This window comes from Bacillus norwichensis (assembly GCF_014836955.1).
Classification (GTDB): Bacteria; Bacillota; Bacilli; order Bacillales; family Bacillaceae_C; genus Siminovitchia; species Siminovitchia norwichensis.
In genome coordinates this window covers 115,344-161,349 of the sequence record NZ_JACSPV010000007.1, presented here as the reverse complement: position 1 = coordinate 161,349, position 46,006 = coordinate 115,344, and the positions used below count along the sequence as shown (strand labels likewise).

General features: G+C 40.2%; 45 protein-coding genes, 1 riboswitch and 2 other annotated features (1 of these 48 running past the window's edge). Of the genes, 40 read left to right on the top strand and 5 right to left on the bottom strand.

From position 1 onward, the window contains the following. Positions 1 to 209 precede the first annotated feature (209 nt). A riboswitch (TPP riboswitch) is annotated at positions 210 to 321 on the top strand. A gap of 287 nt (positions 322 to 608) precedes the next feature. The 15 genes from H9631_RS06360 to H9631_RS06290 all read left to right on the top strand — a co-directional run bounded on the left by H9631_RS06360 (position 609) and on the right by H9631_RS06290 (position 14,174). After that, on the top strand, positions 609 to 1,607 hold the full coding sequence (locus H9631_RS06360; RefSeq protein WP_191811053.1) for an ABC transporter substrate-binding protein: 999 nt from the start codon (positions 609 to 611) through the stop codon (positions 1,605 to 1,607). 10 nt (positions 1,608 to 1,617) lie between these two features. Beyond that, the gene (locus H9631_RS06355) at positions 1,618 to 1,908 is read left to right on the top strand and encodes an MTH1187 family thiamine-binding protein (protein WP_191811051.1); all 291 of its coding nucleotides are present in this window, start codon (positions 1,618 to 1,620) and stop codon (positions 1,906 to 1,908) included. Further along, on the top strand, positions 1,908 to 2,669 hold the full coding sequence (locus H9631_RS06350) for an ABC transporter permease (protein WP_191811049.1): 762 nt from the start codon (positions 1,908 to 1,910) through the stop codon (positions 2,667 to 2,669). Before H9631_RS06355 ends, H9631_RS06350 begins: the two co-directional genes overlap by 1 nt. Further along, on the top strand, positions 2,670 to 3,437 hold the full coding sequence (locus tag H9631_RS06345; protein ID WP_191811047.1) for an ABC transporter ATP-binding protein: 768 nt from the start codon (positions 2,670 to 2,672) through the stop codon (positions 3,435 to 3,437). It abuts the gene before it with no gap. Beyond that, entirely contained in the window at positions 3,421 to 4,203 is a 783-nt protein-coding gene (locus tag H9631_RS06340) for a TatD family hydrolase (protein ID WP_191811046.1), read from the top strand. Before H9631_RS06345 ends, H9631_RS06340 begins: the two co-directional genes overlap by 17 nt. A gap of 780 nt (positions 4,204 to 4,983) precedes the next feature. Beyond that, positions 4,984 to 6,351, top strand: coding sequence for a branched-chain amino acid transport system II carrier protein (brnQ, locus tag H9631_RS06335; protein WP_191811044.1), 1,368 nt, complete (start codon positions 4,984 to 4,986; stop codon positions 6,349 to 6,351). Positions 6,352 to 6,424: 73 nt separating this feature from the next. Further along, positions 6,425 to 6,679, top strand: a binding site (T-box leader). 32 nt (positions 6,680 to 6,711) lie between these two features. Beyond that, positions 6,712 to 6,959 (top strand) — a binding site (T-box leader). A 161-nt stretch (positions 6,960 to 7,120) separates the two neighbouring features. Continuing rightward, positions 7,121 to 8,146: an anthranilate phosphoribosyltransferase gene (gene trpD, locus H9631_RS06330; RefSeq protein WP_191811042.1), complete on the top strand. Its 1,026-nt coding sequence runs from the start codon at positions 7,121 to 7,123 to the stop codon at positions 8,144 to 8,146. A 1-nt stretch (position 8,147) separates the two neighbouring features. After that, positions 8,148 to 8,936, top strand: a complete 789-nt coding sequence (trpC, locus tag H9631_RS06325) for an indole-3-glycerol phosphate synthase TrpC (RefSeq protein ID WP_191811040.1) — start codon at positions 8,148 to 8,150, stop codon at positions 8,934 to 8,936. 6 nt (positions 8,937 to 8,942) lie between these two features. Further along, entirely contained in the window at positions 8,943 to 9,557 is a 615-nt protein-coding gene (locus tag H9631_RS06320) for a phosphoribosylanthranilate isomerase (protein WP_318246778.1), read from the top strand. 3 nt (positions 9,558 to 9,560) lie between these two features. Further along, positions 9,561 to 10,766 carry a tryptophan synthase subunit beta gene (trpB, locus tag H9631_RS06315; protein WP_191811036.1) on the top strand — a complete coding sequence of 402 codons (1,206 nt, stop codon included), beginning with the start codon at positions 9,561 to 9,563 and terminating at the stop codon, positions 10,764 to 10,766. Then, positions 10,759 to 11,553, top strand: a complete 795-nt coding sequence (gene trpA / locus H9631_RS06310; protein ID WP_191811034.1) for a tryptophan synthase subunit alpha — start codon at positions 10,759 to 10,761, stop codon at positions 11,551 to 11,553. The genes trpB and trpA overlap by 8 nt, the downstream gene beginning before the upstream one ends. Positions 11,554 to 11,779: 226 nt before the next feature. Then, the gene (locus H9631_RS06305; RefSeq protein ID WP_191811032.1) at positions 11,780 to 12,052 is read left to right on the top strand and encodes a hypothetical protein; all 273 of its coding nucleotides are present in this window, start codon (positions 11,780 to 11,782) and stop codon (positions 12,050 to 12,052) included. A 183-nt stretch (positions 12,053 to 12,235) separates the two neighbouring features. Next, the gene (locus H9631_RS06300; protein WP_191811030.1) at positions 12,236 to 13,072 is read left to right on the top strand and encodes a metallophosphoesterase; all 837 of its coding nucleotides are present in this window, start codon (positions 12,236 to 12,238) and stop codon (positions 13,070 to 13,072) included. Between the two features lie 62 nt (positions 13,073 to 13,134). Then, complete coding sequence (locus H9631_RS06295) at positions 13,135 to 13,497, top strand: DUF2512 family protein (protein ID WP_191811028.1); 363 nt, start codon at positions 13,135 to 13,137, stop codon at positions 13,495 to 13,497. Positions 13,498 to 13,826: 329 nt separating this feature from the next. Continuing rightward, a complete protein-coding gene (locus H9631_RS06290; RefSeq protein WP_191811026.1) occupies positions 13,827 to 14,174 on the top strand; it encodes a hypothetical protein in 348 nt (115 codons plus the stop codon). Between the two features lie 391 nt (positions 14,175 to 14,565). Here the strand turns inward: H9631_RS06290 and H9631_RS06285 are convergent, their stop codons facing one another. After that, positions 14,566 to 15,024: a low molecular weight protein-tyrosine-phosphatase gene (locus H9631_RS06285; protein WP_191811024.1), complete on the bottom strand. Its 459-nt coding sequence runs from the start codon at positions 15,022 to 15,024 to the stop codon at positions 14,566 to 14,568. 166 nt (positions 15,025 to 15,190) lie between these two features. On the opposite strand from H9631_RS06285, the gene tagU reads away from it, so the two are divergent. Together tagU and H9631_RS06275 are read left to right on the top strand one after the other, a co-directional pair. After that, positions 15,191 to 16,117, top strand: coding sequence for a polyisoprenyl-teichoic acid--peptidoglycan teichoic acid transferase TagU (gene tagU, locus H9631_RS06280; protein WP_191811022.1), 927 nt, complete (start codon positions 15,191 to 15,193; stop codon positions 16,115 to 16,117). A gap of 66 nt (positions 16,118 to 16,183) precedes the next feature. Further along, positions 16,184 to 16,591 carry a VanZ family protein gene (locus tag H9631_RS06275; RefSeq protein WP_191811020.1) on the top strand — a complete coding sequence of 136 codons (408 nt, stop codon included), beginning with the start codon at positions 16,184 to 16,186 and terminating at the stop codon, positions 16,589 to 16,591. On the opposite strand, the gene H9631_RS06270 is transcribed toward H9631_RS06275, so the two are convergent. Next, positions 16,562 to 17,746 carry a M14 family metallopeptidase gene (locus tag H9631_RS06270; protein ID WP_191811018.1) on the bottom strand — a complete coding sequence of 395 codons (1,185 nt, stop codon included), beginning with the start codon at positions 17,744 to 17,746 and terminating at the stop codon, positions 16,562 to 16,564. The two genes, H9631_RS06275 and H9631_RS06270, sit on opposite strands and share 30 nt — an antisense overlap. 257 nt (positions 17,747 to 18,003) lie before the next feature. Here H9631_RS06270 and H9631_RS06265 point away from each other — a divergent pair, with 257 nt between their 5' ends. Then, positions 18,004 to 18,873 (top strand): ROK family protein, encoded by an 870-nt coding sequence (locus H9631_RS06265; protein ID WP_191811016.1) that lies wholly within the window; start codon positions 18,004 to 18,006, stop codon positions 18,871 to 18,873. A gap of 66 nt (positions 18,874 to 18,939) precedes the next feature. Here the strand turns inward: H9631_RS06265 and H9631_RS06260 are convergent, their stop codons facing one another. Further along, on the bottom strand, positions 18,940 to 19,575 hold the full coding sequence (locus tag H9631_RS06260) for a YigZ family protein (protein ID WP_191811014.1): 636 nt from the start codon (positions 19,573 to 19,575) through the stop codon (positions 18,940 to 18,942). Positions 19,576 to 19,729: 154 nt separating this feature from the next. Between H9631_RS06260 and H9631_RS06255 the strand changes: the two genes are divergently transcribed. The 15 genes from H9631_RS06255 to H9631_RS06185 all read left to right on the top strand — a co-directional run bounded on the left by H9631_RS06255 (position 19,730) and on the right by H9631_RS06185 (position 35,084). Further along, a complete protein-coding gene (locus tag H9631_RS06255; protein WP_191811012.1) occupies positions 19,730 to 20,890 on the top strand; it encodes a sensor histidine kinase in 1,161 nt (386 codons plus the stop codon). Positions 20,891 to 21,107: 217 nt separating this feature from the next. Then, positions 21,108 to 21,788, top strand: a complete 681-nt coding sequence (locus H9631_RS06250; protein WP_191811011.1) for a response regulator — start codon at positions 21,108 to 21,110, stop codon at positions 21,786 to 21,788. 191 nt (positions 21,789 to 21,979) lie between these two features. Then, the gene (locus H9631_RS06245; RefSeq protein WP_225220896.1) at positions 21,980 to 23,392 is read left to right on the top strand and encodes a DEAD/DEAH box helicase; all 1,413 of its coding nucleotides are present in this window, start codon (positions 21,980 to 21,982) and stop codon (positions 23,390 to 23,392) included. Beyond that, complete coding sequence (locus H9631_RS06240) at positions 23,385 to 24,092, top strand: ComF family protein (protein WP_191811009.1); 708 nt, start codon at positions 23,385 to 23,387, stop codon at positions 24,090 to 24,092. Before H9631_RS06245 ends, H9631_RS06240 begins: the two co-directional genes overlap by 8 nt. An 84-nt stretch (positions 24,093 to 24,176) precedes the next feature. Beyond that, positions 24,177 to 24,443 carry a flagellar biosynthesis anti-sigma factor FlgM gene (gene flgM / locus H9631_RS06235; RefSeq protein ID WP_191811008.1) on the top strand — a complete coding sequence of 89 codons (267 nt, stop codon included), beginning with the start codon at positions 24,177 to 24,179 and terminating at the stop codon, positions 24,441 to 24,443. A 19-nt stretch (positions 24,444 to 24,462) separates the two neighbouring features. Continuing rightward, the gene (locus tag H9631_RS06230; protein WP_191811006.1) at positions 24,463 to 24,951 is read left to right on the top strand and encodes a flagellar protein FlgN; all 489 of its coding nucleotides are present in this window, start codon (positions 24,463 to 24,465) and stop codon (positions 24,949 to 24,951) included. A gap of 39 nt (positions 24,952 to 24,990) precedes the next feature. Beyond that, positions 24,991 to 26,418, top strand: a complete 1,428-nt coding sequence (gene flgK / locus H9631_RS06225; protein ID WP_191811004.1) for a flagellar hook-associated protein FlgK — start codon at positions 24,991 to 24,993, stop codon at positions 26,416 to 26,418. Between the two features lie 12 nt (positions 26,419 to 26,430). Then, a complete protein-coding gene (flgL, locus tag H9631_RS06220) occupies positions 26,431 to 27,303 on the top strand; it encodes a flagellar hook-associated protein FlgL (protein WP_191811002.1) in 873 nt (290 codons plus the stop codon). A gap of 51 nt (positions 27,304 to 27,354) precedes the next feature. Beyond that, positions 27,355 to 27,921 (top strand): DUF6470 family protein, encoded by a 567-nt coding sequence (locus H9631_RS06215; protein ID WP_191811000.1) that lies wholly within the window; start codon positions 27,355 to 27,357, stop codon positions 27,919 to 27,921. Between the two features lie 19 nt (positions 27,922 to 27,940). Then, positions 27,941 to 28,375, top strand: coding sequence for a flagellar assembly protein FliW (fliW, locus tag H9631_RS06210; protein ID WP_191810998.1), 435 nt, complete (start codon positions 27,941 to 27,943; stop codon positions 28,373 to 28,375). Between the two features lie 4 nt (positions 28,376 to 28,379). Beyond that, entirely contained in the window at positions 28,380 to 28,607 is a 228-nt protein-coding gene (gene csrA, locus H9631_RS06205; protein WP_191810996.1) for a carbon storage regulator CsrA, read from the top strand. A gap of 140 nt (positions 28,608 to 28,747) precedes the next feature. Further along, entirely contained in the window at positions 28,748 to 29,605 is an 858-nt protein-coding gene (gene hag, locus H9631_RS06200) for a flagellin Hag (protein ID WP_191810995.1), read from the top strand. A 69-nt stretch (positions 29,606 to 29,674) separates the two neighbouring features. Next, positions 29,675 to 31,498 carry a glycosyltransferase gene (locus H9631_RS06195; RefSeq protein ID WP_191810993.1) on the top strand — a complete coding sequence of 608 codons (1,824 nt, stop codon included), beginning with the start codon at positions 29,675 to 29,677 and terminating at the stop codon, positions 31,496 to 31,498. An 81-nt stretch (positions 31,499 to 31,579) separates the two neighbouring features. Further along, on the top strand, positions 31,580 to 32,689 hold the full coding sequence (locus H9631_RS06190; protein WP_191810991.1) for a CDP-glycerol glycerophosphotransferase family protein: 1,110 nt from the start codon (positions 31,580 to 31,582) through the stop codon (positions 32,687 to 32,689). Between the two features lie 1,102 nt (positions 32,690 to 33,791). Then, positions 33,792 to 35,084: a protoglobin domain-containing protein gene (locus H9631_RS06185; RefSeq protein ID WP_191810989.1), complete on the top strand. Its 1,293-nt coding sequence runs from the start codon at positions 33,792 to 33,794 to the stop codon at positions 35,082 to 35,084. 836 nt (positions 35,085 to 35,920) lie between these two features. On the opposite strand, the gene H9631_RS06180 is transcribed toward H9631_RS06185, so the two are convergent. Beyond that, the gene (locus H9631_RS06180; protein ID WP_225220895.1) at positions 35,921 to 37,813 is read right to left on the bottom strand and encodes a sigma 54-interacting transcriptional regulator; all 1,893 of its coding nucleotides are present in this window, start codon (positions 37,811 to 37,813) and stop codon (positions 35,921 to 35,923) included. A 176-nt stretch (positions 37,814 to 37,989) separates the two neighbouring features. Between H9631_RS06180 and H9631_RS06175 the strand changes: the two genes are divergently transcribed. The 7 genes from H9631_RS06175 to H9631_RS06145 all read left to right on the top strand — a co-directional run bounded on the left by H9631_RS06175 (position 37,990) and on the right by H9631_RS06145 (position 45,363). Then, positions 37,990 to 38,190: a hypothetical protein gene (locus H9631_RS06175; protein WP_191810985.1), complete on the top strand. Its 201-nt coding sequence runs from the start codon at positions 37,990 to 37,992 to the stop codon at positions 38,188 to 38,190. Between the two features lie 90 nt (positions 38,191 to 38,280). Further along, complete coding sequence (locus H9631_RS06170; RefSeq protein ID WP_191810983.1) at positions 38,281 to 39,711, top strand: purine-cytosine permease family protein; 1,431 nt, start codon at positions 38,281 to 38,283, stop codon at positions 39,709 to 39,711. A 302-nt stretch (positions 39,712 to 40,013) separates the two neighbouring features. Beyond that, positions 40,014 to 41,354, top strand: a complete 1,341-nt coding sequence (gene hemA / locus H9631_RS06165; RefSeq protein WP_191810981.1) for a glutamyl-tRNA reductase — start codon at positions 40,014 to 40,016, stop codon at positions 41,352 to 41,354. A 15-nt stretch (positions 41,355 to 41,369) separates the two neighbouring features. After that, the gene (locus H9631_RS06160; RefSeq protein ID WP_191810979.1) at positions 41,370 to 42,347 is read left to right on the top strand and encodes a heme-dependent oxidative N-demethylase family protein; all 978 of its coding nucleotides are present in this window, start codon (positions 41,370 to 41,372) and stop codon (positions 42,345 to 42,347) included. Between the two features lie 25 nt (positions 42,348 to 42,372). After that, positions 42,373 to 42,864, top strand: a complete 492-nt coding sequence (locus H9631_RS06155) for a dimethylamine monooxygenase subunit DmmA family protein (RefSeq protein WP_191810978.1) — start codon at positions 42,373 to 42,375, stop codon at positions 42,862 to 42,864. Positions 42,865 to 42,889: 25 nt separating this feature from the next. Next, on the top strand, positions 42,890 to 43,849 hold the full coding sequence (locus tag H9631_RS06150; protein WP_318246776.1) for a PDR/VanB family oxidoreductase: 960 nt from the start codon (positions 42,890 to 42,892) through the stop codon (positions 43,847 to 43,849). Positions 43,850 to 43,869: 20 nt separating this feature from the next. Beyond that, positions 43,870 to 45,363 carry an aldehyde dehydrogenase family protein gene (locus H9631_RS06145; RefSeq protein ID WP_191810976.1) on the top strand — a complete coding sequence of 498 codons (1,494 nt, stop codon included), beginning with the start codon at positions 43,870 to 43,872 and terminating at the stop codon, positions 45,361 to 45,363. 406 nt (positions 45,364 to 45,769) lie between these two features. Here the strand turns inward: H9631_RS06145 and H9631_RS06140 are convergent, their stop codons facing one another. Beyond that, a protein-coding gene (locus H9631_RS06140; protein WP_225220894.1) for a Dph6-related ATP pyrophosphatase crosses the window boundary here: on the bottom strand, positions 45,770 to 46,006 show its final stretch. Its footprint extends 639 nt past the window's final position; the window shows 237 of its 876 coding nt (coding positions 640-876); its start codon lies beyond the right edge, outside the window; its stop codon occupies positions 45,770 to 45,772.

The window sequence follows — 46,006 nt, the reverse complement described above, 5'->3', positions numbered from 1 at the left end:
GTCGCCGTGTTTCCTTTATCTCGTTGGAGTCACTCCAGTCTGTACGTCGATGAACAGGCGCTTGCGCTTTTGTTCTTATGGGGTTGGCGATAGTCTAATCAAGACTCGTTAACGAAGGTGTTCTTAGGTATCTCCATCTTCAAATCAGATTGAAAGAGCATCAAGTGGGAGTAGTTCAATTTTTTTGCTATAATGATGAAGAATTAAAAATTGTTAAGTGGGGGAACCGGTGATGCCGGTTGAGATTGCATTCAGAAAAAATGCTGACCCTTTGAACCTGATCTGGCTAATACCAGCGAAGGGAACGTCAAATTTGTATGCCTGACGCCTGGGGTTCAATTTTCCTGGGCGTCTTTTTTCTGTGAAAATACAATGGGCGAACTCCCGGAATGCGGAAACAAATTTTCATCTGGGGGTGTGAGTGAGCAAGCCAAGGAAGCCTTCTTTATGTCCAGCTATGATGGATAGGACGTGCTAGTGCAGGCGAAGCGACAGGACGTGCACCCAGATCCTGCCGAAGGACAAGAAGTACAGTGCTACCGAAGCCACAGGATGCGGCGCCTTGCGCTTATCTTAATTATTTTGATAGCTTCATAGGAGGAAATTCGATGAAAAAATGGTTGGCAAGTATCTCTTGCATGCTGCTATTATTAGCCGGCTGCGGTGGGCAAGATAAAGAAAAAGATGATTCTGCAAAGAAAGAGGAAGAGCTTAAAAAAGTATCTGTTGTCCTAGACTGGTCGCCAAACACAAACCATACCGGATTATATGTTGCACTGGAAAAAGGTTTTTTTAAAGACGAAGGCTTGGATGTAGAGATAATTTTACCAGGTGAAGCAGGAGCGGATCAGCTTGTGGCTTCGGGGAAATCTGAATTTGGGGTCAGCTATCAGGAAAGTATAACGGAAGCGCGAGTTCAAGATGTGCCAATTGTTTCGATTGGTGCGGTAATCCAGCATAACACGTCCGGTTTTGCATCTCCAGTTGACAAAAATATCAAATCGCCAAAGGACTTTGAAGGAAAATCCTATGGAGGATGGGGCGCGCCGCTTGAAAAAGCCGTATTGGCATCTCTAATGGAAACAGAAGGCGCGGACATTGAGAAGGTAGACATTGTGAACATGGGGGATTCTGACTTTTTTACCGCTGTAAAAAGGGATATTGACTTTGCTTGGATTTACTATGCGTGGACTGGAGTGGAAGCCGAGCTTCGCGGAGAAAAAATCAATATGGTTTATTTAACGGATTACTCAGATAAGCTTGATTATTATACTCCAGTCATTTCAACAAATGAAAAAATGATTGAAAAAGATCCGGAGGCTGTCAAAGCCTTCATGGCTGCAGTGACGAAAGGCTACGAATTTGCGATTGATCAACCAGCAGAAGCAGCTGATATTTTAATTCAAGCTGTTCCTGATCTGGATGCTGAGCTTGTAAAGAAAAGCCAGGAGTGGCTGGCATCGCGCTATCAGGATGATGCTCCTCGCTGGGGAGAACAGAAAGCCGAAGTATGGAAAAATTACATGGACTGGATGCTCAGTAAAGGATTGTTGGAAAAAGAGATCGATGTTGATAAAGCATTTACGAACGAATTTTTACCAAAATAGGAGGGGTAAAATGGCCAACTCATTGATTAGTATACAAATTATTCCCAAAACCAAAAACGGAGAAGACGTCATTCCGTATGTAGATGAAGCCATCAAGGTGATCCAGGAAGCGGGCATCAAACATGAAGTACACCCGTTGGAAACAACGATGGAAGGCGAATTCTCCGAATTGATGGAAGTCATCAGGAAAATGAACGAGCGGATGGTTGAAATGGGGAGCAAAAACGTCATTTCGCAGGTGAAAATTTTATATCAGCCGGAAGGAATAACAATGGGCCAGTTAACGGAGAAGTACCAATAATGAACTGGGGTGTAAAAAAAGGATGGAGGCCGGCAGCGGTCCTCCTCCTTTTATTATGTATATGGGAATTGGCTGTGAAAATGCTGGATATTCCAGGTTGGCTCCTCCCGCCACCTTCGGCCATTATTGTTGAAGCGGCGGGAGGCTTAGAGGGGCTTTTACCGCATCTTCGGTCGACCTTGGCGTTGGCAGCCGGCGGTTTTGTGATCGGATGCAGTGTAGGCCTGTTGACTGCTGTCATTTTGCATTTACTTCCAAGGGTACAGGAGTCAGTTTATCCCCTTTTGATTTTATCGCAAAATGTTCCAATCATTGTCTTGGCGCCACTTTTAGTTATTTGGTTTGGTTTTGGGCTGCTTCCTAAAATCATGGTCATTACACTCGTCTGTTTCTTTCCCGTAACCGTTGCGGCGATGGATGGTTTCCGAAATGTTCCGCATGATATGAAGCATTATATGCTGATGGCGGGGGCTTCGAAAATCCAGATGTTTTCAAAACTGGAATGGCCGTACGCCCTTTCATCTGTTTTTTCTGGATTAAAAATTTCAGCGACCTATAGTGTGATGGGGGCTGTGATTTCTGAATGGCTTGGGGCAAAAAAAGGGATCGGAGTGTATATGACGCTGGCATCATCATCTTTCAGAACGGATCGGGTATTTGTGGCGATTTTTATCATTATGATTTTAAGCCTATTGTTTTTTACTGCTATTTCGATTGCTGAAGCAAAGCTGGTCAAATGGAGAAGAAAGAAGGTTGAATAGATGAGTCATTTGGAAATCGAGGATTTGTCTAAAAGCTTTGCTGGAAGAGATATATTAAAGGATTTGCAACTGTCAGTTGAGGAAGGTGAATTCGTTACGATTCTTGGACCTTCCGGAAGCGGTAAAAGCACACTTTTTCATATTATCGGAGGGCTCCTAACACCAGAAAAAGGCAATGTCCTGCTGCATGGACAGGCAATTACAGGTGAACGAGGACATATAAGCTATATGCCACAGCAACACTCGCTTTTTCCGTGGCGGACTATTTTGCAGAATGTACTATTAGGGCAGGAGCTGACTGGAAAAGCGGATAAAGAGCGGGCTTTAGACATGATTGAAAAAGCCGGGCTGGCTGGATACGAAAATGAGTTGCCGGCTGCTTTGTCTGGGGGAATGAAGCAAAGGGCTGCATTTATCAGGGCATTATTAAGTCCACAATCCCTCATCTTATTAGATGAACCATTTTCAGCACTGGATGACTTTACGAGACAAGATATGCAGCAGTGGCTTCAATCTATTTGGATGGAATATAAAAAAACAATTCTGTTCGTGACACATAATATCGAAGAAGCCCTTTTTCTATCTGACCGGATTGCCATTCTGTCAACGAAGCCAGCAGCTATGATTAAGGAATTCAAGCTGCCTTTTGACAGGCCGCGGGAAAAAGAGCTGTTTTTTTCGCGTGAATTGTTTGAGATGAAACAGGAGATCAGTCAGTGGATTGTAAACGGCAGAGGGGAGTTGAGTACTGATGAGAAAGATCATTGATTCCCATATCCATTTGGATTTATATAAAGAAAATGAAGTAAGAAGGATCATGAATGAATTGGATTCTGCTAGGTGTACGGATTTAATTTCAGTCTCTTTTCATCTTGAATCATGTCTCCATAATTTGCGTTTGGCTGAAACATATTCCCAAATACATGCGGCATTTGGATTCCATCCGGAGCAGGAATTGCCTGCCGCTGAAGCACTTCAGGATTTGTTTTTGTGGATGGAGAAGCATCAGAAGGAAATGGTCGCTGTCGGGGAAGTCGGACTGCCTTATTATTTGCGTTCGGAAAGTAAAGGGAATTTTTCCAACGATGGATATATAGAGCTGCTTGAACAATTCATTGTGAAGGCCAAACAATGGGACAAGCCCGTCATTTTACATGCTGTATATGATGATGCGCCATTTGCCTGTGATTTACTGGAAAAGCATGGGGTGGACAAAGCGCATTTTCATTGGTTTAAAGGAGACTCACAAACAGTCGAGCGCATGATTGAGAATGGCTGGTTCGTTTCCGTTACGCCTGATGTGGTCTATGAACAGGAAATTCAAGAACTGGCCAAAATTTACCCGCTTGATCAAATGATGGTGGAAACGGATGGACCATGGCGTTTTGAAGGGCCGTTTTCCGGAAAAATGACACATCCGAACATGATACATAAGTCGGTTGCTTCGATAGCTTCGATTAAAGATTGCAGGGTGGAAGAGGTATACAGCTGCCTTTATAAAAACACCGCTGATTTCTACCAGTTCAGCTCTTAAAACGTGAAGTCTTAAACTAAGAAGACAAAAAGGTAGATAGGAAGACGGTTTATAGAAATGATAAATGAATAGAAAACGAGAAGAGTTCGCGCTAGGCGTGTTGATCTGATAATAAAAGCTGACCAGCGATGGTCAGCTTTTATTAAGTGAAAAATATTTAGAGGGACAGTAAGGGTCTAGGTAATTTTACTTTGGTTTTGATTCCAGGCATCAGAAAAACGAAAGATTTAAATGCTAATTTTGGAGGAAGAGTGTCTATCGCGTTGATAGGGATATCCATTTGAAATCATTTCAGTTATATAAGTTTAACTTCATTTAGCAGAAGTCTCCCACTTCTGTAAGTGATGGGATGACTGCCTAGCGATACTCTATTTCAGTGGAGTTTTAAACCCAGAATAAAGTTAAAGTTCCCGGCGGATGCCACAGATCTTCAGAGGGATTTTATCGACCTGAGCTCGATAAAATCTGGGTGCAAATAAGCCAAGATGTATTTTATTTAAAGTTACCTTCATTAATCATAAAGTTTCGGTCAAACAGTATAGAATATGAAAATACTTTTTTCGTAGTGCTGCACATGTTTAAGTTTGATTCGGAAATAAACCGCAAACCTTTTATTCAACTTATATGGTATAAAACCTATTGTCAAATAATGAATTTTGAAATATTTTCAGTTCGTTGCATACATGCCATAAAAAAGGTACTATAGTAAAGTCTATTAAAATAAATACTGCTCGACATAATTTCTTACTTTTCTTACACTTTGGAGGGGAATAAATTATTATGAAGGAAAAACTTTCGTTTTCATCATACTTTGTCATCGGTGTGATGTTATTTGCTTTGTTCTTTGGAGCAGGGAACCTCATTTTTCCGGCTTCACTTGGGCAAAATGCAGGAACCAATCTTTGGCCTGCGATTATTGGATTCTTAATTACAGGGACAGGATTACCGTTTCTTGGAATTTTGGCTATGGGATTTTCGGGCAGTCGTAATCTTCAGGACTTGGCAAGCCGTGTACATCCGGTTTATGCGGTCATTTTTACATCGCTGCTTTATCTGACAATTGGCCCTTTTTTTGCTACTCCTCGTACTGGCGCAGTTGCTTATGATATTGGGATAGCTCCATTTGTGAGTGATGATTTTGCTAAAACCGGGCTTTTTATTTTCACCATTGTGTTTTTTGGCATCACTGTCTGGCTTTCTTTGAATCCATCGAAAATTGTTGATCGTGTCGGAAAAATATTGTCACCGGGCATCATTATCCTTCTTGCTGTTTTACTTATTACAGTTATTGTCAAACCGATGGGGTCGTTTGAAGCTCCTCAGGAAGCCTATAGCAGCGGTGCGTTTATGAAAGGCTTCACCGAAGGATATAATACAATGGATGCCCTTGCATCACTAGTTTTCGGTATCATTGTGATTAACGCGATTAGGGGGCTTGGTGTTACATCTAAAAAGGAAATTTTGTCTGCGACGATAAAATCAGGCACAGTTGCGACCATTTTCCTCGGAATTATTTATGTGGGGATCGCTTATTTAGGTGCAACTAGCACTGGGAAAATCGGTCTTTTCGATACAGGTGGTCCCGTTCTGAGTAATGCATCGTCTTATTATTTCGGAACATTTGGAGCAATTATGCTAGCAGCAATCATCATTCTTGCTTGCTTGACAACGAGCATTGGACTCATAACAGCATGCGGCGAATATTTCAATACGCTTTTTCCAAAAATCAGCTATAAAGTATTTGTTCTATTTTTTTCTCTGCTGTCCTTCACCATTGCAAATTTCGGGTTGGCGAACATTATCAATTATTCAATCCCAGTATTAATGTTCCTGTATCCTTTGGCGATTGTGTTAATGCTCCTCACATTTTTGTCACCGTTATTTAAACATTCGCGACTGGTATATGTTTCAACAATTGCCGTCACATTCTTAATTAGTATTGTGGATGGGCTCAAAACGCTTTGCGATTCATTAAAAATTCCATACTTTGAATGGTTATCTCCAATTATTGACTTTTATAAAGATAATCTGCCAATGTATGCCGAAGGACTTGGCTGGTTGATACCTGTCCTTATTGTGCTTATTGGAACGGGAATTATTGGGCGAATCATTTTTCCGAGGCAGGATATTGAGGCCTCAGAAATCTAATAAGTGTAAAAAAAGTCTTGACTTCCATTTATCTAGAAGTTATCATCTTAAATAATTAAAACTTTAACGGATATTTTTGGCAATGATGAAGAGAAGTAGCTGTTTTTTTACTCTCAAGAGAGCCAGTGGTAGGTGTGAACTGGTGTGTGGAAACAGTGAATGGACTTCTGAGCCTTCAAGCTGAACTCTGCCGCTGGGCAATTAGTAGGTTTCGACGTGTGTCTCGACGTTAAAAGAGACGGGTAATAAGCATTGCTGCTTGTTGCTGGCAAAGTGAGTCGGTTTTTCGGCTAATAAAGGTGGTACCACGGGTTCCCTCGTCCTTTGGATGAGAGGGCCCTTTTTGTATTACAAATAAATATAAAATCGATGAATAAGATGAGTACACTGAGCAATGGACGAAATAGAGAGCTGGTGATGGTGGAAATCCGGCGCGTACCGTTTGGTGGAATGGACTTATGAGAGATTTCCCGAATCAAGTAGGGAAAGACGGATTCCCCCGTTACTGGGATAGGGTATCGCGTGTGAGAACTCTCTGTACCTGAAAGAGATGGAGATGCTTGAAGATCTTCAATAAGAGGTGGCACCGCGACTATATCGCCCTCTATAAATACACTTTTTGTGTGTTTATAGGGGGCTTTTTGTTTTATAACTGAATCCTTTAAAAAAGTATCAAATGTTGAACAGTAAAACCCTTTGGCGGCATGTTTCAAGTATAATGGCAACTTTTTGAAAACGTACAATAAAAGAAAATCGGGAGGTTTTTCTCATGAAATTGCAATTGCAAAAACTGATGGCTGGTGAAGATTTAAGCATACAGGAGATGAAAGAAGCGGCGGGGTTTCTTTTTACAGGAGAAGCCTCGGAAAGTGAAGCAGGGGCTCTGCTTGGGCTGCTCGCTTTAAAAGGGGAGACGGCGGATGAAATTGCTGGGTTGGTTCAGGCTATCCGCGAAAGATCGGTTCCGATTCAATCGGTCGGGGAAAGTGTCATGGATAATTGCGGCACAGGTGGTGATGGATCCAGAAGCTTCAACATCAGTACAACATCAGCGTTTGTCATTGCTGGGGCTGGAATCAAAGTCGCGAAACATGGGAACAGGAGTGTTTCAAGTCAAACAGGCAGCGCAGATGTATTGGAGCATCTTGGTGTGTCACTTGAATGCACGCCAGAACAGACACAGGAATTGCTGGAGGAAAATAATATCGCATTTTTATTTGCACCATACGTTCACCCTGGAATGAAGCAGGTGATGAAAGTGAGAAAGGATTTGCGGGTGCCAACGATTTTTAATCTAATTGGTCCTTTGACAAATCCGATTGAGCTCGACACACAACTGATGGGTATTTATCGACGCGATAAATTGGAGTTGATGGGGAGTGTTTTGGAAAGGCTTGGAAGAAAACGTGCGGTTATTGTAAATGGAGCAGGTCATATGGATGAGCTATCTTTGGCTGGTGAAAATCATCTTGTTATTTTAGAGGGAGGAAAGCTTCAGTCCATTACCTTGACTCCTGAGGCAGCTGAACTTCCCACTTATTCACTCGAAGAAATCGCAGGAGGAGATGCAGAAAGGAATGCCAGCATCATGTTGAGTATTTTGCGTGGCGATGAAGGTCCTTTCCGCGATACGGTCCTGCTAAATGCAGGCGTGGGAATTTTCGCAAGTGGGAAGACAGACACGATACAAGAAGGGATCCAATTAGCAAAAACGAGCATTGACTCGGGGGCAGCCCAGTCGAAGCTAGAGTATTTAATTAGAAAAAGTGAACGATTAGAGCGGGGAGTTGTATGACATGACGATACTGGATCGCATTATTGCACAAAAGTTCTTAGAGGTAAAAGAACTGAAAGCAATTTACGGAGCTAGAGAACCAAAGCCAGTAAAAAGAACATCGCTATATAACAGTATTCAAAAATCTGAAACGATGAGTGTGATAGCAGAAGTGAAACGTGCTTCTCCATCTAAAGGGGATATTAATCAAAAAGTAGATCCAGTTGCACAGGCAAAACAATATAAGAAAGCGGGGGCAGCGGCAATTTCAGTATTAACGGATCAACAGTTTTTTAATGGAGCAATGGCTGATTTGTCGGCAGTTGCCTCGGTGATTCCTGACCTTCCATTGCTTTGCAAGGATTTTATGATTGACCGCGTGCAAATTGACACAGCAGTCCATCATGGAGCCAGTATCATCTTGCTCATTGCGGCGGCATTAAAAGAAGATCAGCTTAGAGATCTGTATGATTATGCGAAATCACTAGACTTGGATGTATTATTTGAAGTTCACAACGAGGAAGAAACTGAGACTGCTCTTCAAATTGGAGCGGACATTATCGGGATTAATAACCGTGACCTGAAGACGTTTAATGTAGATCTGAAGGTTACGGAGCGTATAGCAGCTTTAATAAAAAGTGAAAATATTATTGTTGTCAGCGAAAGTGGGATCCGGACAGGAGAGGATGTGGCATTCGTAGAAGCGGCAGGAGCCAAAGCGGTGCTTGTTGGGGAAACACTCATGCGTTCGGTAGATATCGCTGCAACGATGAATGAAATCCGAATTCCTTTGCACAGGGCGGTGCGTTGATTGAAAGTGAAAATATGTGGAATTACCACTAGAGAAGTGGCAGAAACGGCGTACCGAGCGGGGGCTGATATGCTTGGATTCGTTTTTGCTGATAGTTCGAGAAGGATCGAGCCTTTAGAAGCATGGAATATCATTGCCGAGCTTCCAGCAGACGTGTCAGCGGTTGGCGTTTTTGTCAACGAGACAATTGCACAAATTCATCGCATCGCGGAAGAAGCTGGACTTGATTATATCCAACTTCATGGAGATGAAACACCAGAATTTTGTAAAGAGCTGGCACTTCCGGTTATTAAGGCTTTTACAATCAAGGAAGAGAACGACGCTAAAAAATTGTTAGAGTATGAATGTGACTTTTACCTTGTGGACAGTCCAGGTAGCCACTATCGCGGAGGAAGTGGGAAGCCATTTGATTGGAGACTTTTACAGGAGCAAAAGCTCCCAAGGGAAAAAATGATTTTGGCAGGTGGCCTTAATCAGGATAACGTCAACGAAGCAATCAGGTTGGCTCGGCCTGCGGCAGTAGATGTATCAAGCGGTGTGGAAACGGATGGAAAGAAAGATCAGCAAAAAATAATCAGTTTTATCCAAAAGGTGAAACAATCTAAACAAGGGAGAGAATAGGCTATGGCAATCAATGTGTTACCTGATGAAAAAGGCCGATATGGACAGTTTGGAGGACGATTTGTTCCAGAAACATTAATGACCGCTTTGCTGGAACTGGAAGAGGAATATAAAAAGGCCATTGGAGAGCCTAAATTCACAGAGAAGATGGATTACTATTTAAAACAGTATATTGGCAGGGAAACGCCCCTGTACTTTGCAGAAAATTTAACCAAGAAAATTGGTGGAGCGAAAATTTACTTGAAGCGCGAGGATTTGAATCACACCGGTGCCCATAAAATTAATAATACAATTGGGCAAGCGTTATTGACGCTTCGGATGGGCAAAAAGAAAGTCGTTGCTGAAACAGGCGCAGGCCAGCATGGAGTTGCGACAGCAACAGTATGCGCCCTGCTCGGATTAGAGTGCATTGTATTTATGGGGGAGGAAGACATCAGGCGCCAGCAGTTGAATGTGTTTCGGATGGAACTGCTTGGAGCTGAAGTAAGAAGTGTGTCTCAAGGCAGTGGTACATTAAAAGATGCAGTAAACGAAGCGTTGCGTTACTGGGTTGCAAATGTGGAAGATACTCACTATATTTTGGGATCAGTCGTAGGACCACATCCATTTCCGCAAATTGTTCGCGACTTTCAAAGCATAATTGGGAAAGAAACGAAAAAGCAGTTGATGGAGCAAGAAGGGAGACTCCCTGATGCCGTTGTCGCTTGTGTTGGCGGTGGAAGCAATGCAATGGGAATGTTCTATCCGTTTGTGAACGATCAGGAAGTGAAGATCTATGGGGTTGAAGCGGCTGGGCTAGGTATTGAAACGAAAAAGCATTCGGCGACGTTAACGGATGGAAAAGCAGGTGTTTTACATGGGACCTTAACATATTTGCTACAGGATGAAGCTGGACAAATTCAAAGTGCTCATTCTATTTCAGCCGGTCTGGATTATCCGGGGGTGGGTCCGGAGCATGCCTATTTAAAAGATACTGGGCGAGTGACTTATACTTCTGCTACCGACAATGAAGCACTGGAAGCATTCCAGCTTTTATCGAAAACGGAAGGGATCATTCCAGCTTTAGAAAGCTCGCATGCCATTGCTTATGCTATTAAATTGGCTAAAGAGATGAACGAAGAAGAAGCATTGGTTATTTGTTTGTCCGGAAGAGGAGACAAGGATGTTGAAACGATCAGAGCAGAATTGGGAGGCGGACTGAATGGGTAAAGAACGCATTAATAAAGCGATTCAGGGCGTTTTGGAACAGGGTGACAAAGCTTTTGTTCCTTATATTATGGCAGGGGATGGAGGACTTGAAAAATTAGCAGACCAGATTTCATTTTTAGAAAAAAGTGGAGCGACAGTCATTGAGCTAGGAATTCCGTTTTCAGATCCCGTTGCAGACGGCCCAACGATACAAGAAGCGGGAATCAGGGCATTGGATAAAGGAACAACATTGAGGGCCGTCCTGGAAACCTTGAAGGAATCTAAAGAGTCGCGCTCGATTCCAATCGTTTTGATGACTTACTTCAATCTGATTTTCGCCTATGAAATTGGGAGATTTGCAGAAGAGTGTGAGGCAGCGGGTGTGGACGGTGTTATCATTCCTGATCTTCCACTAGAAGAAGAGGATTTGGTGGTTCCTGCACTTTCCAAGCAAAGAATTGCCTTGATTCGTCTTGCTGCTCCGACAAGTCCAAGAAGTAGATTGGAAGAAATTGCTAGGAGAACGGAAGGATTCCTTTATGCGGTAACTGTAAAAGGAACTACTGGGGCGAGAACTGAATATGAAACGGGAGTCGCGGAATATTTGGAAGAACTGAAATCATTATCTTCTGTTCCGGTATTGGCCGGGTTTGGCGTTTCATCACCTAAGCAGGTGATGAATCTTGGACAGCATTGTGATGGAGTTATTGTTGGGAGCAAGATCGTCCAGGCCCTTTCAAAGGGAAAAGAGGAGGAAATCCTAGAACTAATCAATGCTTCAAAACAAGTTTTCAATAATCCTGTTTAACTTCATTCAACTCTCTCACTACTGTAAGTGATGAGATGAGAGCATATAGTATTCCACTTAATAAAGTTAAAGCCTCCGGCGGAGGCCACAGATTTTTAGAAGAATTTTATCGAACGGAGTTTGTTAAAATCTGGGCGCAAATAAGCTAAGACGGATTTGATAAACATGATTGATCTTCTCTTTGACGGGTAAACAGAGGAAAAGGGAAGAAAGGAGGAAATCTCTCATGGGCAAATCCGGTAAAATAACTTATGTATTATTAGGACTTGGTGTGGCAGGAGGAGCTCTCATATCCGTGAAACAAAACCGTGAGAAAATACGAGAATTAGTTGAAAAAGTGAAGAAAAAGACTAGGATTCTTCGAGAAAATCAAGAGGAATCAGAATGGTTGAAAAAAGCCGGGCGTCCTGATCCTTATGACTTTGAAGATGTAAAAATGGTGGAGGAAGGTGCTCAGTACAGCGTCAATTATTACAATAAAAAAGTTCAACAATCTTGATGGGAATTTGTCAGCCAATCTTGTAGACAACATGATTGGCTGGCTATTTTTTTGTAATAATGCCTAAAGATGTCCGCATAAAATTCATGTATAACCCAATTTTGTCTATAAAAAATGATACAATATGCTGTAAAAAGAAAGGAATGGAATAGATGAAATTAGTAACTCAAAAAATTGCCAAAGATGAAACATAAATTATTCAAGCTCATTATTATTATTGCACTCGTCTGGGTGTTTCTATATGTAAATAATCATTGGCTTCAGGTGTCTTCCCATGAAATTGCGTCTGACCGGATTCCAAAAGCCTTTGATGGTCTGGTTATTGTTCAACTGTCTGATTTGCAAGATGCAGAATTTGGTCAAAATCAAATAAAGCTGGCGGAAAAAGTAAAAAAGTTAGATCCGGATTTTATTTTTCTAACGGGAGATATTATTGACAGTAACCGGTACGATCTTGAAAAAAGTCTTCAACTTGTCAGGAAATTAGTTAGAATCGCAAAGGTGTATTATGTGATCGGTAATCATGAAGTTGCGGTTAATCAAGTAGAAGAAATCACAAGCGCACTTCGGGCCTTAGGGGTCGTTGTGTTGAAAAATGAAGCAAAAATCCTTGAGCGTGACGGGGAGAAATTAGTCATCGCAGGGCTCGATGATCCCTTGATGGAGTCGATTGAGGGCTCAGAAAAAACGATTGCTAAGTATATGGACAGCACATTGGCTAGTATACCGGATCAATATTATCGGCTTCTTCTTTCTCATCGACCTGAAGTATTCGATGTCTATACCAATAGGCAGGTTGATTTGATTTTTACTGGACATGCCCATGGAGGTCAAGTGCGGATTCCTGGTATTGGCGGACTTATTGCACCAGGGCAGGGCTGGTTTCCGAAATATACGGCGGGAGTGCATACAAAGGGTATAACGACAATGGTAGTGAGCCGGGGACTCGGCAATAGTGTGGTCCCGTACCGAATGTTTAACCGTCCCGAAATAGTCGTAGTGACACTGAAGAAAGAATGAGGGAAGAAAGGAATAAAAAAGCTAAGGTCAAGGCATCCTTTTCAATAAAGGAGGCCTTTTCTATGTTGAATTTCATAATGAAACTGATTATCTGCCCCATTATAGTTACTATTTCAGGAAGTCTGCTGACGAATGTGAATTTCTCCGGTACCTACCAGCCGATTGTCATCGGGGTTACATTGGCCGTCGCAGGGCATTTGTTTGAATGGGCATTGTTGTCAGAAAGTACTTTTTGGCTTAGCACAATTACGGACTTTGTTGGCTCTACACTAATCATTTATATTTTAAGTTACTTCTTTTTTACTGCTCAGGTAACACTTGTGGGAGCTGTCGTTACTGCTTTATTCCTCACGTTAGTGGAGTTTTTCATTCATATGTGGCTCATCCGAACCGGACGCGCAAGAAAGGAAATGACACTAGGATGAAAAAAGGCGGGGGTGCTTCGAAAGAGGCCTAAACCCGCCTTTTAAAAGTTTTTAAAAAGGAACCTACTATTAGGTAGGTAAAAGGAATAATTTTTCTGAGTGAAGACTGTTCAACTAGCATTCGCTGATAGTAAGGTGAAGGGATTCAACATTGAATTTTTGCTTCTAATCATTTTAGTAAGAATGGTTCAAACTATGCATCTACCTTAGCTCAATTTGTTATTTTCAAAAGCGGAAAAGAAATGTAATAGTCTTTTGTTTTATTAGAAAGAAAGTAGATAACCTTGGCAGTATGCTATAATTGTTCGCAAGAAGGAGGTGAAAAAGAATTGGAAGCAATATTAAAGGAAATTTTAACTAAGCTGGGCGACCTTGACAATGGATTTCAAGAGATACGCGTAGAGCTTCAGGAAGTGAAGTCGGACCAGAAGTCGATGTATGCTGAGCTTCAGGAAGTGAAAACAGAACTGCGCAGTAATGGAGAAAAAATTGATAATCTTACGAATGAAATACGAAGTCATTTTAAACAAGTTGAGGATAGACTTGATGAACATCAATCTATTTTCACTGTTATTTCAGATGAAATGAAAACGATAAAGGCTGATATAAGCTACTTAGGTGGGAAAGTAGGCATTCATGATATGAAGCTTAATGCTTTATTCAAAATGAATTCATAGTAGCATACTCCAATAGTTAAACTTTTCGCATTATTCCTCATGCAAAAGCCACACAATCAAAACATCCTAGACAAGGCCCCGGATATCTGGGGTCTTTTTCCTTCTGTAACAATGGCACATCACTCTTTTTTAGAAGAAGACTCTGTTTCTATCTCCCCAATCTTTTCCTTAACGCATTTGTCGGAAGCTAAAGGTGGAGGACGTTTTTCCTTGATTAGATGGACGAGTGATGCCGAATAACTGGTGAGATGAAAATAATCATCAGTTGGCACTTGACGATTGTTAAATTTTTAGAGCAAGAAAGCGAGTCTTAAATCTGCATGAAAAAATTCACCTTTGGAATATCTCGCAAAACGATCAAATCCAAAGGTGAACTGAAAATTCTTCCATGTTACATGTTTACTTTAATTCTTTCCAAAAGTACTTGGCAGCCTTCACTAATCAGATCATAAGTTTCCTGAAAATCACCGGTGTAATAAGGGTCAGGGACATCCTTTTTTGCATCCGTCAAATCAAGGAGGCGAATGATTTTAGGATCATTCGATTGACCTGTTATCTTGGAAATATTTCGGATGTTCGATTCGTCCATCCCCACTATGTAATCATATTCATCGAAATCTTTTGAGGAAAGTTGCCTAGCTATCAGTCCTTTGGTGTTGACATCGTATTCTTCCAATTTTTTTAAAGTGCCTTTATGTGGAGGTTCTCCAATATGCCATGAGCCTGTTCCTGCTGAATCCACTGAAATATTTTTGCTCAAATCTTCTTTTTCTATCAGATCCCTCATGATGGCTTCAGCCATGGGTGAGCGGCAAATATTACCCAAGCAGACAAATAATACTTTAACCATGTGTACGTCTCCCTATTGCTTCTAATGTACATGCTATAGTAGCATATAGAAGTGACAAAGTGAATCAACCTGCTTTAAAGTGTTATTGATTTGTGGGAATTGTCATTTATAATAAGAGTGGCAAAATATAAGACTGATAAATACCAAAACTAGAAGGGGAAAATTCATGTCAAGACATAAACCAAAAAAGAAATCAAAAGCTTTAAAAATCGTGCTGATTGTTATCTTGCTGTTGGTCATTGCTGTAGTTGGATTTGGTTTCTCAATCTATCATAACATTAATAAAACTGCCAAAAATATGCATAATCCGCTTGATCGTACTCCGGAAGTAGCTAGGGAGGCAAATTTATCACTTAATAAAAAAGAGCCTTTTTCTGTGCTGATGTTAGGGGTAGATGAACGCCCTGGCGACCGTGGCCGTTCTGATTCCATCATTGTGATGACGGTTAACCCTAAGACAGAATCGATAGATATGCTCAGTATTCCAAGGGATACGAGAGTTGAAATAGTGGGTAAAGGCGTGGATGACAAAATTAACCATGCGTATGCGTTTGGCGGCGTTGAAATGTCAATGAATACGGTTGAAAAGTTTCTTGATATTCCGATTGATTACTATATTAAGCTGAATATGGAAGGATTTAAGGAAATTGTGGATGCCGTCGGCGGTGTCGATGTAAATAACGATATTGATTTTTCTGTTGGTAAAAAGCAATTTTCCAAAGGACAGATTTCTCTGAATGGCACCGATGCATTGGCTTATGCCCGGATGCGTTACGATGATCCGCGGGGAGATTTTGGACGCCAGATGCGCCAACGCCAGGTTATTCAAGGGGTAATTAACAAAGGGGCGAATATTTCGGCAATCTGGAAGTATGACGATGTTCTTGAGGCATTAGGAAAAAATGTTGAAACAAATCTCTCTTTCAGTGAAATGAAAGATATTCAAAAGAATTATAAAGAGGCACGCCATAAAATTGATCAGTATCAAATTGAAGGACAGGGGTCCAAAATTGATGGTATCTGGTATTACCTTGTTTCCCAGGAGGAAAGGGCAAGGGTTCAGGGCGTGTTGAAAGATCATTTGAATATATAAATATAAAAAGGCGGGAATGCATATAAAGTGTCCCGCCTTTACTATTGTCAAAAAGAGGTATTAATCATGAAAAAGCGTCGAATCTGGCTAGTTGCAGCTATTGCATGGGCAGTGGCCATTTTTATCGCAACACATTCACCTTCTTCAACAGGCGGACATACACAATTATTAATCAAAAAGCTGCTAGGACTTTCCTTGGATGAAGCTGCCTTTATAAATTTTGTCTTCCGCAAGCTCGTACACTTGGGAGCATTCGGACTTCTGGCAGTCTTCCTTTTCAACAGCTTTGAAAAGAGAAAGTTTCTATTGGCATGGATGATTACAACCTTATATGCGGCAACGGATGAATTACATCAATCATATGTCCCGGATAGAACGGCTTCCATCTGGGATGTAGGTTTGGATTCATTGGGCGCATTGATAACTCTAGCTTTGATTAAAATGTTAAATCAGCGATCTTACAAAAAGTCCTAGCATGTGGGAGTAGATTTCTTCAAATTGGGAAAGCGGCAACGGATTTTGCCCTATGCCTAATTCAATGGTAAAGCCCGGCTTTCTGAAGTCCTGGATGAACCAGTCCTTATAGCCAGCATAACTGTCGACATAGCGGACGGCTTCATACCCGCTAAGGATGGAAAAATCCCTTGCAAGCACTTCGGATTCCGGCGGCTCCAGTCCTTCATACCCCCAATAGATTTCCTGCCCTTGCGTATGGAGAGCAAGTAGGCGGTCATAGTTTTCCGTTCTGGCCAAATCTGCCATCGTTTTCGTTTCCGGTTCAGAAAGCGGTGTGTAGCCTGGAAAGTCACGGGACCCCGGTTCTTTCGGCTTCCTTTCTTTTTCAAACTCCCAATTGGCAGGGAATTGTTTATTTAAATCTACGCCGCGAATATTCGCTTTCCAGCCTGAGAAGTCAAGGCTGCCTTTATTCAGCCGAATAAGCTCGGCTTCTCTTTCGGGAGGAGGGCCGTTCAGGACGAGATTGACACCGTCAGGATTCACCATTGGTGTGGCAAACAGTCTGCTCCCTGTATAGATCGTTAATGCTGATATACCTTGAATCATCAGGCCATTGGTGAGGGCCAGCATATAATCACTTAAAAAGCGCATGAAAATCGGTGTGGTGATCCATTCATTTGCATGGAAGGAGGCATTAATCTGTACTTTTCTTCCAGATGTTCCGATTTGGAGTATATGCAGAGGGTTTTCGAGAACACTTTTTCCAGCTTCCTTCCTTTTTATAAATGGATAAACCGAGAGTAGTTTGTTTATATCGTTGTTCATCTTCTGAAAATCGTACGGTTCATTGCCGTTGATTATTCTTGACATGACTCTGACTGGAATATTGATTTGCTGCCCGATGGTCAATTGGTTTGGATTGATATTCTGGTTTAAAATCAAAAGAGCATCAACGTTCACATTCCGTCCCTGAGCAATTTTCCAAAAGGTGTCACCAGACTTAATTGTATAGACGCCTTTTTGAAATCCGGGAATTTGAATCACCTGCCCAACTTTAAGGGCGTTTGGATTAGGAAGATTCGCGTTGGAATCGAGGATTAATACGAACGGAATACGAAATAACTGGCTGTAATACCAAAGTGAATCACCTGATCGTACTTGGATTTCCATAGCCGTCCCTCCAAATAGACTTTATCCTGTCCAGCTACGAGCAAGCTAAAGCATCATTGATGTTGTTTTTACACCTTCCGAAGCCATAGGAGGCGGCTAGCAAGGATGTAGTCAATTTCTCATGGTGGTTGACTAGCTGCCTTCTCGTAAATGTCTTATTTGTCATCGCTTTCCTATATCTAGATTTATGTATGTATCAAGGAAATATGATGATAGAATGAAAGATGAATGACTGCAAGGAAAGAAGTGAAATTTTCATGTTGGGAGCGATTGAAGCTGGAGGGACAAAGTTTGTCTGCGCTGTTGGGAATGATAATGGAGAAATGTTGGAACGCATCCAGATCCCGACTACGATTCCTGAACAGACGATCCCGATGGTAATTGAATTTTTTAAAGGCCATGAAATTAAGGCTCTTGGAATTGGATCTTTCGGTCCGCTTGATTTGAATGAAAAAAGCGATACATTTGGATACATCACATCAACGCCGAAGCATGGATGGTGCAACTTTCCGTTTGTCGAAACGATGAAGAAAGCATTGAATATACCAGTTGCATTCGATACAGACGTCAATGCGGCTGCTTGGGGTGAGTTTCTGTTTGGTGCAGGAAAAGGGAGTAACTGTCTGTACATAACCGTAGGAACAGGAATTGGCGCTGGAGCTGTTATTGGTGGCAAGTGCCTTCATGGTCTTTCACATCCGGAAATGGGGCATATATTTTTACGTCGTCACCCGCTAGACAGGTTTGAAGGGGTTTGCCCCTATCACAAGGATTGCCTAGAAGGCTTGGCTTCAGGCCCCTCAATCGAAAAACGTTGGGGCATAAAGGGAGAAAATTTGCTGAAGGATCATCAAGCTTGGGAATTGGAAGTCCATTATTTGGCTCAAGCTCTCCTGCAATATATTCTAATTCTTTCTCCCGAGAAAATCATTATGGGCGGAGGAGTGATGAAGCAATCGCATTTATTTCCAAGTATTCATAATGAGGTGCAGCGTCTATCCGAAGGATTTTTAAAATTACCTTTGTTGGAAGAGTACATTGTAACACCAGGACTTGGTGCGGATTCAGGGATATTGGGTGCCTTGATGTTGGCGAAAGACATTGACTTTGGAAATGTGCCCAACTAATTAGAAAAAAATTTTCCCTAATAAAAAAGATAGGAGTCTTTACTCCTATCTTTACAACAGGTAAGGTTATTTGACGTCTTTTTCCATATATAATTGCTCTCCTTCTGACATGTTTCCCTGCCCGTTTGTCAGTTCTGTCATCCACTCCTGAAACTCCTTTATTTTGTCCTCTTGAACATAAACCTCGATCTCAACAAGTTCTGAATAATGGATGTCTTTCAGTTGATAATCGGATGAACGGATTTCATTTTCAAGTTTTCCGAGCCATGTGTAATCAGCTTTCACATGCATGACAGTCATGAGAGTCCGTTCGACCGTACCAACAGCATCAATTCCTTCAGAAACTGCTCTGCCGTAGGCCCGGATGAGCCCTCCGGCTCCTAACTTAATGCCCCCGAAGTATCTTGTCACGACAACTGTTGTGTCTTTCAGCTTTCTTTTCTTTAGCACTTCCAACATAGGAACTCCAGCCGTTCCGCTAGGTTCACCGTCATCATTTGCTTTTTGAATCTGGTCGTTTTCACCGATTAGGTAAGCAGAACAATTGTGGGTGGCATTCCAATGTTCTTTTTTGATTTCCTGTATAAAAGTTTGCGCCTCTTTCTCCGTTTCGGTCCTTTTTATATGTGCAATGAATCTTGACTTTTGAATGTTGATTTCATGGGTCCCTGCTGCTTTTACCGTCAAATATTGTGGAAGCACGACTCTACTCCTTTCAAATGCTCTATTATTTTCCCAACTAAAATAGTATGTTTTAATAAAATTATACATGATATAATACTTTAGTAGAATGGTAGGTATGTCTTAACGCCTATTTCCAGTATACCCGATCCGAAAGGGGGCCCCCTCGAGGAAAATGGCACTTAAGAAAGTGAATATAAAAGCACTGGATAATATTGTGGAACAGATGATCAATACTGTGGATCGAAGCAAGCACGAGATTTTCCAGATTGGCGAACAATGCCGCCATGACCATGACAATATAGTAAAAGAATTGGAAAAAATCAAGGCTGAAGTCAATAAAGTCATCGATGAGGGTGATCAATTGGATGTGCAAGCCAGGATTTCCAGACAGCGTCTGTCTACCATAAGTCTGCATTTTAAAGACTACAGCGAAGAACAGGTGCGAACCGCATATGAACAAGCACATGATCTCCAATCAAAATTAATGATGACACGCCAACTGGAAAAACAGCTTAGAGAACGAAGAGATGATCTGGAGAGACGCCTGCTTATTCTGCAGCAAACGATTGAGCGCGCGGAAACGCTTGTCTCGCAAATTTCAATTGTGTCCAATTATTTAGTCAGTGATATCAAGGAAATGGGCGAGGCCCTTGAAGATGCGAAACTGAAGCAGGACTTTGGCTTGCGGATCATCGAAGCACAGGAAGAGGAAAGGAAGCGTTTGTCCCGGGAAATCCATGATGGACCAGCACAATTACTTGCAAGCGTTCTGATCCGTTCCGACTTGGCGGAAAAGATGCATAAAGAAGAAGGACCGGAGCGATCCCTTGAAGAGATTCGCAGCCTGAAGGAAATGATTCGAACTACCTTGTATGAAGTTAGACGTATCATTTATGATTTGCGGCCGATGGCACTTGATGATCTCGGATTGATTCCGACCTTAACAAAATATTTGGCCACAGTCGAAGAGTACCATAAAACGACGAACATCGAATTTGTATACTTTGGGAAGGATACAAGGCTTCCCCAAAAATATGAAGTGGCTCTTTTTCGGCTCATCCAAGAAGCTGTACATAATGCGTTGAAACATGCTCAGCCAAGAACTATCCAGGTAAAGGTAGAAATACTGTCTGAGCAAGTATATGTTATTGTGAAAGATGATGGAAGCGGTTTTGATGTTAACGTGCAGAAAAGCGGAAGCTACGGCATGATGGGAATGAGGGAACGCGTCGAAATATTGGACGGCCTGCTTTCCATCCATTCCAAGCAGGGAGCAGGAACGGTTATTTCAATCAAGATACCTGTCGCTTTACCTAGTCTGAGCAGTATTTAACTTCATTCAGCAGAAGTCTCCCACTTCTGGTAAGTGGTGAGATGACAGCATATCGGTATTCCAATCAGTGGGGGTTCAAACCCTGGCTGAATAAAGTTAAAGCCTCCAGCGAAGGCCTGAGATTTTCAGAGGGGATTTATCGAGCGGAGCTCAAGAAAATCCGGGCGTAAATACGCCAAGGCGCATTTTAATAAAAACAATTAAGGGGGAATAACGAATGCAAACAAAAATAGCCATTATTGATGATCACGAATTGTTTCGCGAAGGTGTAAAGAGAATCTTGGAATTCGAAAAGACATTCTCTGTCGTGGCAGAGGGCGCAGACGGCTGTGATGCAGTTGGGATTGTTGAGGAGTATTCCCCGGATGTAGTCTTGCTTGATATCAATATGAAGAATACAAATGGAATAGAGGCAACAAGGCAGTTAATGGAGACGTATCCGGATTCAAAAGCGATTATTCTCTCCATCCACGATGAAGAAGCATATGTCACGCATGCTATGAAAACCGGTGCAGCGGGCTACATGTTAAAAGAAATGGATTCAGACGAGTTGATAGGTGCAATCAAAGTTGTGGCTGAAGGAGGTTCATACATCCACCCGAAAGTCACTCATAAACTGGTGAGAGAGTATAGACGCCTTGCGAACCAGCAAAATAAAGGGGCAGGCTATCAACAACCAGAAGTGAGAGTACCGCTTCATCTGTTGACGAGCCGTGAATGTGAAGTCCTGCAGCTTCTTGCTGATGGAAAAAGCAACCGTGCTATCGGTGAAGCTCTTTATATTAGTGAAAAAACAGTCAAAAACCATGTAAGTAACATTTTGCAAAAGATGAATGTCAACGATCGTACCCAGGCAGTGATCACTGCTATAAAGAATGGATGGGTCGAAGTGCGATAATGTTGATGGCCGGAATGCTGTGAAGCATTTCGGCCTTGTGCGGTCTGAGTTTCAGAATTAGCTATAAGTGTTCTGAGCGCGCCCTGGATAGACCTGATTCAGGGCCAACGGTGCGGTATCCTGAAAAGTCGTGCAAGATTTGAATTTATTGTACGAAAAACTTTTAACCACTATCTTTTAGAGGTGATCAATTGAAAACAACATTTCCTCTGACTCCTGTCCTTCAACGAAATTTCTCCCCAAAACTTCAACAGTTTTTACACGGAAGAATACTCCTATTAAATGAAATCCCGTTTCCCAAAGAAGAAATAGACTTACATATCAAAAATGGATGGATTGAAAAAAGACCTGGATTGAGTAGTGATAGCAGTGGGTGGCTGTGCCATCGTTGCCATAATCAGATTAGGCGTTTCTATACGACATTTCCATGTGCCTTATGCAGGCGGGATTGTGTCTATTGTAGAAGATGTCTCATGATGGGAAGAGTGTCCGAATGCACGAGCCTTTATCGCTGGATTGGTCCTCCTTTAGAATGGAATTTCGGCAGATGCCTGAAATGGGATGGCCTGCTATCCGCAGGACAGGCAGCGGCGTCTGATGCGGTAGTTGCCGCTGTCCGAGACATGAAAGAACTTTTGATTTGGGCTGTTTGCGGCGCTGGAAAGACTGAAGTACTATTTTCAGGTATTGGTGAAGCATTGAGACTTGGCCAGCGGATCTGTATTGCGACCCCACGGACAGATGTTGTGCTGGAGCTTGTCCCTCGAATAAAAAAAGTATTTCCCTCGATTCTAGTGGCAGCGCTTTATGGCGGAAGTGATGATCGCCACCAATTTTCTCCCTTAATGATTTCTACTACCCATCAACTCCTTCGTTTTGAGCATGCATTTGACACGATTATTGTCGATGAAGTCGATGCTTTTCCATACACATTTGATGAAAGCCTTCAATGGTCAGTAAAAAAAGCGGCCAAACCGAAAGCCGCTCGTATCTATTTAACTGCAACACCCAGTAAGAAATGGCAGGATGAGTGCCGGTTTGGAAAACGGGAGTTTATAAAAATTCCTGCCCGCTTTCATCGAAGACCGCTCCCTCTTCCGCGGCTTGTTTGGTGTGGAAATTGGCAGAATCGATTAGGAAAGAGCCAACTTCCTTATAATGTTTTGGATTGGGCTGAAAAGCGGCTGAAACGAGGAAAACAAGCGCTCATCTTTCTGCCCCATATTGAACTCATGAAAAAATCGCTCCCTATTTTAAAAAAACTGCATCCAGCGATTGAAGCTGTACATGCAGAAGACCCTTTAAGAAAAGTGAAAGTGGAAAGAATGAGAGCGGGTGAAACGCCGCTCCTTCTTACAACAACCATTTTGGAAAGAGGTGTTACATTTCCAAACATAGATGTGGCAGTGTTAGGTGCAGAAGAAGATATTTTTACAGAGGCCGCTCTTGTTCAAATCGCAGGCAGGGTCGGCAGAAGTTCCATGTACCCAGCAGGTGAAGTGACTTTTTTTCATTATGGACGAACAAAAGCAATGATTCAGGCATTGCTCCATATTGACGGGATGAACAAAGAGGCAAGGAAGGCAGGGCAGCTCGATGAATAATCATTGTTTGTATTGCGATACTGTCATCCAGGAGGATATGTCTTGGATAAAGCTCTTGTTTGGCTCCCCGGAGGAGCGTCTGTGCAAGACCTGTAGAGGGAATTTGGCGGTAATAGAAGAACCTATTTGCAGAAAGTGTTCGAGGTCACTTGTTGAATTAGAGAGAGAATATATACATGTCGATATGTGCCATGACTGTTTTCGCTGGGAGGAAGATCCAAAATGGGCGGGCATCCTTGCACAAAATGTTTCCATATATCAATATAATCACTTTTTAAAAGAACTGCTGGCGCGCTATAAATATCGCGGTGATTATGTCTTGGCGAAGGTATTTTCTCAAGATATCAGAAAAGCATTTTCAAAAACGTCATCCGATTTGGTTGTCCCTATTCCGTTGAGCAGGGAGCGTTTGCTGGAGCGGGGGTTCAATCAGGCAGCGGCTTTGGCAAGAGAAGCTGGGCTTGAAACATTTGATGCTCTTCATAGAATCCATGGTGAAAAACAATCAAAAAAATCCCGCGATGAAAGAATTTATCTCAAGCAAGTTTTTAAAGTGAATTTGAATGAATCCGTCAGCGGGAAAAATATTTTATTGATAGATGATATTTATACAACAGGTTCGACACTTCATCATGCAGCACATGCTTTAAAAGAAGCCGGGGCTAAAAGCGTAGCGGCATTGACATTGGCGAGAGGTTGAATATTTCGATGAAGATGAACTAAACATTTATTTGGTTAAACCGATATAATAAGTACGAAACGTTGAAAGCAAGGAGGTTATTTGATGAAAATCAATTCTTTCAACAGACCTGAAACGAATCCATATTCAAAGCAGATTAATCAGATGGAACAGAAACCCCGCACGGAGCGTATCGAGGCGGATCAAATAGAAATATCCAAGCAGGCTAAAGAACTGCAGCAATCATCCCGATATGATGCAGAACGGAAAGCCCACATCGAGCAATTAAAAAATCAAATCCAACAAGGTGAATATAAAGTCGACCCTAAAAAGGTTGCACACAGCATAGCAAAGTACTACTTCAACCAATAAGCTGAGAGGAGGCTGTTCCATGTCTGCTGAAACTTTAATTGTTAACCTAACCAAACAGTATCAACTGCATGAGAGTTTGTTAAGAAATGCGCTTAAGAAAACAGAAGTACTGAAAAAAGGGGATGTGGACAGCCTTCAGGAAATCATGCGTGAAGAGCAGAAATTGGCAGCGGCTATTACTATGATGGAAAATGAGCGGCAGACGGCTGCTCAGTCATTTTTAAAGAAAAGTGCAGATAGCCAAATCACAATTGTGGACTGTATAAAAGCTGCAGTACCAGAAGCGGCAGAAACTCTGAAGGCACTCCAGGATCAATTGGTTTCGGTCATTGCCAAATTGCAGGAACAAAATGAGCTGAACCAGCAGTTAATTTACCAAACGCTGCAATTCGTCAACATCAATCTTGATGTGCTGCAGCCTGAAAAAGAAGCGGCAGCTTACAGCAGGCCGGATGTAAAAAAACAACATGCCAAACCTGGTAAGTCTTTTTTCGATTCAAAGGCTTGATTCTATATTAAATGATTCAGGATTAACGGAGGAACAAACATGACATCTACTTTTCATGGTCTTGAAACGGCAAAGCGGGCGTTGAATACTCAACAGTCCGGACTCTATACGACGGGGAATAACGTAGCAAATGCGAATACACCGGGATATACGCGCCAGCGGATCAATATGAGGGCAACCGAGGCGTACCCACCGGCTTCGATGAACAGACCGCAAATTCCTGGCCAGATCGGGACAGGAGTTACAGCTGGAGAGGTACATCGGGTCCGTGAATTTTTTTTAGACGGCCAATTCCGGAAGGAGAGTGCCAAGCTGGGCTACTATGGAACAAGCTCTGAGGCTCTATCTAGACTGGAGGATATTCTAAACGAATCAGGAAAAGACAGCGTCGGTATTTCCAAAGTGCTCGGCGAATTTTGGCAGTCTCTTCAGGATTTAAGTGTTCATCCTGAAAATGACGGTGCCCGTGAAGTTGTGTTGCAACGTGGACATGCAGTTGCGGATACATTCAATTACATTTATCAGAGCATCCAAACCTATAGGGAAGACCTTGGACTTCAGCTTGATACTGACCAAGAAGCCATTAACTCGATTTTGAAAAATATTGATGCTTTGAATAATAGAATTGCAGAAATGGAACCGCTCGGCTTTATTCCAAATAATTTATATGACGAACGTGATCTGCTTGTAGACGAGCTTTCTAAATATATGGATATCCAGGTCATCAAAGAAGATAGCTATTCAAATGCCACAGGAGCCATGGAAGGTATTTATAAAATCATGGTTGGAGACGTTGAAATTGTGAATCGATCAGGTTATAAAGAGCTGGAAATTACCAAGGGTGGCGATCCTGATATTGTCACTGGCCTTTCATTTGATGGAAACGCCGTTCCTATAGATCAATTGCCTCAAGGTAGATTAAAGAGTTTGATTGAAAACTATGGCTATGGTAGTGAAGAACATGATTCTTATTTGAAAATCATGAATCAACTGGACGATCTGGCCAACCAATTTGCAAAGAGCATCAACGAAATTCACAAAGAAGGTAAAACAAAAGATGGAAGCGATGGTGGCGTCTTTTTTACTGAAGGTGCTGGAGCTAAGGGAATAACGATGGAACTGACACATACAGATGATTTGGCCGCTTCGAAATCAGGTGCAGTTGGTGATAGTCAACAGGCTTTGGCCTTGGCTGATTCGTTTAAAGATGTAATCACAGGTTACCAAAAAATCATCGGGAAACTTGGGGTGGAAGCACAATATGCCAATCGGCAAAAGGCAAATGCTGCAGCATTACAGGCATCTGTTGATGATAAACGTCTGTCTGTGAGCACTGTTTCGTTAGATGAAGAAATAATGAATATGATCAAATTCCAGCATGCGTATAATGCAGCTGCAAGAAACATTACAGTGGTTGATGAAATGCTCGATAAAATTATTAATGGAATGGGCATTATTGGAAGATAGGGGGGATGGAACATGCGCGTCACGCAGTCAATGATAGCGAATAATTCACTTAGACATTTGAGCAATACATATGGAAGGCTTGGGCAGTTGCAGGAACAGATGAATACGGGGAAAAAGATTACACGTCCGTCTGATGATCCCGTTGCGGCTATGAAGGGAATTGCTTATCGGAACAATGTCCTCCAAACGGAGCAATTCAAAAGGAATTTTGCAGAAGCTCATAACTGGATTGATAATTCTGATGCTGCTTTAGACCAAGCAACAAAGGCGATGCATCGCATACGGGAATTGACGGTACAGGCGTCTAACGGGACATATGAAGAAGGACAGTTAGATGCTGTAACCAAAGAGATCAATGAAATTATGCAACAATTAGAAAATATTGCGAACACGGAAGTTGGCGGGAAATATATTTTTAATGGAACAAAAACAAATGAGCGGCCAGTTGATTTGACAGCCAACCCACCGATTTTTCCTGTAAATTCGGATGATGTGAAAATTGAACTTGGTAAGGGCGTTTTTATCCCTGTAAACGTAAAGCCAGATACTATTTTTTCAGAAGAGTTTTTTGCATCTATTCAAAATTTAATTAACGATATTGAGTCTGAGGGAGATATCGACAGCCATTTATCTATTCTAGACAAACGGATTGATGAATTGCTGAAGGAACGTTCTTCACTTGGTGCAAAATCTAACCGGATTGATGCAATGGAACAGCGGGTGGACCAACAGGAGGAAATTTCCAAAAAAATGATGTCTGATAATGAAGATGTGGAATACGAACAAGTGATCACGGAATTAATCATGGAAGAGAGTCTGCTTCGTGCATCACTGAGCGTCAGTTCCCGGATCATCCAGCCGACACTGGTAGATTTTCTGAGATAAAAGCTATTCTGCGGGATAGCTTTTTTGTTGCTTAAGAGGAGTTGAAGAAGTATGAGATTGATGCCGCAAATCCAGATGGAATCCGTTAAAGGGCAAATTGGTATAAGAACAATTCCGGCAAGCCAGAGCATTGAACAACCCAAAGTAATTGTAGAGATTCAGCAGCCCCCGGCTGAAATGCAGATTGAGAAAACATCATCGAAGCTGACGATTGACCAGACGAAGGCATGGGAAGACATGAACTTAAAGTCATTGCCGAGGGTCATGGAAGAGTTTGCCCAAGAAGGGCGCTCTAAGGCAATGGAGGGAACAGCTCGCAGAGCGGAAGAAGGGGATGAGCTCATGCGAATTGAAAATGGCGGAAATCCGATGCCGGGTATTGCAAAGCGAAACTCAGAAAGGCCAGAAGCTTCGTTTAATATTGGATTTATCCCTTCACCTTTCAGTGTGAAATTGAATTATGAACCTGCTATTTTAAATATACAGTGGATGAGGCGTGAACCGATAATCCAAGTGCAACCGCAGAAGCCTATAATCGATTATCAATCAGGGAAAGTGGATATTTTCATGGAACGTGAACCTTCATTGAAAATCGACTTTATCAATCTAGAAGCATGAAAGGAGCGGGAAGAAGAATATGGAGATTGAGACGAAATATCATGGCTTACAGAAATTCAGCTCAAAAGACATCTTGAAATTTGACAGTGGTATCCCAGGTTTTCCGGATCAGAGGGAGTTTCTATTGCTGCCGTTGGATGAAAGTGTATTGACCGTCTTACAGTCCATCAGGACACCCGAAATAGGATTTGTTGTAGTAGATCCTTTTTCATTTTTTCCAGAATATGATTTTCAATTGAGCGAGTCGGTGGTGGGTCAGTTGGAATTAGAAAAAGCGGAAGATGCTGCTGTATTTACTATCTTAACTGTACAGGATCCATTCGAGAGAACCACCGCTAACTTGCAGGCTCCAATTGTCATTAACTCGAAAAACAATATGGCTAAACAGGTCATTTTGAATGAAGGAAATCACAAAACAAAACACCCATTGTTCGGGACAAAAGCAAAGGGGTGACGAGATGCTCATACTATCAAGAAAAAAGGGAGAAGCGATCCAAATTGGGCCTGATATTGAAATCTCCATTACGGCAATCCAAGGAGATCAAGTAAAGATCGGGATCAATGCTCCTAAGAACGTTGAAGTTTACCGGAAAGAAGTATGGGTGGAAATAAAAAATGAAAATAGAGCTGCATTGAACGGAATATCTGACCTTTCCAGTCTACTAGAAAACGCAAAAAAAGAGTGAATACCTATTAAACAATTCTTTCTCCTGCCGATATAACTATTGAAGGCAAGGTGCCGGGCGGCCGACCGGATATCTTGTCAACAATATATAGCAATACCGTTCACAAGGATGTGAGCGGCATATTCAAGGAGGAAAATGAAATGAGAATCAACCACAACATTGCAGCTCTTAACACGCACCGTCAACTAAATGCCGGAACAAATGCTGCAACAAAAAACATGGAGAAATTATCTTCAGGTCTTCGTATCAACCGTGCTGGAGACGATGCTGCGGGCCTAGCAATCTCTGAAAAAATGCGTGCTCAAATCAAAGGTTTGGACATGGCTGCGAAAAACGCTCAAGATGGAATCTCTTTAATCCAAACTGCTGAAGGTGCATTAAATGAAACACATGCAATCCTTCAACGTATGCGTGAATTAGCTGTTCAAGCATCAAATGATACAAACGATAGCGATACAGACCGCGCAGCAATCCAAGATGAGATTAATCAGCTTGCACGTGAAATTACTCGTATTTCTGAGACTACTGAATTCAACGGAAAAACTCTTCTTGATGGGACTTTTGCTTCTGCTTCTGGTGGTGCAGCATTAACATTCCACATTGGAGCAAATAAAGACCAAAACGTTACGTTGAATATCTCAAAACTGGATTCTGAAACACTTGGAGTAGGTACAGGAGATAGCAAAACTGGTACTGGTATCGACGTTAGCACTCAAGATGCAGCGAATACTGCTATTGAAACGCTAAATGAAGCTATCAAAACGGTTGCTACTGAACGTTCAAATCTCGGTGCTATGCAAAACCGCTTAGAACATACAATTAACAACCTTGGAACATCTTCTGAAAACTTAACGGCTGCTGAATCACGTATCCGTGATGTTGACATGGCAAAAGAAATGATGGAGTTCACTAAGAACAACATTCTTTCTCAAGCTGCTCAAGCAATGCTTGCTCAAGCTAACCAACAGCCACAAGGAGTTCTTCAATTACTTCGTTAATTTTTTAAACCTAAAGAGTAATCCGTATATAGGATTACTCTTTAGGTCATTTTGAAAGGAAAATATGCTATGAGAACCATTGTAATGCTATCTGGTATCCCTTATGAATATTTAAAGCATAGGCCACAGCACTTTGCTACATATTTCTCCCGAAAAGGTTATGAAGTACTTTATATTTGTATCACTGACTATACTAAAATTGATCCTGTTAATCTAGGGAATATCAAGGATAGGGATTCTTTTAAAGATTCCTTTTTTTCGAGAAACGCGGATGATGTTTTTGTAATTAAAAACAGCATACACTCAGAAGAAATTAACGACAGTTCTTTGACTTTATTAATAAAAAAAATCAATGAAATTTATAATGAAAAAAACCCAATATTTATCGCGGCTTTCCCTCAGTGGATAACACACCTTCAAGCTCTCTCTAAAAATTCAACGTTAATATATGACTGTTTAGATGATTGGGAGGAATTTACGAAGGATCCTGAGATGGGATATTCGGAAGAGATCATTCATTGTGAACGAAAAATCGCGAGTATAGCTGATTTAGTTATAACCTCTGCCAAAAGGCTTTATGTAAAAATGTCTTATTATAATAATAATGTTTATTACTTGCCCAATGGAGTTTGGAATGCAGAGTTTACGCAACAAGCGGTACTTCCGCAAGTTCCTGTAGATTTAAAGCCGATTAACAAACCTATCGTATTTTTCATGGGAGTCATCGCAAAGTGGGTGGATCTCGATTTGATTCAATTTATAGCAGAGTCAAGACCTGAGTATTCTTTTGTGTTTGCTGGCAATCTTAGGTGTGATTTGCCGAAACGATCGAATATTTATTTTTTAGGAAGCAAAAAATATGAAGAACTTCCACATTATTTAGCTGTTTCTAAGGTGTGTATAATACCATTTAAAGTAAATAATTTAACAGCCGCTGTTACCCCGTTGAAAATTTATGAATATTTAGCCTCATCAACACCTGTTGTCACAACGATAATGCCCGATATATTAGAGTTGCCTGGAACAAGAGCAGCAACTACCTATAATGAATTTGTTGAGTATCTAGATGAATTTATTTCTATGAATAATGAAGAATATACCGTAGAAACCAAAATGGCAAAAAAGTCAGTGGAGCTCTATAATTGGTCAGATTTACTAGAACCAATCAACAATATGATTAAAAAGGATAGCTATGAAGTTGAAAACAATGAGAATGTTATTAAAAATACTATTCTATCCTATAAAAATTATAAACATAGTTTTCTAATACAGAATGAATTACTTGGTATGTATAATTATTTAGGTTTATATAACTTGTCATGCTCACTTTATGATTTTAATGATGATACTTTAGAGATACAACAACATTTGGATTATGAAAAATTAGCTTTAGCACATTTTTACTCAGGAAGTATTGACATGAGTAAAAAATTATTAAACATGTATATAGAAAATAATGATAAAAAAGTATTGCAACCATATGTTCATTCCTTATTAAAGGAAGAGGATTTTGAAAATTTCCTTGAAATTTATTTATTAAAGGTTTCGGGTAGCATATACGAAGCTATAAGGCTAGCAGACAGTCAAATATCACCGGGAAAATATCAACCTCAACTTCTAGGATTACTTTCAGGTTTATATTTAGATATTGGAGAGTATGATTTAGCCTTCCAAGTCGCCTTAGAAATTCTTGCAGGAGAAAATGAATTAAAACTAGAAAACATATTTGATGCGTACACGTTAAAGTTTATTATTAAGACCTTTTCGGAGCAAAATCAATATGATTTAGCAGAGGAATTTACTCTGACTCTCATGCAAATCAATAAAGATTGGCAGCATTTTTTTGTTTCGCTCCTCTCAGATGTTTATATTTCGAAACATTTGGTAGAGTAAGTACTTTTAATAAGCACACTTTAATTAAATGGCTACAATTTATCATTAAAGTGAATATAATATTAGGGGGATGTGTGACACTTGGAGCAAGTTATTAACAAAATCGGTTTCTTTATCAATTCCCCATTTCATTACTATTTATATGAGAATACAATAAATAAACTTGTAGAAAAAGGATATGAATGTGACTTAATCATCAATGATTATTTAATATATGATCCCGAATGGAAAGAAATGTACGACTCTAATGTAGAATTTATTGAGAGCATTAATAGGGATGATATAGAAGCATATCCGTGTTCATTGCTGGTAATGAATAAAATTAGGTATGAATGTCTTGTTAGTCCGTATTATTTTGATCAGCTTTCATCAATAAGCGTTTATAATATAAGAATGGTTTATGGAGCCGGCTATGGTCTAGAAAAAGAATCTTTTAATTTTAGCTATTGGAATGCCTTTTACGACACAATTTTAAATTATGGTACATATGACTATGAAAGAACCAATATCTTTAATTCTGGAGTTATAGTGGGAAATCCAAAATTTGATAAGTGGTTTAATAATGAGTTTGATATAAATTCAATAAAAGATGAATTAAAAGTTGATCGTTCCAAAAAAACTATATTATATGCACCTACATATGGAGTACATTCATCAATTGATGAATGGATGGAGCAATTGATTCAAATTAATAAGGAATATAATGTAATTGTTAAACTACATCATGGTACCGCTCATTTATCTTCAGAATCCATTAGAAAAGACAAGATCTTATCTAATTTTAATATTGTTAGAGACGATAAAACAAATACATTAGAACTATTTAAGGTTTCAGATCTTGTGATCACTGACACAAGCGGACTAATTTATGATGCACTTTTAGCTAAAAAAAAGATTGTTATCTTAAATACAACTAAATCAAATCGATACAGGGATTTAAATAACGAGGCTAAACTGCTTAGGAAAGTAGTTCCTTCATGGGAAAAAGAATGTAATTTTCATGAAAATGTACAAAATATACTTAATGAAAATCCCTCAACAGGTTCTGATATTGAAAGTTTATTAGGCGATTTATTTGCTTTTAAAGATGGATTATCTAGTAAAAGAGCTGCTGACGCTATTATTCAAACTTTTGAAGATCCCAAAAGAAATCAATATAGGGAAGATTTGAAAAGAAAGCTGAAGTTGTAAACATTTTTTTATAGCATAAGATACAATATTGTTTGCTGGAAGTTTCTCGGGTTCAAGACCTCTAAAATATACATTTTCAAAAAGTTTATTCTTTATATTTATAAAATAGTGATTCAGTAAAAGAAAAAGGATAGGTTCATACTTATTGAATGCTGTTTATGGAGAAATATAAATCCCAGTGGTTCTTACGCACTTTTGGGGACGGGGAGCACTTTTTCATTTTATAGATATTATACAGTCTTTAAAAATGTGATAGTGGATTCTAATTATGGAGATAACCGAACGAGTAATACATACTACCAGCAAAGATCAGATGAGTATGAGAAAAAGGGATGGATTTCAGGCACTATGAAGTCGATTTCGCTATCAATAATAACTATTCTAAAATAGTATGTTTTAATTATTAGGTATTATTCCGCAAAAATGCGTAAGTGCCATTCTAGTATAATATTTACAGTAGAATAAACCCCTAAAGGCTGTACAAACAATAATTGTTTATAATGAATAAGTTAATTTCAAAATTAGCAAGAGGATTGGATGGACGTTTTCCAATCCTCTTCTGTTGTGGCTTTATCAATCTGGCATTCAATATAAAAAGCCAAGCCTACAAAGGCCTGACTTCATGAATATATCTATATGCAGTATCTAGGTGCTTAATCCTTAGCTACGTTTGTTCAAGACACGTTCTGTTTTGACTCGTACGAAACCCTCGTATTTGCTAACTAGGCTATTAATGAAAGTCTTCATTTAACCTACCTTCTTTCATCATCATTGTAATTTCATTATCAACTTTCTTCTTATAATAATCAAAGTCAGAATACTTAAATGAAAACGAAAACAATGATAATGAAAGCGAATGTCATCAATGTTTTTCTTCATTTATCTTACATTTACTTGTTTTTTCAAGATTTTTAAGACTGTTATCTAAGATTTCATAACTGGGCTAGAATAAAATCAAAATGTCACTCTTAATATACAGAATGTTTACAAACTTTTGTAGTAAAAACGAACCATGTCATATATAATGTTTTTTATAACAATAGAAAATTTTCTGGATAATATTGCACCATGAGAGAGGAGACTAACGAAGGAGGCAGGGACAGTGTTAAGTTTATTAGGAATGGCCAGGTCGAAAAAGGAGAGCAGTACAAATGACTTACAAGGAATGCGCACAAGATTATTTGTAAAAGAGGCTTCTTTACAGAAAAAAATGGACATGATGGAATGTACCGAAGAGGATCTAAAACGTGTAAAGGATATTCGGCCGTTGGTGGAAGAAAACATTAACCACCTGGTTGAAGATTTTTATGTCTCCATTTTGCGGGTGGATCACTTGAAAGATATTATAAAAAAGTACAGCACGGTTGAGCGACTCAAAAAAACATTGAAAATCTATATTGTTGAGCTGTTTAGTGGGGAGATTGATCAGGCGTTTTTGGAAAAACGTTTTCGGATTGCTGAAGCTCATTTTCGAATTGGACTCGAGTCGACTTGGTATATGGGGGCGTTTCAGAATGTACAGAAGTCCGTAGTTTCCCTCATTTTGGATAATATTAAAGATCGTAAAAGTTATGCCCCTATATTGGCAGCAGTTAACAAAATTTTCAGCCTGGAACAGCAAATTGTGCTTGAAGCATATGATATGAAAAGGTTGGAGTCTCAGTTCGAAGAAGGTAAGACTTTTCTAAAAAACAAAATGACAGCAGTAAGTGAGGAACTGCTGGCGTTGTCCGAGCAGACAGAAGTCTCTGTTGAAGCGTTAAGCTCAAATATACATGATGTGAGCCTGACTACTTCAGAAAGCAACGAACAGGCGATAATGGCAAATAAACATGCAAATGAAGGCCAACAGAAATTGGATGAACTGCTCCAAAAGAACAACTTTATGGAGATGCTTTCGCGGAAAATGATAGAAAATATACATCAATTAGGTGAATCTTCCAATCAAATCTTAAATGTCATCCACCTTGTTCAGGACATTGCGGAGCAGACGAACATAGTAGCTTTAAATTCCGCGATAGAGGCGGCGCGGGTCGGTGAGCATGGCAGGGGATTTGCGGTTTTGGCAGAGGAGGTCCGAAAACTCTCAGAACAAACCAAAAGATCCATTGACCAAATCCATAAACTAATTTCTACTGCTAATACATACAAGCAACAGGTCGAGGAGTCATTGCAGCAGGTGAAGGATGCTGTCCAGGCCAGTATTTCAACCTCAACAGATACCCGAGAGTCCTTTCAGTTAATTGTGCAGTCCATTCAACAGAATGGTACAACTGTATCGAAAGTTCAGGAACAAATGAATAAGTTGATTCATGTGGTGAATGAAATTGAACAGTCCACCTCAAGCGTTGCATTATCTGCAGAGCATTTGAACGAGGCGGCAATCAAAGCTTAGATAAACTGTTAGCAGGATGATTAAAAAGAAGGACAATAAATCCTTCTTTTTTTATACCGGAAAATACGGAAGACCACCTTATTGCTCATTACCCGTGCCTTTGAAAGCCCGATTATGTCCTCACCAGCCCGCTCGCTATAAGAAGATAATGAAGGAGAGCCTGCTCATTCACATTCCCTTATCTTTGTCTATGCCGCCGATAACACATATTCTCTTTAAAAGAAAGAAGCGCATTTTGAGAGTGCTTCTAGTGGAAGCGTTCATTCCATATAAAAAAGCCAAGTCCAAGAGGACTTGACTCGATGAATATCTATGTGCAGTATCTAGGTGTTTAAGCGCTAAATCCTTAGTTACGTTTGTTTAAGACTCGAGCTGTTCTGACGCATACGAAACCTTCGTACTTGTTGACTAGGCTATTAATGAAAGTCTTCATTTAACCTACCCTCTTTCATCATCATTGTAACTTCATTATCAACTTTTGACTTGTAATAAACAAAGTCAGAATACTTTAATGAAAACGAAAACAATGATAATGAAAGCGAACGTCACAGCTCTTTTTCTCCTTCTATCTCACTCTTTCTCCTTTTTTTAGGGATTGTCTTCAATATTTAACTGTTTATGGCAAAAGTTTGACCGTCTCTGTAAAATAACGATTCATAGCCATGCCGATCGCCTAAGTTAGGACCGCTGAGCAACCGGTTTTTTAGTGTATTTATGTGTAGTTGGCAGTTAGCTTTTGGAAGAGGTTTCGTATCTTTCCCCAAATATCCTCATCGCTGATTTTCTTGTTTTTGAGGAAACACAAAAGCTGGTAAAAGGATGCGCTAAAACCTGCTTCAAAGATTAATTTTCAGCACGCTTCCCATCTTTTTTAATTCTGATTCAATGTATTCTTTGCTATAGTCATATCCGATTAAAGCAATCACTTTTCCAGAGTGGTCCATTACTGGTGCCAGACTTGATTTCCACTCTCCAAAAATGTCCTTATACACAGGAGTTACTTCAACTCTTCCCTTTACTGCATTACGTGCCACTTTCATAAATTCCTCTGATCCATCATACGATTCTCCAGGTTCCATTACGAAATCTTTATCAGCCACAAGAGTCCTGAATTTCTTATTGTCGAGAATGTCGAAAATAAAAGACCATTTAATTCCGCCTTCTTGTTTTCTAATCATCGTCAGCTGCGTCTGGATTTTTTTGAAAATTGGATTATTAGTGGTGGGGTTTCTTTTTAAATCACTAACTTCTTCAGGTTCTATGATAGCTGCAGTGGCTATGGCGACAGAACGTAATCGGTTATTTAGCTGGTCTTCAAGTATTTTCCTTTTTTCGGAAGGTGAGATGTTTTGTTTGGATAAATTATTGAGAATCTTTTTGTACTTTCTGCTCATGGTTGGCTGGCTGAGATTCAATGCTTTAGCCGCAAGTTTGATTGATTTATATTTTTCCATCGCCATGTTGATTAGTTGCTCTTCTACAAGGTCGATTGCATCTTGAAGCGGTATGAGATGTTCAAATACAGGAGGTGCTTTCATTATTTCTTGGTCAAGTGGCACATATTCTTGTACAGCGGATGCATCTACTGTTGGGCCTTTACTTGTCACTACAATTCGTTCGACTGTATTCTCAAGCTGCCTAATATTTCCCGGCCATTCATATATGGACATTAAGTCAATGGCATCCTGATCAATTTGAACTGCCCGGTCATACAAATGATTATATTTGTGCAAAAAGAAGTTAATCAGGTATGGAAGCTCTTCAAGTCTTTCTCTTAAAGACGGAATCTCAATAGGAATGACATTTAAACGGTAATATAGATCTTCTCTGAATGCCCCTTTTTCAACAAGTGTTTTCAGGTTTTTGTTTGTAGCTGTGATGATCTGAATATCCAGTTTGATTGGTTTGGAGCTTCCTAAGGGAGTAATTTCTCTTTCTTGAAGAACTCTGAGCAATTTCACTTGAAGATTGAGCGGCATTTCTCCTATCTCATCAAGAAAAAGCACGCCATGATTGGCAAGTTCGAATTTGCCTGGCATGCCTTCTTTTTTGGCTCCACTGAATGCTCCTTCTACATACCCGAATAATTCGCTTTCCAATAAATTTTCAGGGATGGCTCCGCAGTTTACTGGAATGAAAGGTTGGTTTTTCCTTGGTCCTAAGTCATGGATGGCTCGTGCAATCACTTCTTTCCCCACTCCGGACTCCCCTAATAATAGAACCGAAGAGGAAACTTTTGAAACGACTTCCACTGTGTTTAAAACAGTCATCATCTTTTGACTTTTGACGATAAATAATCTTGATGTATCCTTTGCTGATGCTTTTGAAAAATCAATGTCTTCGTCAGCTTGGTCTTCCATCAAAACATTATCGTTCCTTGAGAGAACTTTAAACCCCCATGTTATATAATCTATATCACCTATCCGGTTTTCTGGATAATAGGTAATAAGAATTCTTTGATTATTCCAGGAGGTTTTGATGGCAGATCTCTTATTTTCATTTTTGAATTCATCCAATGGTTCTTCCTCATAAAAGATTTGTTTTTCAATCTCGAATAAGTTCATCCCGATAAGGTTGGTTTTATCGTTCCATAGATTCTCAATCTCCCCAAAATTTTCTGCGATTTTTCCCTGATGATCTGTGATGATGACTTCGTCATAAATATTTAGAAGAGTAGATTTTAAAACGTTTACAAATGAATGATTTGATTTTAAAGATGAACTATTCATTATACCGTTCCCACATCCTTTATAGGTACTTTGTTCTAGGAGAGTAGTGATTTCAATTTTAAATGAAAAATTCATAAATGCAACTCGAATTTTCCCGCATTCCCTAAATGTAAAGGTTTTCAATATGGCATGATACTTGCAATATAAGTATTTGATAAATGATTGGGGGGATTTTTTTGAAAAGAGAAAGCATGATTGAAAAGAATATGATGTCTTCGAATGAGTTTGTGAAAAATCTATATACGGATCTTCATGGAAGAATTCAGGATTACGAGAAGGAGGAATCAAGTGTTAAAAAAATGACGAAGGTGGATGCTATGCCGGAGATCGTTACAGTAGGAGGGTTTTGCGTCTTCTTATTAACGGTTATTTTTTAACAAATGCTTGGAGGCGCTTTCTATCTGTTAAGGCAGCGAACGTTCAACGCCACCAGAATATATTAAAAAAATTAAAATTTGGAGGTTCAAATGAGTAAAGATAACAATTCTGCTATTTCTAAAGATGTGGCATTCGGTTTTCTGCCTGCACAAAAAAATGACAGGGTGTTTGGATTTTGGGATCTGGTTCTCATCCAAGTAGGGATTGGGATTTCCTGTATTTGTATACTTACCGGCAGCTATACTGGCATGCTACTGAATGCAAAGGAGTCGTTAGCGGCTGTTTTATTTGGGAATGCCATTCCATTCTTTTTAATTGCACCTATCATTCTGCTTTTTGCCAGGTTTGGAGTTGATACATTTATTGGGTTTAGAAGCGCACTTGGCTATTTAGGTTCAAATATTTTTTATTTCATTTTTACGTTACTTACGATTGGATATATGTCAGTAGCCTTTTTCATGGCTGGTGAAGCTTTAGTGAAGATTGCTTCCGTCATAGGTCTTCCTGGTTTTTTTGTAAGTAGTAAAACGGGGGCTCCGTTCTTTGCCATCATTGTCTTTGCCATTGTATTTTTCATAACATTTCAAGGGCCGCTGGTTATGCGTAAGTTCAACCTCATTGGTGTACCGGCCATTTTGCTTGTTGTTTTAGGGCTGTTTTTAATGTTGATATTTGGAATAGGTTTAACTAAAATCTTCGGCTTAACTCCAGCTGAACCTTATCCTGGAGAATATACACGTTCGTTTGTTACGGCTTTAGAAATAAACGTAGGGCTTGGATTTTCCTGGCTGCCATACCTTGGACAATACGCTCGGCTAGCCAAAAATGAAAAGACAGCTTTCAGAGCGGGATTTTTCAGCTATGGTGTTATCGTCAACATTGCGGTTATTTTTGGAGCCTTATCAGCAATAGTGGTTGCATCAGTAGAACCAACTGATTGGATGTTTGCTATTGCAGGTTCATGGGCTGGAGCCATTGGCCTTGTATTACTTACAATCGGAAACATCACTGCCGGTACTTTTCTGATGTACTCGCAAGCGATTAGCTTTAAGACTGTTTTTCCAAAGAAGTCTTGGAAATTTGCCATGGGAACAGCCATACCAACTATATTGTTACTATTAAGTGCATCTTTTTATCAAGCTTTCGGTTCCTTCATTACAGTGATTGCCTACATTATGGCCGTGTTTGGCGGAATCGTCATTTCGGATTTCTTCTTTGTGAAGAAACAGAAACTATCTATTAAAGACTTATATGATACAAATGGGAACTATTATTATTGGCGTGGAGTGAATCCTTCCGCAATTGTCAGTTTTATCGTCGGTACAATTGTTTATTGGAGCTTATATAATCCTGTGATGGATACATCAAGCGGCTTATTCTATTATATTTCTGCCGGGATACCAGCGTATTTTTCCGCGGGAATCAGTTATTATATTTCGGCAAAATTCATCTTTTCTTTCAAAACAGATCGAGTAATGAAAGAAGATACCTTGGTATCTAAAGGAAAAAGTGCTGTTTAACTTCATTCGTCAGATGCCACAGATTTTCCGAGGAAATGTATCAAGCGGAACTCGACAAAATCTGGGCGCAACTACATCAAGGTGCATTTGATTCGTAAAATTTCGTTTTTGAATGGAAATTTAAAAAATGAAATTGAGATGGGAGTTTCCAAAAAGTAAAAAGGCGAATATATAGTGGTTTTTAACTCGCGAAGGTTTTGGCACGCTAATTGCATTATGTATGAAGTGTAGGTTACAAGACAAAGATTCCTTTTCAATACTGTTAGCTTCATGAATGCAATCGACTGGAAGGAGGGGGAATATTGGCTGTCTTGGTTGTTGGGCTAAATCACGATAGTGCTTCTTTGTCCGTAAGGGAACAGCTTCACTTCAATAATGAAGAGAAAATGAATTTTGAAATGAGATTAACTTCCAGCAGCCTTATTAAAGAATGTGTTGTGCTCAGCACCTGTAACAGAACAGAAATTTATGCGGTTACAGATCGTCAGTACTTGGCGGAAGGAATGATAAAAAAACTTCTGTTGCAGAAGGTAAATAAAGGCGTGAGGAAGGCTGAGAAGGCCTTGTATGTGAAAGTAGAGGATGAAGCTGTTCGTCATTTATTTACAGTTGTATGTGGTCTGGATTCCTTAGTAATTGGCGAAACCCAAATATTAGGTCAGGTCAAGGATGCCTTTTTTCAAAGTCAAAAATGGGGTAGTACTGGAACAGTATTTAATTGGCTTTTCAAACAGGCGATTACCTTAGGTAAAAAGGCTCATACAGCGACTGGGGTAGGAGAGCAAGCTGTATCTGTCAGTTCTGCGGCGGTTCATTTTCTCAAAGAAAAGATTTCCAGTTTGGGCCAAAAACAAGTTTTGATTATTGGGGCAGGTACTATGAGCAAATTGACCGCTCAACATTTAATGTCAAATGGATGTAGGAATCTGCTTTTTGCAAATCGCACTTTCAGCAGTGCTACAGAATTGGCAGATATCTTTAGTGGCAATTCCTGCACGATAGATGATTGTTTTGATTCGATGCATCGGGTCGATATTGTTATCTGTTCCGTTGACAAAAGAAGCTACTTGATTCATTTGGAAAGGATACTTGGTTCTATCTCAAAAAGAAAGCGCCCTCTTTATCTGATTGACCTGGGGGTCCCAAGAAATATCGACCCTGACTTAGCCAACATTGAAAACGTTCACTTATATGACTTGGATCATTTCAAGGAAATGATTGATTCAAACTGTCAAAGAAGAATAGAAGAAGGACAAAAGATCAAAGGGATGATTAAAGAAGAATTGGAAGTATTTAACCAATGGAAAGAAACGCTTCCGATTACAAGCCTCTTACAGGAACTGCAGGAAAATGCTTTACGAATAGAAGCTGAAGCCTTCAAAAATATTGAAAATAAACTACCAGATTTAACGGATGGGGAGAAACGAGTCATCCAGAAGTTTACGAAGATGATTTCCAGCCAGCTGATTCGCCAACCCATTCTTGCATTGAAAGAAATAGCTTCCAAAGAAGACAACCAGGCTCGGAAAATCGAGTATCTGAGATTAGCTTCGCAAATTTTAGGGCTTGAAAGTGAATGGAGATTTGAATCCGATATGAAGCCGGCCCTCTTAAATGAAACGTTAGAAGAGACAGGAAGTTAAAAGGAGGAAGATCAGATGTATAAATCTACAAATTTAGATATGTTTACATTTCCATTTGTCAATTTCAAAGATAAGACTTACCGCTATTCCAACGACCTGGTGGCATTGCCAGAGGACAAAGTGAACTTCATGAAAATTGCTCCGGAATATGAGGCGCAAATTAGAAGAAAAAGAGCAATGTTGGAGAAACAACCAGATGTCCGTTACCAGTCGTTTCCACACACAATGGAAATGCAATGGGAGTTTGTTGAACTACTCATTGGTTTGGCAACAGACAAATATCCTGAACATTTCAGTGTTGAAATAGACGGGGATAACTGGGCTTTCACCAACCATATTCTTGGGGAAACGGAAAACTTCATTTTCGGGGATGAATCCAGCCTTTCGTATGAGCCTTACGACATGATTGGCCGTCACTTCCACAATGACTTTATGTTAATGGTCAATCGAGATGATAACTTTTACCTTGAAGTCGCCCAAGAGTCTTTTGCAGCTTTGTTCTCTCCAAACTGGAATCTTGGAATGAGTTTTAATGAAATACATGGACCAGTTCCGTTTAAGAGTCGAGACGGAGTGCACTTGACAGATAGAATCCGCAAATTTTTATTGACGATTGAACCTGGAGCACCGAGAACAAGAGTCAATTGGAACCTAATGGCAGACCGCTGGGATGTAAACTATGAAACAATGGATGTCTGGGGACCTCAGAGAGAGAAAGTGACCAATGAAAATGCTGGAAAACTGGTACATCTTCGCGTTGAAGAGCAATGGTTCATCCGTATGCCGCGAAGCAATGCAGTCCTATTTGTTCTTGATACTCAGTTCTTGCCATTAGAAGACCTTGTGAAAAGACCTGATTGGCTGGAGATTACCTATTTCAACCTTGCGGATATTCCGGATGAGATGGCGGAATACAAGGGAATGGCACCATTTTTGCCTCAGTCAGTTGAATACTTGAAAAACTTGATTGAGACGATGAAAGTACAACAATAAAACTCAGTAGAAAGGGAGGAGCACTTTGTATAGTAGTCCAGTATTATATGATCAATCAGAAACAATAAAAGACGAACTTACTTTTCAGCATAAAAGGAGAAAGCATCTGATCGTTTACGATCAAAAAGCTGCTAAAGACATCGCTCAGACAATGGAGGATCATGCGCATGATCAGTATGAAACTCTGGAATTAGCAGATTCTATAAATCTTCAGGATTTGCGAGTCCTTCTCTATAGTCAAAAAATGGGTACTCAATTATACATTGCAGCAGATTGGGAACATGCTGTTACAGTCTTTACCGAGGCAGTGGAAGCAGGCTTTACAGAAGATGAAATTCAGGTGATCATATACGGTCCTACAAAACGTTACGTCTATTGTGTCAAATGCTATAACACAAGTGAAACCACTTACGATGATGAGGTCCAGTGCCCACACTGCAGTATCCATATGGAAGTTGGACCATTTTTCTCAAAAGTCCGTAAAGGTTACATCGGATATCCATTCAATCCAAATTAACAGCAGAAGAAAGGACTGAGATAAAGTGCTGAGAGTATATGGAAATATTGAAATGATTGTAGAAAAAATCGAACAGGTAACAGACAGCGTCAAACGCTTCTATCTTTATCCAGCAGATCAAAAATTATTGCCGGCATTTACCGGTGGAGCGCATATCACAACGTATGTAGATACAGGGGCTGAGGTTATCGAAAGGGATTACTCCCTGGTAAGCCATCCAACTGAACGAACCCACTATTCTATTTCCATTAACCGTGATGCCAATTCAAGAGGCGGTTCTATCTATTGGCATGATCATGTAAAAGAAGGGGATGCGGTGCGGACCAGTTTCCCAAAAAATCATTTTGCATTAGGGTTCCATGCGAAACATCATGTATTTTATGCTGCGGGGATTGGGATTACTCCATTCTTGACGATGATGGCTGATTTGGAGGCCCAAGGTAAAACCTTCGAGCTTCATTATGCAGCGCGTACAAAGGAATGTTGTGCCTTTTACAATTACCTGAATGAAAAATATCCTGGAAAGTGTACTTTCTATTTCTCAAGAAGTGAACAGCCTGATAGAATGACACCTGAAACGATGAAGGATCATAGAATTGGAAGCCATGTTTATTTCTGTGGACCTGTTTCTATGGTTACTGAGTACAAGGATGCCGCTTTATCATATGGGTATCCTGAAAAATCTATTCATTTTGAACTATTTGCAAATGATACTGGACCAAAAAATCCATTTGTAGTCGAGGTAGGCAACCAGGTAATTGAAGTAACTGAGGAACAAACTTTACTTGAAGCACTGTTGGGGGCAGGGGTAGAAGCACCTTACTCATGTAGAGCTGGCGGATGCGGACAATGTGAAGTGGATGTTGTATCAGGAGCGGTGGATCATCGTGATATCTTTTTCAGTGATGAAGAAAGATCGGAAAGAAATAGCATTTTGACATGCTGTTCAAGAGCAAAGGAAGAAAAACTAGTTTTAAAAATATAACAACATACGAGGTGGACAAAATGACAGTAAAGACGAATGTAATCGAATTGAAAAATTATATTAACGGTGAGTGGAGAGATTCAGTTAACTCAGATATCAATAAAGTTATTAATCCTGCGAACCAGGAAATCATTGCTACAGCGCCGAGAGCTACAAAAGAAGAAACAGAAGAAGCAATTTCTGTTGCAAAGGCAGCGTTTGAAAGCGGTGTCTGGTCAGATCTGACAACTCATGAACGTGCTGCTTATTTAAATAAAATCGCGGATAAAATTGATGAGAATTTTGATGAGCTTGTCACACTAGAAGTTATGGATAATGGAAAATTGAAATCCGAAGCGGAATTTGATATTGCAGATGCTGCTACATGCTTCCGTTATTATGCCGGATTGATTTTAGCACCTGAAGGTGAGACATACCAAGTTCCTGAAGACGTTCAGGCTATGGTTGTCAGGGAACCTGTTGGAGTGACAGGACTTATTGTACCATGGAATTTTCCACTGTTGATGAGTGTATGGAAAATTGCTCCTGCTTTGGCAGCTGGAAATACAATTGTGTATAAGCCAGCTGAATCAACACCTATTACTGCTATGAAATTGGTTGAGTACATTGAGGAAGCCGGCGTTCCAAAAGGTGTTGTCAATCTTGTCATGGGGAGAGGCTCTGTTGTCGGACAAACAATTGCTGAAAGCAAAGGCGTTGATCTTGTTTCCTTTACTGGAAGCACTGAGGTCGGGCGCGAAATCATGAGAGCAGCCGCAGGTAACCTGAAGAAAATCTCACTTGAGCTTGGCGGAAAATCTCCAAATATTGTTTTTGCTGACGCTGACTTTGAAACAGCTGTTGATTATGGGTTATTTGGGATATTCTTTGGCGCTGGTCAAGTGTGTTCGTCCGGAAGTCGGATTTTAGTAGAAGAAAGCATCTATGATAAGTTTGTAGAACGCTATGTTGAACGTGCCAAACAAATTAAAGTTGGTCCTGGATTGGACGAGGCTTCCCAAGTAGGTGCTATTAACAGTGAAAGTCAAATGAACACAATCTTGAATTATATTGAAATTGGTAAAGAAGAAGGAGCTACACTTGCCTGCGGAGGCCGCCGCTTGACTGAAAACGGCTTGGATCAAGGATTTTTCATTGAGCCAACTGTATTTACAGATGTGACTTCTGACATGAGAATTGTTCAGGAAGAGATTTTTGGCCCAGTAGTAACCATCCAAAAGTTTAAAGATGAAGCGGAAGCTATTAAACTTGCGAATGACACAGATTATGGACTTGCTGGTGGTGTCTTCTCGAATGACGGAGCCAAAGCATTACGTGTTATCAAGAAAGTGCGTGCCGGGATAACTTGGGTTAACTCGTATCATCCGACATATGTGGAAGCTCCATGGGGCGGATACAAACAGAGCGGAATTGGACGCAGTCTTGGAACATATGGATTGGCAGATTTCCAAGAGATTAAACAGATCAATATTAACCTTGCTGTAGAGCCTGTGGGCTGGTTTCCAAACGAATAAATTTTAGGACATATTGTTTTTAACTTCATTCAGCAGAAGTCCTTGCATCTGTGAGTAGTAAGGATGAAAGTATAATGGTATTCCAGTCAGTGAGGTTCAAACCCAGGTTAAATAAAGTTAAAGCCTCCGACGGATGCATCAGATTTTCGGTGGGAATTTATCGAACGGAGCTCGAAAAAATTTGGGCGCAAATACGCCAAGGCGCATTTGATCAAGAAAAATTAACTAAATCGCATTAGTAAAGCGCAAGAAATCAACATTTCTAAATTGATTTCTTGCGCTTTTTAAAATTTGCCCAGTTTTGTCCCGATCTCCCTGAGCGTGACTTCTTGCCATGGTAATAGGCATAGAAATGTATGTTTATATATTCCTCACTCTTGGTGAAATAACTAGGCTGATTTTAGGATTAATGAAATGAGATTGCTTTTTTAAACAACGGGCCATCATATACGAATGTATGGTATTCTCCTGATTCTCCCATTGGGCAAACTTCCTTTTCACTGATGTCTTTTATAAAATGGTCATTGAGCGGACGTCCGACCCAATTGGGTGGTAACAAATCCTCTCGTACTTTAATGACTACGGCTTTATAACCAGTGTCTACAAATCTTTTCAAAGCGTGCAGCATTTCTGATTTGTTAGA

What these genes read in the sequence shown, in the direction of transcription:
- fliW (WP_191810998.1), top strand. Translation starts at nt 27,941, where the DNA reads ATGGAGATTGAGACGAAATATCATGGCTTACAGAAATTCAGCTCAAAA.
- H9631_RS06295 (WP_191811028.1), top strand. Translation starts at nt 13,135, where the DNA reads ATGTTGAATTTCATAATGAAACTGATTATCTGCCCCATTATAGTTACT.
- H9631_RS06255 (WP_191811012.1), top strand. Translation starts at nt 19,730, where the DNA reads ATGGCACTTAAGAAAGTGAATATAAAAGCACTGGATAATATTGTGGAA.
- H9631_RS06230 (WP_191811006.1), top strand. Translation starts at nt 24,463, where the DNA reads ATGTCTGCTGAAACTTTAATTGTTAACCTAACCAAACAGTATCAACTG.
- H9631_RS06180 (WP_225220895.1), bottom strand. Translation starts at nt 37,813, where the DNA reads ATGAATAGTTCATCTTTAAAATCAAATCATTCATTTGTAAACGTTTTA.
- csrA (WP_191810996.1), top strand. Translation starts at nt 28,380, where the DNA reads ATGCTCATACTATCAAGAAAAAAGGGAGAAGCGATCCAAATTGGGCCT.
- trpC (WP_191811040.1), top strand. Translation starts at nt 8,148, where the DNA reads ATGACGATACTGGATCGCATTATTGCACAAAAGTTCTTAGAGGTAAAA.
- H9631_RS06250 (WP_191811011.1), top strand. Translation starts at nt 21,108, where the DNA reads ATGCAAACAAAAATAGCCATTATTGATGATCACGAATTGTTTCGCGAA.
- H9631_RS06160 (WP_191810979.1), top strand. Translation starts at nt 41,370, where the DNA reads ATGTATAAATCTACAAATTTAGATATGTTTACATTTCCATTTGTCAAT.
- flgL (WP_191811002.1), top strand. Translation starts at nt 26,431, where the DNA reads ATGCGCGTCACGCAGTCAATGATAGCGAATAATTCACTTAGACATTTG.
- H9631_RS06345 (WP_191811047.1), top strand. Translation starts at nt 2,670, where the DNA reads ATGAGTCATTTGGAAATCGAGGATTTGTCTAAAAGCTTTGCTGGAAGA.
- H9631_RS06270 (WP_191811018.1), bottom strand. Translation starts at nt 17,746, where the DNA reads ATGGAAATCCAAGTACGATCAGGTGATTCACTTTGGTATTACAGCCAG.
- flgM (WP_191811008.1), top strand. Translation starts at nt 24,177, where the DNA reads ATGAAAATCAATTCTTTCAACAGACCTGAAACGAATCCATATTCAAAG.
- flgK (WP_191811004.1), top strand. Translation starts at nt 24,991, where the DNA reads ATGACATCTACTTTTCATGGTCTTGAAACGGCAAAGCGGGCGTTGAAT.
- brnQ (WP_191811044.1), top strand. Translation starts at nt 4,984, where the DNA reads ATGAAGGAAAAACTTTCGTTTTCATCATACTTTGTCATCGGTGTGATG.
- trpD (WP_191811042.1), top strand. Translation starts at nt 7,121, where the DNA reads ATGAAATTGCAATTGCAAAAACTGATGGCTGGTGAAGATTTAAGCATA.
- H9631_RS06240 (WP_191811009.1), top strand. Translation starts at nt 23,385, where the DNA reads ATGAATAATCATTGTTTGTATTGCGATACTGTCATCCAGGAGGATATG.
- H9631_RS06350 (WP_191811049.1), top strand. Translation starts at nt 1,908, where the DNA reads ATGAACTGGGGTGTAAAAAAAGGATGGAGGCCGGCAGCGGTCCTCCTC.
- trpB (WP_191811036.1), top strand. Translation starts at nt 9,561, where the DNA reads ATGGCAATCAATGTGTTACCTGATGAAAAAGGCCGATATGGACAGTTT.
- H9631_RS06300 (WP_191811030.1), top strand. Translation starts at nt 12,236, where the DNA reads ATGAAACATAAATTATTCAAGCTCATTATTATTATTGCACTCGTCTGG.
- H9631_RS06145 (WP_191810976.1), top strand. Translation starts at nt 43,870, where the DNA reads ATGACAGTAAAGACGAATGTAATCGAATTGAAAAATTATATTAACGGT.
- H9631_RS06170 (WP_191810983.1), top strand. Translation starts at nt 38,281, where the DNA reads ATGAGTAAAGATAACAATTCTGCTATTTCTAAAGATGTGGCATTCGGT.
- H9631_RS06360 (WP_191811053.1), top strand. Translation starts at nt 609, where the DNA reads ATGAAAAAATGGTTGGCAAGTATCTCTTGCATGCTGCTATTATTAGCC.
- H9631_RS06265 (WP_191811016.1), top strand. Translation starts at nt 18,004, where the DNA reads ATGTTGGGAGCGATTGAAGCTGGAGGGACAAAGTTTGTCTGCGCTGTT.
- tagU (WP_191811022.1), top strand. Translation starts at nt 15,191, where the DNA reads ATGTCAAGACATAAACCAAAAAAGAAATCAAAAGCTTTAAAAATCGTG.
- trpA (WP_191811034.1), top strand. Translation starts at nt 10,759, where the DNA reads ATGGGTAAAGAACGCATTAATAAAGCGATTCAGGGCGTTTTGGAACAG.
- H9631_RS06275 (WP_191811020.1), top strand. Translation starts at nt 16,184, where the DNA reads ATGAAAAAGCGTCGAATCTGGCTAGTTGCAGCTATTGCATGGGCAGTG.
- H9631_RS06340 (WP_191811046.1), top strand. Translation starts at nt 3,421, where the DNA reads ATGAGAAAGATCATTGATTCCCATATCCATTTGGATTTATATAAAGAA.
- H9631_RS06285 (WP_191811024.1), bottom strand. Translation starts at nt 15,024, where the DNA reads ATGGTTAAAGTATTATTTGTCTGCTTGGGTAATATTTGCCGCTCACCC.
- H9631_RS06195 (WP_191810993.1), top strand. Translation starts at nt 29,675, where the DNA reads ATGAGAACCATTGTAATGCTATCTGGTATCCCTTATGAATATTTAAAG.
- hag (WP_191810995.1), top strand. Translation starts at nt 28,748, where the DNA reads ATGAGAATCAACCACAACATTGCAGCTCTTAACACGCACCGTCAACTA.
- H9631_RS06215 (WP_191811000.1), top strand. Translation starts at nt 27,355, where the DNA reads ATGAGATTGATGCCGCAAATCCAGATGGAATCCGTTAAAGGGCAAATT.
- H9631_RS06355 (WP_191811051.1), top strand. Translation starts at nt 1,618, where the DNA reads ATGGCCAACTCATTGATTAGTATACAAATTATTCCCAAAACCAAAAAC.
- H9631_RS06305 (WP_191811032.1), top strand. Translation starts at nt 11,780, where the DNA reads ATGGGCAAATCCGGTAAAATAACTTATGTATTATTAGGACTTGGTGTG.